This window comes from Alkalihalobacterium sp. APHAB7 (genome assembly GCF_048323755.1).
Lineage (GTDB): Bacteria > Bacillota > Bacilli > Bacillales > Bacillaceae_F > Alkalihalobacterium.
Genome location: NZ_JBLWFS010000003.1, coordinates 173,015 through 230,685, shown reverse-complemented (window position 1 = coordinate 230,685; position 57,671 = coordinate 173,015). Strand labels below are relative to the sequence as shown.

The following is a 57,671-nucleotide window of genomic DNA, read 5'->3' as shown; positions in this document are numbered from 1 at the left end:
TGACGAGCCGTTTTCTCATCTTCAAACACTTTAAATTGATCCCCAGCATGTGGAACATCATTTAATCCAGTAATTTCAACAGGAGCTGCCGGTCCAACTGATTTCACACGACGACCTAAATCATTTGTCATAGCACGTACTCGACCAAATGCATTACCTACTACGATAGGGTCACCGACCTTCAAAGTTCCTGATTGAACTAACAACGTTGCTACTGGTCCGCGCCCTTTATCTAATTGAGCTTCAATAACAGTACCTCTTGCTAAACTGTTTGGATTTGCTTTATATTCTTCTACCTCAGCAACAAGTAAAATCATTTCAAGTAATTCATCAATACCTTCTCCTTGTAGCGCAGATACTGGAACAAAAATTGTATCCCCACCCCAAGCTTCTGGTACTAATTCGAACTCAGTTAACTCTTGCATAACTCGATCAGGGTTTGCAGCTTCCTTATCCATTTTGTTTACAGCAACAATAATTGGGACACCTGCTGCCTTAGCATGACTAATTGCTTCTTTAGTCTGAGGCATAACACCGTCATCAGCCGCAACAACAAGAATAGTAATATCGGTAACTTGAGCACCACGAGCACGCATCGTTGTAAACGCAGCGTGTCCTGGTGTATCTAAGAACGTAATACGCTTTCCTTCGACTTCTACTTGATAAGCACCTATGTGCTGCGTAATCCCACCAGCTTCTCCAGCCGTTACTTTTGTATTACGAATTGAATCCAATAATGTTGTTTTTCCGTGGTCAACGTGTCCCATAATGGTTACAACTGGAGGACGCTCCTGTAATTCAGCTTCGTTCTCCTCTTCCACAAATTCTTCGAAGTTTGTTTCATCAATAATAATTTCTTCTTCTACCTCTACACCAAAATCACCAGCGATTAATTCAATCGATTCTTTATCTAATTCTTGGTTAATCGTTGCCATTACACCTAAGAATAGTAATTTTTTAATGATTTCTGATGGTTCTTTGTGAAGTTTCTTTGCAAGTTCACCTACTGTTAAAGTACCTGAGTATGTAACCTTTTCAGGAAGTGCTTGTTTAACAGGTTTTTGTTGTACTTGGTTATGCTGTTGATTGTTGTTTTTCCCTTTTGGCTTCTTGTTGTTGCCTTTTTTATTATTATTCTTTTGTTGATTATTCCCTTTATCATCGTTGTGTGTTTTTTTCATTTTCGACGGTTGGTCTTCTTTCTTTTTATTTGAAGAAACTTCTTCTTTATTATTTTCATTTCCCTTACTTTCCCCAATAAGCTTTTTCATTGCTTCCTCATCAATAACAGACATGTGATTTGCGACAGAAAAACCTAAAGTTTTTAGTTTTTCGATAACTTCCTTACTGGTAATGTTTTTTTCTTTTGCATATTCATATATTCGCATCTTCCTCATATGTTTACCTCCACCTTTATTGATCGATTAGTGAGATCAACTTCTTCGCAAAGCCTTGGTCGATAACACCTAATACGACTCTCTCTCTCTTCCCTATAGCTTGGCCAAGTAGTTCTCTCGTTCCAGTCATTCGGATAGGTGTATTATAAAATGAACATTTATCGTTTAACTTTTTCTCTGTTGCTTCAGATGCATCTGTAGAAACGATAACAAGATAAACTTGTTTTTTTCGAACTTCTTTTATAACCAACTCTTCGCCTGAAACGATTTTTCGTGCTCTAGCTGCAAGCCCTAAAAGAGACAACCATTTATTTTCGTTCATTTTTTCCCAACCTGTTCAATTAATTGATCATAAATCTCTTCACTTACTTTTATATTAAGTTGCTTAGAAAGGATATCTTTTTTCTTCGCTTGTTCAAAGTATTCTTTCCCGTTAGATATGTATGCACCTCGTCCATTCTTTTTTCCCGTTTGATCAATAGAAACTTCCCCTTCTGGAGAGCGAACGACCCGAATGAGTTCTTTCTTAGGCTTCATTTCGTTGGTGACGATACATTTACGAAGTGGAACTTTCCGTTGCTTCATTGGCTCCATCTCCCTTACTTATCTAATTCAATTTCTTCCTCTACTACAGTTTCATTTACTGCTGTTTCTGTTTCTTCTACATTAAGGTCTAATGTATCTGTATCTTCAACAGGATCTAATAACCCAAGTTCTTCTGCTTCAGACTCACTTTTTATATCAATTTTCCATCCTGTTAACTTAGCTGCTAAACGTGCATTTTGGCCACGCTTTCCAATGGCTAAAGAGAGTTGATAATCAGGAACAATAACTTGAGTCATCTTGTCTTCTTCATTGACCTTTACCTGAACAACTTTTGAAGGACTAAGTGCGTTTGCAACGTATTCTATTGGATCCTCAGACCATCGAACAATATCAATCTTTTCACCTTTTAATTCATTAACGATCGTCTGAACGCGCTGCCCCTTTGGACCAACACATGCCCCTACTGGATCAACTTCAGGATTCTCCGCGTGTACAGCAATTTTTGAACGGTCTCCAGCTTCACGTGCAACCGATTTAATTTCAACCGTACCATCATAAATTTCAGGTACTTCTAGTTCAAATAGGCGCTTTAACAGTCCAGGGTGCGTACGCGAAATCATAATTTGAGGACCTTTAGTTGTTTTTTCAACTTTGGTAATAAATGCTTTAATTCTGTCATTATGACGATAGCTTTCATTTGGCATTTGTTCATTTACAGGTAAAATGGCTTCTACTTTACCCAGGTCTACATAGATAAAACGATTATCTTGTCGCTGAACGATTCCAGTAATAATATCTTCTTCACGATCGATAAAATCAGAATAGATTATTCCACGCTCAGCTTCGCGGACACGTTGAGTTACAACTTGTTTTGCTGTTTGTGCAGCAATACGTCCAAAGTTTTTCGGTGTTACTTCAATTTCGACTACATCATCAACCTCAAAATTAGGATTTAACTCTTTGGCTGCATCTTCAGAAATCTCTAACCTTGCGTCAAAGACTTCTTCAACAACTGTTTTTCTTGCAAAGACTCGAATGTCTCCTGTTTCACGGTTAATATCGACACGAACATTCTGTGCTTGATTAAAGTTACGCTTGTAACCTGAAATTAAAGCTGCTTCAATAGCTTCTAAAATAACTTCTTTGCTAATACCTTTTTCTTTTTCTAAAGTAGATAGTGCTTCCATAAAATCACTATTCATGGAATTCTTTCCCCCTTTCAATATAAAAACCTTAAAAAATAATGGCTAATCTTGCGCTTGCTACTTTTGTATAAGGAATCGTAAGTTCTTTTTTACGAGTTTTTATTTTAATTTCGATTTTTAAGTCTGAGCCATCAAAGTCCATTAACTTACCTTCAAAAGCTTTCTCGCCTTCAATCGGTTCATATGTAGTCACATGCACGTTCTTTCCAACAGCTTTATAAATATCCTTTTCCTTTTTTAAAGGTCTTTCTGCCCCTGGAGAGGAAACCTCAAGAAAATAAGCTTCCGTGATCGGGTCTAATTCATCGAGCTTCTCACTTAAACGCTCACTTACCGTTCCACAGTCTTCTATATCAACACCGTTTTCTGTATCTATAAAAACTCGTAAAAACCAGTTTTTCCCTTCCTTTTTGAACTCTATGTCGACTAACTCCAAACCTAACTCGTCTACTATAGGTGAAACTAATTCTTCTGTAATATCCGTAACCTTCTTGCTCATAGGCTCCTCCTTTATTACATATCCAGTTTTTCCAAATTACTATCCCTTTACTTTTAAGGAGGAATAAGAAAGAGTGGGTTTCCCCACTCTTCTCTCTTCCTATTCTAAGTATTGCCATAAAAACAATATCATAATCTTTCCTTAATTGCAACAGAAGGGCAATGTGACAAAGTTAGAATAGAGACAATTGGTTCGACTCTGGTAACCCTTTTAAACAACCGTGATCTAATAAATGTTCGATCACCGTTTTCGTTGATTTACTTCGCTGTTGTAAGTCCTCAATCGATAGAAACTCTCTTTCTTCTCGAGCCCGTACGATGTTTATTGCTGCGTTAGTACCAACACCACTTAAAGCATTAAATGGTGGTAAGAGGGTATCTCCATCAATGATAAATTCTGATGCACTTGAACGATATAGGTCGACTTTTTGGAATGAAAACCCTCGTTCACACATTTCAAGTGTTAATTCTAGAACAGTTAATAAACTTTTTTCTTTAGGTGCTGCATCTAAACCCTTCGCATTAATTTCTTCAATCTTTGCACGGATGCTTGTCGAGCCCTTGACCATAATGTCGAGATCAAAATCGTCAGCTCGAACTGTAAAATATGCAGCATAGTAAAGAAGTGGAAAATGCACTTTGAAATAAGCAATTCGTACAGCCATTAGAACATAGGCTGCAGCATGGGCTTTCGGGAACATATATTTTATTTTCAAGCAAGAACCAATATACCAATCAGGTACATTATTCTTTTTCATTTCTTCTATCCACTCTTCTTGAAGACCTTTACCTTTACGTACACTCTCCATAATTTTAAATGCTAATGAAGGTTCTAAACCAGCATATATTAAATAAACCATAATATCATCGCGGCAACCAATTACGTCTTTTAATTCACACGTACCACTATAAATTAATTCATTGGCATTATTTAACCATACGTCAGTTCCGTGAGACAGCCCTGAAATCTGAACAAGTTCTGAGAAGGTACTTGGTTTTGTTTCTTCAAGCATCTGTCTTACAAACCGAGTCCCAAATTCAGGAATACCAAGTGTGCCCGTTTTACACAGAATTTGTTCTTCGGTGACACCTAAAACTTCTGGACTTGAAAATATCTTCATTACTTCAGTGTCATCTGTCGGGATCGTTTTAGGATCGATTCCACTTAAATCTTGAAGCATTCTTATAACTGTCGGATCATCGTGTCCTAAAATATCTAACTTCAGCAAGTTATCGTGAATTGAATGGAAGTCGAAATGCGTCGTTTTCCACTCAGATGTTTTATCATCAGCGGGAAACTGGATTGGACAGAAGTCATGGATATTCATGTAATCAGGGACTACAATTATCCCTCCAGGATGCTGTCCCGTCGTTCTTTTCACACCTGTACATCCAGAAACAAGACGATCAATTTCAGCGGAGCGAATTTGTAAGTTATTATCATTTTGATATCCTTTAACATAACCATACGCTGTTTTTTCGGCTACAGTACCGATCGTCCCTGCACGGTATACATTTTCTTCACCGAACAATACCTTCGTATAATTATGAGCTCGAGGCTGATATTCACCTGAAAAGTTTAAATCGATATCAGGAACTTTATCCCCTTTAAATCCTAGGAATGTTTCAAAAGGAATATCTTGTCCGTCTTTTACATACTTCGTACCACATTCAGGGCAATCTTTATCTGGTAAGTCATACCCTGAACCTACAGATCCATCATTAAAAAAGTGCGAATGGTGGCAGTTCGGACATACGTAATGTGGAGGTAAAGGGTTGACCTCTGTAATCTCAGTCATCGTCGCAACTAATGAAGAACCTACAGATCCCCGCGAACCTACCAGATAACCATCAATTAACGACTTTTTAACCAATTTATGTGAAATTAAATAAATAACTGCAAATCCATGTCCTATGATACTTTTCAGTTCTTTTTCTAATCGCGCTTCAACTATTTCAGGTAATTCTTCCCCGTATATACTCTTGGCACGGTCATAACTCATTTGCCGGACTTCTTCATCAGCACCTTCAATATTCGGTGTATATAAGTCATCTGGGATCGGTTGAATCGTTTCAATACTGTCAGCTAAGTTATTAGGGTTGGTTACAACGACCTCTTTCGCTTGATCATCTTCTAAAAAAGAGAAACAATCTAACATTTCATTAGTCGTTCGAAAGTGCACGACAGGTATGGAATTTCGGTTTAATGGGTTTGCTCCACCTTGAGAACCAATTAATATCTTACGATATATCGCATCATTTTCATCCAGGTAGTGAGCGTTACCTGTTGCAACCACTGGTTTTCCTAATTTTTCACCTAATTTTACAATATTACGAATGACCAATTCGAGATGCGCCTCACTTTTAACGATCTCTCGCTCCAGTAATTGCGGAAAATTAGATGGCGGTTGGATTTCTAGATAATCATAAAATTTAGCAATTTCTTCGACTTCATCAGGTGACTTTTGCATCATAGCCTCAAATACTTCACCCATGTCACAACCAGATGCACCAATTAACAAGCCTTTACGGCGTTTTTGTAATTCTGATCTCGGAATACGTGGTGTCCGGAAAAAGTAATTGACGTGAGCGATCGAAACGAGCTCGTATAAGTTCTTTAAACCTTCTTGGGTTTGAGCGATAATCATACAATGAAACGGTCGTTGTCTATAAAATTCACCTTTACCCATGTTTTGATTTAATTGATCATGAGATTCTAAGCCCTTCTCATTCGCATCTTTTATCATTTTCCACATTAAAAACCCTGTTGCTTCAGCATCATAGATCGCTCTGTGGTGACTAACGAGTTCAATGTCAAACTTTTTACAAAGTGTGTTTAAACGGTGGTTTTTCATTCCTGGATATAGAAAACGAGCTAATTCAAGGGTATCAATAACTGGGTTTGTTGCATCCCCTAATCCAATTTTTCTATACCCTACATTTAAGAAGCCCATATCAAAGCTCGCATTGTGAGCTACAAGAATGGAATCTCCACAAAACGTATGGAAATCTCGGAGGACATCATCTATTTCTGGTGCCCCTTTAACCATGTCATCTGTTATTCCAGTTAAATCAATTATTATTTTGGTTAATGGTTCATGTGGATCAGCAAATGATTCAAATCGATCAATAATTTCACCATTTTTTATTTTAACAGCTGCTAATTCAATGATGGTGTTATAAACAGCAGATAATCCCGTTGTCTCAACATCAAAGACGACATACGTGTCTTCAAGTAACGGACGAGGTGCTTCATTATAGGCAATAGGTACTCCGTCATCAACTACGTTGGCTTCTAATCCATATAGAACTTTAATTCCATGTTTTTTACTTGCTGAGTAAGCTTCTGGAAATGATTGAACTATAGCGTGGTCTGTTATTGCTATCGCCTTATGCCCCCACTTAGCTGCTTGTTCTACATACCTTCCTGCATTTACCATTCCATCCATTTGGCTCATCGTCGTATGAACGTGCAATTCAACCCGTTTTTCATCTTCTGGTGCGGTATCCATTCGTTCAATCGGCTTTACTTGATTTATATCTTTTGCAATCATTACAAGATCCCGTACGAATGTATCGTTTTGCACCATTCCTTGGACTTTTAACCACATTCCTTTTTTAATTCCTTGGAGTAACGGTACATCTTCTTTATCTCTTGAAAAGATCTTAACGATAATGGAATCCGAGTAGTCCGTAATTTTAAAAGTAAGAAGAGTTCGACCTGAACGTAACTCTCGAAGATCAGTATCAAAAACATATCCTTGAATAGCAATTTTGCGTTCCTCATCGACGATTTCACTAATTGGTCTAGGATCATCTTTAATTTGGTACCCAAGAACGAGTGAAGATTGTGCAGTTCTTGTATCTGTTTCTTTTTCCATCTTTTTCTTTTCTATCATGGCTTCGATGACCTTAGAATGATCTTCTTTTGCACGTTGTTCCATAAACTTATTCATTTCTTCTACAGACTCTTTCACTTCTGCATCTAGTTGAAATGTTGGTAAACCTATCATTTGACAAGTCTCTTTAATTGGATCTACTAACTTTCGTAATAACGCTTCCTTTTCAGCTTCATTTCTAGCTTGGATGATTAATTGTCGGTTATTTACTTTAGGTGTTTGTTTCTCTAGTAATGGAATAAACCCATTAGATACTGATTTCAGTTGCCCAACAATCACTTTCCAATAATCTTCCACCATCGCTTCACTAAACTGGATGTTGTTGTATTGTATAGAAAACGAAACTTTTGCGATGTGTTGAAAGGACTGAGTCAGCCTTTCGGAAAATGCAGTGTATACATTAGCCGGTAAGACCGTATCTAACTGAAATTGAAAATGCCACGCTTTTCTGTCTTTATGAATGGTCAATTTCAGAATTTGTCCATCTTGAAAATATTGTTGAACAAGCTCTTCTGGTACTAACATTTGCTGAAGGAGTAACTGAAATCTTTCTTTTCGTGTTTGCTGGTCTTGGTTATTCATAAGACTCCTCCTTCTCCTCTATTTGTAAAAGGTAATGAGGCTAACTCAAATGAAAAGTGCTCTTACAACTCACAATCAATCATTGTAAGGGTTGTAGTCACTTATGAGTCAGCCTCTTCTAATTTCCCTGAAAATATTAGAGCTTATTAAAAACCTCTGCTAACTTATTATTAAGCTCGTCAACAGAAACTTCAAACATTTCCCCAGTTTTACGTAGTTTTACTTCAACGATTCCTTCTGCCGCTTTTTTACCTACACCAATTCGTATTGGTAAACCAATTAAATCGGCATCTTTGAATTTAACACCCGCTCGTTCAGGACGCTCATCATAAAGTACATCATAACGACTATTTCTTAATTGATCATATAGCTTGTCCGCTAAGCTTAACTGTGCTTCGTCTTTTATATTAATAGCAATGAGATGAATATCAAATGGGGCTACCGTTGTTGGCCACACTAGACCATTTTCATCATTACTTTGTTCCACTATCGCAGCTACAGTTCGAGATACACCAATTCCATAGCACCCCATAATCATCGATTGTGATTTTCCTTGGTCATCTAAGAAGCTAGCACCTAAAGCTTCACTATACTTCGTCCCTAATTTGAAGACATGACCTACTTCAATGCCTTCCGCAAACTTAATCGTCCCTCTTCCATCCGGCGAAGGGTCACCTTCTTGAATGATACGTAGATCCGCATAAGTAGACACCGCAAAATCTCGCTCAGGGTTTACATATTGAAAATGGTAGCCTAACTCATTGGCACCACAAATTCCATTGACTACATATTGAACAGCAACGTCAGCGACAACTTTCACATTTGAAGGTAATCCGATAGGGCCGATGTATCCTGTTTCACAGTTTAAAAATTGTTTTGCTTGTTCAGGTGTAGCAAGTTCAACAACGCCTTTATCAAAAAGATTTTTCACCTTAATTTCATTTACTTCATGGTCTCCACGTACAAGAACCACTACTGGTTCATCATTAACTATAAATAGCATAGCTTTAATTATGAGATCAGCAGGATGATTAAAAAAGCTTACAAGTTCTTCTATCGTTCTCACGTTAGGTGTTTCTACTTTCTTGAGTGTTTCTGCTGCTTCCGAACTTTTCGTATACTCGACATGAACTGGTGCTATTTCAATATTAGCTGCGAATTCAGATTGATCAGAGTATGCAATCGTATCTTCACCGACTTCTGTTAACACCATAAATTCATGTGTGTCTGTCCCACCAATCGCGCCACTGTCCGCTTCAACAGCCCGAAACTCAAGACCACACCGCTGGAAAATTCGGGTGTAAGCATTGTACATCTTTTCATAACTTACATCTAGGCCCTCTTTTGACGTATCAAATGAATAAGCATCCTTCATTAAAAATTCACGCGAACGTAAAACCCCAAATCGCGGCCTACGCTCATCACGGTATTTGGTTTGAATTTGGTATAGGTTTAAAGGTAATTTTTTATAAGATTTAACATCGTCACGAACTAAACTAGTAATGACTTCTTCATGAGTAGCCCCAAGTACAAAGTCACGGTCATGTCGATCTTTTAGACGCATAAGTTCTGGCCCATAGTCACCTAATCGACCTGACTCTTCCCATAATTCTGCAGGTTGAATAGCTGGCATTAAGACTTCGATCGCTCCTGAAGCGTCCATTTCTTCACGAATGATTTCTTCTACTTTCTTTAATACACGTTTTCCTAATGGTAAATAACTATATATTCCAGATGCCGTTTGGCGGATCATACCTGCTCGAAGCATAAGCTGGTGACTAGCAATCTCAGCATCAGCAGGTACATCGCGCATCGTTGGGATAAAATATGAACTTTGTTTCATTTGTTTTTCCCTTCCTATAAAAAGAATTTGTTAATATCGTTCCAAGTTACTACTAACATTAATAGCATTAATAAGGCAAACCCGATAAAATGAACTAACCCTTCCTTTTGTGGATCAATTGGTTTGCCGCGAACCGCTTCAACCCCAATAAACATAAGTCGGCCACCATCTAGAGCAGGAAGTGGTAGTAGATTAATTATACCAAGGTTTACACTTAAAATAGCCGCCCATTTCATAAGAACTAAAATACCCATTTCAGCGGCTTGACCTGTATAATTATAAATTCCTACTGGCCCCGCAAGCTGATCTAATGAAAACTGACCAGTTACTAACATTCCTAATGCCTCAAAGATCAACTTAGCAAAAACATAAGTTTCAGTTACTCCATATTTAATCGAACCTAATACAGTAAAGGTTGTTGATTGACCAACCCCTATGAAACCTTCAGGTTCTCCAGTTGGACCTTGTCTTTCTTGAGGTGTTACAACCGCTTCGAAGACTTGCCCATTACGTTCCACTTCGAAAACTAGATCTTGATTAGGATGTTTTTGAATAACTGATGTTAAGTCTTCCCACGTTTCGAGTGGTTGGCCGTTAATTGAAAGTATCCGATCATTCTCTACAAGTTCAGCTTCTGCTGCAGCTCCTTCAGGCGAAACCATACCAATTCTTGACTCGTCTACTGGCATTCCTGCTAATAGAGCAAATGCTGTCAAAATTAAAAATGCTAATACAAAGTTCATCATTGGACCAGCAAAAATAGCTAGTGCACGTTGGGGAATCGTCTTCGAACCAAATTGACGATCAAGAGGTGCAATTTGTGTAGGTTCCTCGTCATATATAATATTCGCTTTTTCATGTACTGGATATGAAACGAGTTCACCATCTTCATAAGCCTCAATGAATAAGTCTTTTTCTAAATCGACACGCTCAACAGTAACAATTTTTGCTTCTGGATGCTTCGATTTATTGTTTACAATGATTTCTGACACTTTATTTCTTCTGTTAAATACTAAGCCAATTTCATATCCCGGTTTAATTTGAATTAACTCAGGGTCTTCTCCAGCCATACGAACAAAGCCACCTAAGGGTAATAAACGTATAGTATAAAGAGTTTCATCTCTTCTAAACGAAAACAACTTAGGCCCAAACCCAATAGCAAATTCACGGCATAATATTCCTGCACGTTTTGCAAAATACAAGTGTCCCCATTCGTGGATAAACACCAGTAAACCGAAGATGATAATAATGGCAATTAAAGTATTCATGAACGTATCCCCACCTTTATGACATGAGTGAGTGAACAAACCTTCTAGTCTGTTGATCCACTTCAATAATAGTTTCTAACGAAGGTTTATTAACTAGTTGATGATTTTCCAATGCTTGTTCAATATAATCTTCAATTTGTAAAAACATAATCTTTTTTTCTAAGAAAGCTGCAACTGCAACTTCGTTAGCTGCATTTAACACGGTAGGCATGGTCCCGCCAGTACGTCCAGCTTCATAAGCAAACTTCAAGCAACGATAACGTTCGAAGTCAGGCTTATTAAAGTGTAACTTACCTACTTCCCATAAGTTTAACCGGTCTTGTTTCTTGAAATCAAGCCTGTCAGGGAAGCCCAACGCATATTGGATAGGTACTCTCATATCTGGAGTCCCTAATTGAGCAATCACGCTTCCATCGATATACTCAACCATAGAGTGAATTATACTTTCCTTATGTAAGAGAACTTCAATTTGATCATATGGCATATCGAAGAGCCAATGAGCTTCTATCACTTCAAGTCCTTTATTCATCATAGTAGCAGAGTCAATTGTAATCTTTGCACCCATGGACCAATTAGGGTGATTTAACGCGTCTTCTACCGTAACATTTGCTAATTCATCTCTGCGCTTATCTCTAAAACTTCCACCAGAAGCTGTTACAAGTAGCCTGCTTATATTCTTAATGTTCTCCCCTTGTAAACATTGAAAAATAGCAGAATGTTCACTATCAACTGGCAGGAGAGACACGCCGTATTCTTTTGCCTTTTGGGTAACAATATGTCCAGCTGTTACTAACGTTTCCTTATTTGCAATCGCTATCGTTTTCCTAGCTTCAATCGCAGCAAGAGTTGGACCTAAACCAACACTTCCAATGACTGCATTCACAAGTACATCGGCTTCTGGAATAGTGGCTACTTCTACAAGGCCTGCATCACCATAGCTTAGCTTTACACCACTTGGTACTTCATGTTTAATTTGTTCAAACGTTTCTTTTGTTAAAACGGATAAGAGTTTAGGTTTGAATTGGTGAACTAACTCTAACCCTAATTTCATATTTTTACCTATGGACATTGCAACAAGTTCAAAGCGGTCAGGGTGTTGATTTATAATATCCAACGTCTGTGTGCCAATCGAACCAGTAGCACCTAATAAGCTAATTTTTTTCAATGACTTTCACCCTTTACTACAAAACACATTTTAAATTAATTGTAACAGATGTAAAATCGGCATGACATATATAAGGCTGTCAAAACGATCTAATATCCCCCCATGACCAGGAAGTACATTACCTGAGTCCTTAACAGCGTAATGACGCTTTAAAGCAGATTCTACTAAATCTCCCATTTGACCAAAAATAGAAGCCACTAATATGACAAGTCCTAAGATAATATACGAGTCGAAGATCGGGAATATGAGTTGAAAGACAAAACCGACTACAAAAGCACATATTATCCCACCTATAGACCCTTCAATCGTTTTCTTTGGGCTAATATCTGGCCAAAGTTTCCTTTTTCCTAATTTCCGGCCGACAAAATATGCACCGGAATCGGTAGACCAAATAATGAACAATACAAAAAATACGAGTGCTAGTCCATTAACAGCATCCAATCGAGTCATAATTAAATAGTGAAATCCGAACCCTACATAAACAGATGATAGAATGATAAATCCAACTTCATCGAATGTATATTTATTTTTCGTAATAACTGTAGTCATTAGTAGTATCAAGATCATAAATACAAAAATTTCAACTTTTGTCACGTGGGAAAGGATTGTTAAATCCAGCCAATTTGTAGGTACGAGCAATACCCACATTAGAATTAAACTAACGAGGCCAATAAACGAGAAAGGAGGAATTTTTTTCATCTTTAATAATTCAACCATTGCAATAGAGGCTACCAGAATAATCGTAAATGTAAACAGCCAACCGCCTACAATCGTTATTGGAATAAAAAATGATGCAGCAATGACGGCTGTAATAATTCTTTGTTTCATAATCCTTCCTCCTTTCTATACGCCACCGTATCTACGACCTCTTTTTTGATAAACACGGATAGCCTCCTCGAAGTGCTCTTCTGTGAAATCTGGCCACAAAACATCAGTGAACCAAAACTCACTATAGGCAAGTTGCCAAAGCATAAAATTACTTAAACGTAGCTCACCGCTCGTACGAATTAGTAAATCTGGATCATTCAAATCATCCGTCATTAAGTGCTGTTCAAATTGATCCTCTGTTATTTCATCAGGAGAAAGCTTCCCGTCTTGAACTTGAGAGGCTAATACACGAATGGCTCTTAAAATCTCTACTCGGCTGCCATAATTAAGAGCAAAATTTAGTATGAGACCTGTATTTTCTTTCGTTTCTTCGATTGCAGTTTCTACCGCTCGAAGCGTATGAGATGGCAACTCATCAGGACAACCCATTAATCTTACTTTTACATTTTCTTTCTTCAACTTAGGTAGTTCCTTACTAAGATATAACTCAGGTAACTTCATTAAAAACTCAACCTCTGGTTTAGGCCTCTTCCAGTTTTCTGTAGAAAATGCATAGAGTGTTAAGACTTTTACACCTAACTTGTTCGCTCGACTAACGATCTTATTTACGACTTTCATTCCTTCACGATGACCAGCTACTCTAGGTAACCCTTTATTATTAGCCCATCTGCCATTACCATCCATAATGATGGCTACGTGACCTGGGATATTTTCTAAATCCATCTCAAGTGAGGGTCTATCCATTTCATTAGATGATCTCAACTTTTTAAATTTCTCAAGCATTTCTAGCCCTCCAAAACAACACCATCCATTTTTACCATATGGATGAGCTATAATACAAATTATGCGAAAATATATCATTTTCAATAAAACAGTGTAAAAAAACCCCCTGTATCAAGAGGGTCTATTTACATTATTCTATTGTACCGTGAAATCACTTATACTTCCATGATTTCTTTTTCTTTATTTGTAGCAATTTGATCGATATCTGCAATATGTTTATCAGTCAGCTTCTGAACATCTTCTGTAGAGCGACGAAGATCGTCTTCTGTCAGTTCACCGTCTTTTTGTAACTTTTTCAAATCATCATTAATATCGCGACGAATGTTACGAACTGCTACCTTTCCTTCTTCAGCATACTTCTTAACAAGTTTTACAAGGTCTTTACGACGCTCTTCAGTTAAGGCAGGAATCGTTAGACGGATTATTGTTCCGTCATTTGAAGGAGTTAGACCTAGGTCTGATTTTAAAATTGCTTTTTCAATTTCCCCAATAACTGTCTTATCGAACGGTTGAATAACTAGCATTCTTGCTTCGGGTACGGAAATTGTCGCTAATTGATTTAGCGGTGTTGGAGCACCATAATATTCTACTGTTACTTTTTCAAGTAAGCTCGGATTTGCACGTCCTGCACGTAACGTGGCTAACTCACGATTTAAAGCATCTAGCGCTTTTTTCATTCGACCTTGCGCGTCTTGCATAAGTTCTTTTGACATTTTAAGTCCCCCTAACAACTGTTCCAATTTGTTCACCTAAAACGGCACGTTTAATATTTCCTTCTTCCATAATCGAGAAGACTATAAGTGGAATATCATTATCCATACATAATGATGAAGCTGTAGAATCCATTACAGCCAATCCTTCTTTTAATAAATCTAGGTACGTAATAGATTGATATTTCTTCGCTGATGGATCAACTGCTGGATCCGCACTATAAACACCATCTACTTTATTCTTTGCCATAAGAATAACTTCTGCTTCAATTTCAGCAGCTCTTAAGGCAGCAGTAGTATCCGTCGAAAAGTATGGATTACCAGTTCCTGCTGCAAAAATAACAACACGCTTTTTCTCTAAGTGACGGATCGCTTTACGGCGAATGTAAGGCTCTGCCACTTGTCTCATTTCAATTGATGTTTGAACACGGGATTCCACCCCAATTGTTTCTAAACTATCTTGAAGAGCAAGAGAGTTCATGACTGTTGCTAACATCCCCATGTAGTCAGCAGTTGCACGATCCATACCTTTTGCACTACCTGCCATACCACGCCAAATATTTCCACCACCTACAACTACAGCTACTTCGACATCTAGTTCAACAATACCTTTCACTTGAGTTGCGATTGATTGAATGACTGCGGGGTCAATTCCATATCCTAAGTCTCCAGCCAATGCTTCGCCACTTAGCTTTAGGACTACCCGATTATATTTGCTCATGTTTACCTCCATTAGCTACAAATACGTCCACATTCGGGCTACAATGCCCTTTTTTTTGAAAAATAGGGAACACAGTGTGCTCCCTATCCTAGTTAATTGCTTATTTCTTCACTTGAGACATTACTTCTTCTGCGAAGTTGTCTTCACGTTTTTCCATACCTTCGCCCACTTCATAGCGAATGAATGTTTGAACAGAAGCACCTTTGTTAGCTACATATTTACCAACTTTATGGTCACTATCTTTAACAAACGGCTGATCAAGTAAACATACATCTTCAAAATATTTACTTAAACGGCCTTCTACCATTTTCTCAACGATGTTCTCAGGTTTACCTTCGTTTAAAGCTTGTTGTTTTAATACTTCACGCTCACGATTTACTTCTTCAGCTGGAACTTCATCACGAGAAACGTAAACTGGTTTAATTGCAGCGATGTGCATAGCAACATCTTTCGCCAAATCTTCATCAGTTGTACCATCAAGAACCGTCAGAACTCCGATGCGTCCTCCCATATGTAAATAAGAACCAAACACTGCAGAATCTGCCTTTTCTACGATTTCAAAACGACGAAGAGAGATCTTCTCTCCAATTTTAGCGATTTGACTGTTAATGTATGTCTCAACAGTTTCACCGTGCATTGGTTTTGCTAACGCTTCTTCAACACTTGCAGGATTATCAGCTAAGATTTGTTTTGCCAGCTCAGCAACTAAGTTTTTAAAGTTATCATTTTTAGCAACAAAGTCAGTCTCGGAGTTAATTTCAACGATCACAGCTTTGTTTCCTTCTGTTGCTACGTATGCTAAACCTTCTGCAGCGATACGATCAGCTTTTTTAGCAGCTTTAGCGATACCTTTTTCACGAAGGTAGTCGATTGCTTTTTCCATATCCCCATCAGTTTCTACTAATGCTTTTTTGCAGTCCATCATACCTGCACCTGTTTTTTCACGTAATTCTTTTACCATGCTAGCAGTAATTGCCATCATCAATTCCTCCTTATGGTTGTATGTAATATTTTGCATATATAGTTATTGTCCAAAAAATAAAACAGTATTGTTGTCATCCTTTTTGAACGGTCAATACTTTATATGCATGTCCATTTTCATGAAAAGTAACCCTATAAAAGACTACTTTTCTTTTAAAAAAGGTGATAAAGGGCAAACCCCTTTACCACCCTTTGAAGAGCAAATGAAATTAAACAGTTTCTTCTACTTCTTCTTGCTCAGCACTTTCATTAGCAGCAGCTGAAGTAGCTTCGATAATCGCATCAGCCATCTTACCAGTAAGAAGTTTTACGGCACGAATTGCATCATCGTTACCTGGGATAACATAATCAATCTCATCTGGATCACAGTTTGTATCTACAATAGCAACAATTGGGATGTTTAATTTATGAGCTTCAGCAATTGCAATACGCTCTTTACGTGGGTCGATAATGAATAGTGCATCTGGAACACCTTTCATATCTTTAATTCCACCTAAGAACTTTTCTAAACGGTCCATTTCCTTCTTAAGAAGAATAACTTCTTTCTTTGGAAGAACATCAAACGTTCCATCTTCTTGCATTCTTTCTAACTCTTTTAAACGTCCAACACGTTTTTGGATTGTAGAAAAGTTTGTTAATGTTCCACCTAACCAACGTTGGTTGATGAAGTACATTCCACAACGCTCAGCTTCTTCTTTAACAGAATCTTGAGCTTGTTTCTTTGTACCAACAAATAAAACTTTTCCGCCGTCTGCTGCTAGGTCTCTTACGAAATTGTAAGCTTCCTCAACCTTTTTAACAGTCTTTTGTAAATCGATGATGTAAATTCCGTTACGTTCTGTGAAGATGTAGCGAGACATTTTTGGGTTCCAACGACGAGTTTGGTGACCGAAGTGTACCCCTGCCTCTAGTAATTGTTTCATTGAAATTACTGCCACATCAAACACCTCCTTCAATGGTTTTTGTTTTCCTCCGCAATCCTCATCTTTAAGTAAGACTGAAAAAGCTTTCAGCACCCTCACTTAAATTAGAATGCGTGTGTGATTAACACCGTGGATTAATATACCACAACGACCATGCAATAGCAAGTAGCAAAGAAAATTTATTGATAAAATTTTATCATTAATTCAACTTCACCTTTTCCAAGGTGAAGTTTTTTTGCTATTTCTTCTGCAGAGTAGCCTTGTTTAGACAAAGAAAGGACTTTAGCTATGTTAGATTGTTCATACATTTCCGAGTCTTCAGACTCTAACGCTGGAGGTTTATAGTCTTCATATTCTGTTTGTTCTTTTGGAGCAGAAGGTAGTTTAATTTCATCTTGTGTTCCCGTTGACACAATCACTTCAGGTTCTTTCACTAGATTTTCATCACGCTTTATGCTTGAAGGTCTTGAGCTTTCTTGCTTATATTTAACTAATTGTTCTAGTAGTTGTTCGTTTTCTTCTTTCATTTCAGATGTATAAGCAATGAGTAGGTCTTCTATTTCCCGCTTTAGCTTCTCTTCATCAACTGCAGGTGTTTGTTGATTATTAATTTTTTGTAGTAAAGTAACAATCCATAGAAAAGTAAGCAAATGTAATACGAGACTAGTAGTTACTAAAAATTGAATCATATTGTACTCCCTTAGCCTGAGTAGTCTATAAAATTCCCTTTGTATGGGTGCTGTATGTCATTATCCTGTTGTTTGCTGTGTTTCTTTTTATTATTTCGATCATGCTGTTGTTTTTCTTTTTTGTTTTCTTTGTCAGGTTCTAGCTTACTAGCATCTGTTGAATCAGATTTATTGACCTGCTTCCTTTTTTGCTCTTCTTCTTTTTTATGTGCTGTTGCAATGATATCTTGTCCAACTTGGCCACGTTGCTGCAATTGTTCTTGAATTTTCCCTGCCGTTTGTGAACGCGGAAACGAGCCTTGCATTTCAATTGGTCTTAAACTCATCTAATATCAACTCCACCAATTACCATTTTCCTTCATTATAAAGGAACGATCTGTATTTCACTATCCATAATAAATACTTTCACATTTTGGTGAGTTGCAGTAATTTTCCGACGATATTTACCGAAAGTTAATGTCACATTAGGCAGAAGAGATCGTTCAACCTTAACAACGCCAGTCTGACCCTGCTCCAATTCCTCGTTTAATTCAGCCAGCTCTTCTTCAGCTGTTACTTTTCTTTCTTCTGTTTGCAGAAGTGTATTTCTTACTCTTAACTTCATAATCCTCTCATTAGCTTGCAGGACCTGTCCTTGCTTTTCTTTTAATTCAAATACAAGTAATAACTTATTAAGCTTTTCTAACTCCTCTGTGGCTAGTTTGAGTATTTTTTTATTTTTCTCAATATCTTCTAAAACTTGCTGGTGAACTCCAATAAACAGCTCTGTCTGAGTGTGCATCGAATTACCAATCTCTTTTGCATATATTTCTTTTCCAGCAGATAACTGCCCCCCGACGAGGTTACCCTTTCCTTTATTACAGTAAATGCTGCCGTTAACCGTACATTTACTATGCAATATAGATTGATTGACATGCAAATCGCCATCAGCTTCAACATTACCTTGATTAATAAAGATCGTGTGTATGTCCTTTTGGGCTTTTATAAAACCTTTTCCTTGGCCGACAATCCCTGCTGCAACAAATATCGATCCTTCAGAAATGATAGTTGCCGCTTCAACAGTTCCTTGAATTCGAATATCTCCTTTAGCTTTTACCACAAATCCAGCTGGTACATTGCCACGAATGGTAACATTTCCAATAAAGTCAATATTTCCAGTTTTCATGTCAAGATCACCATGTACCTCATAGATAGGGTAAACATGAATGGTTTTCTTATCGATACACTGCTGGCCGTCTACTTGGGCAATTAACGATAATTTATCATCAGATACGGCAGTATTTTTTCCAGGACGTAATATAAAATCTCTACCAGGTTTTGCAGGTATTTCTTCTCCGAATACATTAATACCCGATTTCCCCGCTGTTGCTTCGACCTTTCTCCCTACTGTCTGCCCTTGACTAACCGAAGGTATCGTAATGACTTTCTTTAAATCCACTTGACCTTCTGCATTTTGATCTTGTTCAGAGTCGAATTGAACGGCCTGTAAGAAAGCGTTACGCCCATTAATTGGATATTCGCCTTCAGCAATAACAATGGGTGATGTAATAGGTTCTGCATTATCTATAACGATTTTAAGGTTATTTTCATTAATTCCTGAAACCACTCCATGTTCTTTTACCCAAGACCTCAATTGTTCCATTGTTAGTTGAACGTCATCCTCGAGTTTTTGATTTTGTATGAGGGTAGCATTCATTTTATCTTTACTGATTATGATTTCAAAGATCTCGTCTAAAGGTGTCATAGTATTTAAATCACCACTTTCGAATTGCATGAATTAGCTTATCGCCTTTTTTAAAACTTGCTGCAGTCGAAATAGAGCCTTTGAGTGGATTTGAGAAATACGTGATGTAGAAAGGTCTAAAACTTGTCCTATTTCGGTTAATGTTAGTTCTTCAAAGTAGAACAAACTAATAACAAGCTGTTCTTTTTCATTCAAATTTTTAATGACTCGAGCCAACTCTTTTTTTGTAGCATCTGCCAATACAGATTGCTCTGGTGTTAAGGCACGTTTATCTTCAATCGTTGATTTGTACGTTTCATCACGATCTGAATCATTTGTTTTTTCGTCAATCGAAAGCATGTTTGCATAAAAACTTTCAGACATAATATAAGTTACTTCTTCTTCAGAAGTCCCCATTTCATTTGCTACCTCATTAGCATTCACATAACGTCCTAACTTTTGTTCTAACTTTTGAATTGTTGACTCAACTTTTTTCGATTTTTCCCTTAAAGACCGGGGTAACCAATCTTCTTTTCGTAATCCGTCAATAATAGCCCCCCTTATTCTAAAAGAAGCATATGTATCAAACTTTAAGTCCCGCTGAGAATCAAACTTCTCAAGAGCATCATATAAGCCCATCATTCCATGACTGATTAAATCATCCTTATTTACATTGCGTGGGAGCCCTGATGCAACTCGACTTACATGATATCGAACGAGTGGCATATATAAACGAATTAACGAATCAGCTGCTTCATTATCTCTTGTCCCAATCCACTTATCCCATAATTGTTGTTCCTCACATAATGATGTTTCAGGCATGATTATACCTCCTTATCATCGAGAAGTTCACGTACATAGTTACTGTGGCTCTAAAGCTAGTAGTTATAATTAAATTATTCCCTAATGACCCTAAAAAAACGATAATAAAAACAGCAATGCTGAGGTATAGATTAATTAACCAACTACTAAAAAGCATTATATCTCTTTAACTCCTCGACTTACTGTTCGTATGTGCAGTTTTTTTGTAGTTGGATTAAACTCAATTGTGCGCCCGCTACTTCCACCTACATCTTCAGCAACAATAGGTATTCTAAGTTCTTGGAGTTTTCCTTTAACTGCATCTACATTTCTTGGACCTATCCTCATCATTTCATTTGTACTTGAGAAATTAAACATTTGAGCTCCACCCGCAATTTTTGCTTTTAATCCGTGGATTCTTGCCCCTGCACTTTTCATCTGCTGTATAAGTTCAATAATTGCAGTGTCCGCATATTTTGCCACATTTAATGTTCCTGATCTTCCAAGTTTCGAATCTGGAAGCATCACATGTGCCATACCCGATACATTTGAATAATCGTCATAGAGTACAACTCCTACACATGAGCCTAATCCTGAAGTTCTAATCGTGCGTGGTGCTTTAACGATATTCAAATCAGCCATTCCCACTTTCACTACATCATTCATCCATCTCTACTCCTAAAGACTTGAAGATTTTTTCGAAAGCATTAGGATCAGGGAGTAAAAAGAAATGACCACTCGATTGGGAAAATTCATTATCCATCTCTTGTACTTCAGTATCAATTACAATTGCATAGTCACTGACTTGAGACAATTCAATTAATCCAAAACTCAATATTGCTCCTGCTAAATCTATACTTATTGCAGGTACAGACGGCTGTAAATTTAATTTTGTAAAATCGGAAAGGGCAGACAAATAAGATCCTGCTAGTATGTTGCCTAATTCTTGCAATGCCGATAATCCCAACTCTTCAAATGGAGGTTCAGATAATTGAAAAGTAGAGTTACCTATCAAGCGTTGAATAAGTTGCTCGGCTTCTGCCACCGGAATTAGAAGAAACATACTTCCTGGAGCATCTCCTTCAAGTCTAAGAAAGATAGCAGCGACAACGTTGTCTTCGCCACCGACCAAATCTGCTATTTCTTGAAATGAAACCACTCGCACAGATGGTACCTTCATATCAATACTTTTATTTAACAAGGTAGAAAGAGCCGTTGCTGCATTTCCGGCCCCGATATTACCTATTTCTCTTAAAACATCTAAGTGATACGGCTTAATACGCTCAATATAATCCATACGATTACCTCTCCCTAGAAATCATTATATCTATCTAGCCCGTTAAACCAACTCCACGATGCGTTGGCCAATATTCTGAAGGTGCACAATTTCATCTACATGATTGGTTTTAATAGCTGAACGTGGCATTCCATAGACAATACAAGAATCTTCTGATTCAGCAATTGAGTAGGAGTCAGCATGTTTTTTTAGTTTCACTAACCCTTCTGAACCATCTGCCCCCATCCCAGTCATGATGACCGAAAGAATGCTATAGTTCGGTATGTCAGCTAATGACTCATACATCACATCAACAGATGGCCGATGGCCTTTTCGAGGAGGCAATTGATTTAACTGTACGACCAATGCGGTCCCTGCTTTTTTAACCGTTAAGTGGAAGCCCCCTGGCGCTACATAAGCGACTCCATTTTTGATGATTTCCCCATCTTCTGCTTCTTTGACTTCTATATGACATAATGTGTTTAGTCGGTTAGCTAATGACTTTGTAAATCCTGGTGGCATATGCTGCACAATTAAAATAGGTGCATCAATTGAAGCTGGAATTTTTGTCAGTACATGTTGTAATGCTTTTGGTCCTCCTGTAGATGTGCCAATTGCAATTAATTTTTTCTGGCTGTTTTTATCAAACCGACAATGATCATGCTTTCTTACATCTACTCGGTTACCGCTCAGTTTTTCGGTATTCTTAATAAAATTTGTAACATGAGATTGAGATGCTAAAATAACCTTATTAATAATTTCAGCTTTAATTTTGTGTAAGTCTAATGAAATTGACCCTGATGTCTTTGCAATAAAGTCTACAGCACCGTATTCCATTGCCAAAACTGTATTTTCCGCACCTTCTAATGTAGTACTACTTACCATAACAACGGGTATTGGACTCTCCTTCATAATCCTCTTTAGTGTTCCTAACCCGTCCAATATTGGCATTTCAACATCAAGAGTAATAACATCAGGCTTAATGGTTGTTAATTTATCTAATGCATCTTGACCGTTTCTTGCCGTTCCAATTACTTCAATTCTCTCATCTTGTTGAAGAAGATCACTGATGACTTTTCTCATAAAGGCAGAATCATCGACGACTAATACGGTAATCTTATCTTTCAAAATAACCCCCCTCACTTCAAACCTTCCCCTGTGCCCTTAACACTGAATTTCAACCGCTTTCTTATAACAGTCAGGCTATTTCTTTATAAAAAAGCCCGTAAACCTTTGTACGAACGATTGAAAGTGTGTATGTTGTTGGCCCGTGCCCGTTCCTTGCTTGCCTAAAAATACTTGAACCATTAATTCTACCGCTCGACTTGACTTTGCTTTGGGGTCAAATAGTAAAAAGGGCTTTTGAGATCTTACTGCTTTCGTTACTACTTTATCATTAGGAATACTTCCAAGGTACGCTATATCCTTATGTAAAAACTGTTTAACTACCCTTTGAAAGTTTTGTGCAGTCACTTGCCCTTCTTTTTCCGTTTCCGTTCGATTTACAATTAACGAGCAGTGGATCGTATCGTTTTTACTGTTAATATATTTAAGCATTGCATATGCGTCCGTAATAGAAGTTGGCTCTGGAGTTGTAACTACAATGGCTTCATTGGCTGAAAGAATAAATTGTATACTATCTTCTGACACTCCTGCCCCCATATCAAAGATAATATAATCAAAATGCGACATTAAAGATTCAAGTTGTGTGACAAACCGTCCAAACTTCTGTTCATTTAATTTGAAAAGTTGGGTGAAGCCAGACCCGCCCGATACAAAAGAAACATTTTCCGGACCTTTCTCGATAATATCCCAAATCGTCAATTCATTTTCTATCATATCAACTATATTATACTTACTAGAGACGCCCATTAAGATATCGACATTCGCCATCCCAATATCTAAATCAAATAAGAGAACACGCTTTCCAGCTTGTGACAACCCTAATGAAAAATTAATTGAAAAGTTTGATTTCCCAACCCCGCCTTTTCCACTAACAATCGAAATCACTTTCGTATCAGACTGACCTTCGTTGTTCTCCATCAATTTTCTTAAAGTCTCTGCTTGGTCATTCATTCTTCTTTACCCCTAATATAGAATTGACAAGTTCTTTTGGACTACCTTCCATAATGTCATCAGGAACATTTTGACCGTTCGTAATATAAGCCACCCCGACTCTATTTTTTTCTACGAAAGTAAGCATCGTCCCGTAAAAAGACGTTTCATCCATTTTTGTAAAAATCACTTTATCGATATGAATAAGTGAAAATTGCTTAAAGATGTCTTCCATATCCCTATATTTAGATGTCAGGGCAAGAACTAGGTACGTTTCAACTTCATCTGTGAAGTCAATAACTTTATGAAGTTCTTCAACATATAATGGGTTTCGAAAATTACGTCCTGCACTATCAACAAGTACGAGGTCATAGTTAGCAAATTGCTCCTTTGCTTTTTTAAAATCATCAATTGAATACGCGACTTCAAGTGGTATATTTAAAATTTTCGCATACGTTTTCAACTGTTCAACGGCTGCTATCCGATATGTATCTGTTGTTATTAGAGCGACTTTTTTATGTTTCTTTAACACACTATGCGCAGCAATTTTTGCAATCGTTGTTGTTTTCCCAACACCAGTCGGTCCAACAATATTTACAAATCGTTTTTGAAATGAAATTCCACCCATAGGGATGTCTTGTATAGCAGCTAACATGTAGTCTTTTAACCATTGATGAACTTCTTCTTTATCTGGTCTGTCAGTTTCCTGTTCATACCATTTTTTTAATAGATACTTCATCGCTTTTAAACGAAGTGATTTCCCTATTTCTTGGTCTTCTAATAGATCATATATTGATTGAAAAGGATCAGGGTACTCACGTTCAGTTTCAGTTTGTTTGTTCGTTATGGAAGACATTAATGTTTTAAGTTGTTCAATTTCTTTCATCAACTTCCCCTGGTCATGGCCAGAAGCAGTCAACTGTTTTTCTGAGTGAAGGCCCCCAGTTTTTTCTGGGCGACCTTCACTCATAACGTTTTGCTGTTTCGGGGTAGGTCGTTTAATGGTTGGTGTACGGTCAACTGCTGCAATCACTTCAATATTTTTTTTTGTAAAAAAACCTAAAAATCCACCGGTAACGATTTCTCTTGAATTTAAAATAACTGCATCTTGGCCAAGTTCCTCGCGTATTTTTTTCATCGCTTCTGGCATTGATTCAGCAATATATTTCTTTACTTTCAATCTACATTCACCACCCCAACACTTTGAACCTCTACATCTGGTTCTAACTCGTTATACGATAATATAGGCACATTTGGCATGTAACGTTCTAGCATTTGACGAACATACATCCTAACCGCAGGTGAGCATAATATAATTGGAACCTGCCCCATTTGTGAAAGATGCTCGACTTCTTGTGAAGCCATTTCGAGAATTTGTTGCGATTGATTAGGATCCATTGATAAGAAGTTCCCATGCTCTGTTTGTTGCACAGATTCGGCAATTCGCTTTTCTACAGCTCCACTAAGAGTAACAACATAAAGCGGTTCTCCAGGGGTAGAGTATTGCTTTGAAATTTGTCTTGATAACCCTTGGCGAACATATTCCGTGATTAAATCCATATCTTTTGACATTGGACCGTAATCTGCTAAAACTTCAAAAATAATAGGCAGGTTTCGGATCGATACATTTTCACGCAACAGATTTGCCAGTACTTTTTGTATTTCACCAATTGTTAATGGATTAGGTGTAACATCTTCTACAAGGGCAGGATAAGATTCTTTTAAGTGTTCGACTAATTGTTTCGTTTCTTGTCTGCCGATTAACTCATGTGCATGACGCTTAACTACTTCAGTTAAGTGGGTAGAAACAACCGACGGCGGATCGACAACTGTATACCCTGATAACTCAGCCTGTTCTTTCATATCTTCCCCAATCCATAAAGCTGGTAATCCAAAAGCAGGTTCAATCGTTTCAATTCCGATAATCGACTCATCCTCAATTCCCGGACTCATTGCCATATAGTGATCAAGTAATAGATCACCTTTTGCAATTTCATTTCCTTTAATTTTAATTACATATTCATTAGGTTGTAACTGGATATTATCTCTTATTCGAATGACAGGAACAATCATCCCGAGCTCTAAAGCAAGTTGACGTCTTATCATTACTACACGATCGAGTAAGTCACCACCTTGATTAGCATCTGCTAGAGGAATCAGACCATAGCCAAATTCGAATTCTATCGGGTCAATTTGTAAGAGATTAACAACACTTTCCGGTGATTTTAAATCCTCATTACCTTCTTCAGTTTCATCCGATGCAGCTGCTTCTTCTTCAAGTGTTTTCTTTTGAGCTTTTGATAAGTACCAACCGCCATAAACAAGCAACCCTGCAATTGGAAAAGTGACATAAGGTGTTATTGGTGTAATAACCCCTAATAGGAAGATGGTTGCACCGGCTACATAGAGCATCATCGGATAAGCTAATAGTTGTTTTGTTATATCGTGCCCTAAATTTCCTTCTGAAGTGGCACGAGTTACGACTATACCTGTTGCTGTTGAAATGAGTAGTGCGGGAATTTGGCTGACAAGCCCATCTCCAACTGTAAGTAAAGTAAACGTGTTGGCTGCTTCCCCGAGCCCCATTCCTAATTGAGACATACCGATCACTAGGCCAAAAATTAAATTAATAATAACGATAACAATACCTGCAATCGCATCACCTTTTACAAATTTACTAGCACCATCCATCGCACCGTAGAAATCAGCTTCTTGTTCTATTTTCTGACGTCGTTCTTTCGCTTCAATGTCTGAAATCATCCCAGCATTTAGATCAGCATCAATACTCATTTGCTTACCAGGCATCGCGTCTAATGTAAATCGTGCTCCTACCTCTGAAACACGCTCCGCTCCTTTTGTAATAACGAGAAACTGAATGATAATCAATATTAGGAACACAACAAAACCAACGAGTGCGTTTCCACCGACAACGAAGGATCCGAACGTCTCAATAACATTCCCAGCTTCAGCATTCCCAAGGATCGAACGAGTCGTTGAAACGTTTAATCCCAACCGAAATAATGTAACTAAGAGTAATAATGTCGGGAATATTGAAAATTGAAGTGGCTCCCTCGTATTCATTGCTACTAAAATAATAACAAGAGCAAGAGAGATATTACATATGATGAGGACATCTAGCATTGCAGGCGGTAACGGTATAATTAACATGATTATGATTAAGATAACGCCTAGTAATACAGATAAATCTTTAATGGACAATGGGAACTCTCTCCTCTTCTTCCAACATTAACTACTAAACTTCTTTATTTTTTAGTCGATATACATAAGCGAGGACTTCAGCAACAGCTTTAAACAAATCCTCAGGAACTATATCTCCAATTTTAGCCTGTGCATACAAAGCACGAGCCAAAGGTTTATTTTCAACGATAATAATATCGTGATTTTTCGCAATTGAGCGGATCTTAAAAGCAACATAATCGACACCTTTTGCTACTACAACAGGGGCATCCATTTTCTCCCCATCGTACTTTAATACTACAGCAAAGTGAGTCGGGTTCGTAATGACAACATCAGCTTTTGGAATTTCTTGCATCATCCTAGACATCGCCATTTCCATTTGTTTTTGCTTTCGTTTGGACTTAACTTTTGGGTCACCTTCCATGTTTTTATGCTCATCTTTAATGTCTTTTTTAGACATTCTAATTTGCTTTTCATGGTCATATTTTTGGTATAGATAATCAGGTATCGACAAAATCAGTAAAAGAAAAGCTACAATGATCCCCATAATTACTGTTAATTGGGCAATTTGATAAAAGCCATCTGCAACAGACTTTTGAGATAAGATCATGACCGAATCAAGGGTAATCCATAAGATTGCAAAAACGACCATTCCTACAAATGAAATCTTCAATAATGATTTTAAAAGTTCAACGATAGCTCTTACCGAAAAAATTCTCTTAAATCCTTTTATTGGATCTAATTTAGATAACTTAGGTTTAATCGCTTCAGGTGCAAATAATGGACCCACTTGTAAGTAACTGCTAAAAACACCTGCTATTAAAGCCACAAGCATGATTGGCAATAACACAGTGGCTGACGTTACAGTGACTTCATTTAAGACCATTTGTAGGTTTACTTCAGTTAAATCCAGCAACATGTAATTTTGGAAGGTGTGTATTAGCATCGCTAACAAATAATCGCCAACCATATGCCCAATGAACCACAGAAATAAAAAGACGAGTAACATTATAATTGCCGTGTTTACATCTGTACTTTTTGCTACTTGACCTTTTTTACGGCTGTCTTGACGTTTTTTCGGTGTTGCTTTTTCCGTTTTTTCTTCTGCAAAGAACTGTAGATTTAATTGGATGTAAGGCACCTGCTAGACACCTCCAAGTAATTGCATGAGCGTTCTCATCGTTAAGATAATCGTTTCAAATAACTGCTGAACAATTAAATAAAACACACTTAGGAAAAGCATTAATAATGGCAATCCCACTAAAATTTTTAGCGGCATCCCAACGACAAATACGTTCATTTGCGGGACTGACCGTGAAATCATCCCTAAAGCAACATCAACCAAAAACAAAGAACCGACAATCGGGAACGCCATCTGGAATGCAATAATAAACATTTTATTGAAGGTCACAAAAATAAACTCAATCACATTCTCATTGCCAAGCGGTAAAAACACTTGGTCTAATGGAATAAATTGATAACTATAAAAAACTCCATCTATTAACAAGTGATGCGCGTCTGTTACTAAAAGTAATAGGAGCGCAAATGTATATAAATATCCTCCAATTAAGGGTGATTGTGCTCCTGTTGCAGGATCGACAACATTAGCAATCATAAAGCCCATTTTTATATCGATAAATGCCCCAGCTACTTGAATCGAATATATTAAGATCATCGCAACTAGACCGATCAGTAAACCTACTAATACCTCTTTTATAATGAGAAGAAAGTAAGTTTCATCAACCGGGATCTCTTGCACATCAATCGTAAAAAACATAATCCATGCTAAATATACAGCAAGTCCAACTTTCACTGTATTAGGAATCGTTCGATGAGAAAAGATCGGTAATACTGTGAAAAAGGCTAGTACTCTAATAAATACTAATAAAAAAGCTGGTATAAAATTCACCCAATCTAACATTACCCAACAACCCGATGTAAATTATTAAAAATCTGATACGTAAACTCAAGTAATTGAGATAACATCCACGGGCCAAAAAAGACTAATGCGACGAACACTCCAACTATTTTAGGGATAAAAGCTAACGTTTGTTCTTGAATTTGCGTAGTCGCCTGAAAAATACTTACAAGCAACCCTAAAGATAATGCAATTAATAGCAGTGGGCCAGATACCATTAAAACCGTCCATACTCCACTTTCAGCTAAAGAAATGACTTGTTCAGCATTCAACTTATTCACCTACTTTTTAATTGGGCTAACTGAAGCTTAGTAATAATGATTTTACAATTAGATGCCAACCATCAACCATTACGAATAGTAAAATCTTAAATGGTAAGGCAATCATGACTGGAGGTAACATCATCATACCCATTGCCATCAACACACTTGCAACTATCATATCGATTACAAGGAACGGTACAAAAATAAAGAAACCAATTTGGAAAGCGGTTTTTATTTCACTTATGGCAAATGCGGGAACTAAAGCCGTCAACGGTATATCATCAAGAGTTTCAGGTCTGTCCATACCTGCATATCCCATAAAAAGGGCAAGGTCCTTTTCTCTTGTATGTTTTGCCATAAACTCCTTCATTGGTATGACAGCTCGATCAAATGCTTCTTCCTGGTCGATCTCTCCTGCTAAAAGCGGTGATAGTGCTTGATCGTTAACATCTGCAAAGATAGGTGCCATTATAAAGAATGTCATAAAAAGTGCTAAGCCAATGATTACTTGATTTGGCGGCATCTGCTGTGTAGCTAATCCCGTTCTAACAAACGATAGGACAATGACGATTCTAGTAAAACAGGTCATTAAAATGAGAATACTAGGTGCTAGTGACAAAACGGTTAATAATATTAAAATTTGTATAGTAGTAGATAAATCATCATTAAATGTCGGTAAAAAATCGGTCATTTTTTATGCTCCTTCATCGCCTCGCGGATTTGTTGTTGCGACTTAGAAACATCTTTTAACTGTTTATCTAATAACTCACTAAAATCGAGCATTTTTTTCGTATTATGTTCATTTTTCTTTGTTACTAGTTGGTTAATCCATGTTGAAGCTTTTGTTAATGGCTCTTCAAGTCGGTCAAACTCACTTTGGTGTTGCTCCATAATTTTAGCGACCTCAGTCTGGTCATCTATTTCTTTAATAAGTTGGATCGTCTCTCCCACACCAACGACGAGAATACGATCTCCTAGTTTAATCATTTGAAGTGAGCGATTGGTTCCTAATGGAACGCCACCAATACTCTGAAGGGTTTGATGGTCTCTAAAAGAGCGAGTTCGTTTACCAACAAATCGAAGCATGATATATATTAATGCGATAACGACCGCTAATGCTGCGATCATTTGAATGAATAACATAAAAAAGCTTGTTCCACTATCAAAAGGAGTTTCTGCTGTATCTACAACCGAATTCTCTCCAGTAATAACTGGTTCCGGTTCTGCTTGTATAGGTGTATCCCCTTGCTCTTCAATCGGAGAAGGGTTATTGGCTGGTAATGAGTCCAATACTGAGCCAGTTCCATCTTCCTCAGCTAGAACTGGCCCGGTAAAATTAATAGTTAAAATGAAAAGGAAACCTATAACAATTGAAAGATAGTTACGGTACAAGGGGCTGTCACCCTTTCTTAACCTAATGTCTTTTTAATTGCCTCTAACACACGGTCTGCCTGAAACGGTTTTACGATGAAGTCTTTTGCTCCTGCTTGAATGGCATCAATAACCATCGCTTGTTGCCCCATAGCCGAACCCATCATCTGATTCATTGCTTCTTGGACGGCACTAATTTGCATTTCACCTAAGTCACTAGATGGATTTAAACCGTCGCCACCTAGCATTAAATCAGCGATAATGGCAGCATCTGTTGTTTTAATCACTAACAAGTTCATACCTTCAAAGCCTTCAGTATATTGAACAGATACAGCTACGTGAGGTTGTGGAAAAGCTTCTTCCAATTGATTTCTATTAATTACCGACACTTGTGGTGTTGTAATATCAACTTTTTGATTAAGTAGTGTAGATAGCGCCGTTGCAGCACTTCCAAAAGATATATTCCCAATTTCACCTAATGCGTCTTGCTCAACAGGAGATAAATAATCCTCTACTCTTAGTGCATCAAGGTTATTATCCTCTTCTTCCACTGAGGTTTGGTCATCTTCATCATCGATTCCGACTCCCTTTAAGAGTTCATTAATTTCCTCTTGGGAAAGCATATCGTCATTCATTCTCTAGTGCCTCCTCCATAACCTCTGTTATTTGAATTGCCATTTGATTTTTGGACTTTCCTGGTTGAGCTTTATATTTTTGCTCGCCACCCACAGTCACTAACAGAGGGTCATTAATATTTTGATCTAGTTCAATTACATCGCCTATATTGAGTTGTAAGAATTCTTGAATGGTAATTTCCGATCGCCCAAGCTCTGATTGGACTAGTAACGGTGCTTTGCGTACAGTAGCCTCTAACGCTTCCATCTCACCTGGTTCTCGTTGGATTTTCTTCGTTTGCATCCAATAATGAACGGATAATTTTGGAAGAACTTCTTCTAAAGTCACGTGCGGTAAACAAAGGTTAATCATTCCAGACGTTTCTCCAATTGTTGTAGAAAGTGAAATGACAACAACTGTTTCGTTCGGTGAAACCATTTGTAAAAACTGCGGATTAACCTCTAAGTCTTCCATCACTGGATCTAGTTCAACAACAGATGTCCATGCTTCTGTAAAACTATCTAACGTTCGTTGAAACAATTGCGACATAATTCGTGTTTCAATCTCAGTTAAATTATCAATTTTATTAACTGCAACCCCTTTTCCGCCTAATAATCGGTCTAACATCGTATAAGCAATATTCGGGTTTACTTCCATTAAAAATCGACCATCTAATGGATAGGGTTCAAATACATTTAATATCGTCATTTTTGGTATGGATCGTATAAATTCTTCATATGGTAATTGGTCTACTGAAGCAACTGATATTTGAACAAATGTCCGTAACTGAGCAGAAAAAAAGGTCGTTAATAACCTAGCGAAATTCTCATGAATTCTCGATAAACTTCTTATTTGATCTTTCGAGAAGCGTAGAGCTCTTTTAAAATCATAGACTTTAACCTTTTTTTCTGTTTCCTCTTTCATCAGTTCATCAGCATCCATTTCCCCAGTAGATAATGCGGATAATAACGCATCAATCTCACCTTGTGACAAAATGTCAGCCAAGAGCCTCACCTCTCAAACTATTACATACGTTTATTGGATTATAAGTCGTCGTGTGTAAATATCAACAACTATTCCTTCTGTCATTAATTCATTAATTTTAAACTTGAGCTGGGTCTCTAGATCTGTAATCCCTTCAGAACCAGAAAGTTGAGATGATTTCATCCCAGCCAATTCTCGAATAATTATGTTTTCAATTTGAAAGTCACGCTTCGAAATTTCTGATAATGCCCTTCTATTATCCACATGAATTTTAAATTGCACTTTTGCAAATTCATTACTTAACAACATCGTTGTTAATTCCGGAGTATCATAAGAATGTGCAATAATTTCATCAATTGTTGGTTCTCCAGAGGCCGCTTCATCCTTTGATAAATAGTTGATAAGTACTAATGTGACAACTCCAATTAATGTAAGAGAAACGAGGAGAATAATCATGATATTTACTAATTTATTTTTAAACAATCAAGAGCCCTCCGCATCCTGTTTACTATAAATTGAAACTAGTCCAATCGTTCGATATAGTTCATTTGTCTTAAGCTTAACATCGTTAATTGACTCACGCACTACTATCTTTTTTCCATTGACAAGCGTAATGGTCGTATCTGGAAAAGCCTCAACCTGCTCAATTAAAAACGCATTTAATAAGAATGTACTATTATTCAGTCTTGTTAACTCAATCATCGGTACTTTTGAAGGCTGGTACTTAAGTTGCACTTCTTGCTTAATAATTCATCAGTCCAGCCTTCATCCTCCTAATTAGTGATTACTTTATGGTAATGAAGTTAACTACTTTCTGATAAGGAAAGATATGATTAACGTTTCAAGTTAACGAGTTCTTGTAGAATTTCATCTGAAGTTGTAATAATTCTCGTATTAGCCTGGAAACCACGTTGAGCAACAATCATTTCTGTGAATTCTTCAGAAATATCAACGTTAGACATTTCTAATGAACTTCCCATAAGTAGTCCGCGGCCTTCCCCAGGAATTCCAATATTAGGTTGCCCTGAGTTATTTGATGCTTGGTAGGTATTACTTCCTGATTTCGTTAAGCCCCCTGGATTATTAAATGTAGCCAGTGCAAGTTGTCCAAGAAGTTGTACACGACCGTTAGAATAAACCCCGATAATTTCACCGGATTGTCCAATGTTAAAACTGTCTAAAAAGCCATCAATATTTCCAGTTACTTGGTTAACATCAGCTGTATTGGAGCCTGAAAACTGGGTAAACTGAGAAAAATCAAATGTTAACTGTAAATCTTCTGCCCCATTAAACTCACCTGCTCCAAGAGGGCGTTCATTTAAATTTAATGTTAAGTTTACTTCTTTCATGGAATTGTTATTTACTGCATTTGGATCGTCTTGGATGACATAACCATTAGCACCAAATTTGATAAAATCATCAGTTTGTCCAGGGAATGGCGTGTTAGCACTCGTTAACCTCTCGTATGTGTAGAACAACTGACCAGTCATTTGGTCTTTGTTTTGCTCTCTTGTTGCGAGATCAATTGAAGGTCTAACAATTCCCACTGTCCAGTTCCCCGTTGAATCTTTTTGATACGCTAACTTTACATTGTGGGTAGCTCCAAGTGAGTCAACAACTTGATGAGTAATCATAAAGCCACTCTTCATCGCATCATTGATTTGTTGTTGAGTTAATTGGTTTGCCCCGTTAACTAATGCTGTTCCCCCATTCGCACTACCAACCGGTGGTACATCTGCATTAAAGTTCCCTTTATAGGAGATATTCGTGGTTGCTTCTGGAGCCATTTGACTTCCAGCTTGAATTTGTAGTGGTTGGACCTGAGTGTAATCAATTTGATCCGTTGTACCAGCTTGTAACCCATACCCCAATACTCTTAATCCATCACCATTTACGAGCGTACCATTTTGATCCAAATAGAAATTTCCTGCTCGTGTATATGTGTTCAGATTACCGTTATTAACTACGAAGAAACCATCTCCTGAGACAGCAACATCTAGTGAGCGACCTGTTGATTGCATACTACCTTGTGTATGAATCGTATCAATAGTCGCGATTGTTCCTCCAAGTCCCACTTGCATTGGGTTTGTTCCACCACGGTTATCTGTTGGTGTACTAGCGCCACGTATTTGTTGACTCATAATATCTTGAAATGTCGTACGGCCTTTTTTAAATCCAAATGTATTTACATTAGCAATATTATTTCCAATCACATCTAACTTTGTTTGAAAGTTTTTTAAACCACCAATACTGGAATACATTGATCGTAGCATGTATATTTCCCCTTCATTATCATAGTTCGTTGGTTGCTTCCGTCATTCCACAACCGAAGGCTTCCATTTCGGTCCAGCCTTTTAATCAATAAGTATCGTTCCATTTATATTCGTAAATATTTGTGTACTCGCTTCTGTTCGATCGAGTGCCGTAATAACAGTATTGTTTTTGGCATTCACAACTAGTGCGGCATGATTTAAAACAACTAACGAATCACTTATACCTTTAGACTTAGCTTCTTTTAACTTATTTTCAATAGCCGTCCATTGGTCTTGATTGATGGATATTCCTCGGTCTTGCATACGTTTTTCAGCATGTTTACTAAGTTTAATTCCCTTGGTGCTGTTAATCTCTGTTTGTAAAATGTCATGGAAATGTCCTTGCCTCATCGGCATTATCGCTTTTTTCTGATATGTTGTTTGAGGCAGTGGCCTTAGTTGTTGTGAATATATATGAGGGTCCATCACTTCACCTCCTGTTCACTACTCTTTTCCACCTGAGCTAATTTGTTTAATTTGATCTACTAAGATCCAATTCCCATTATCTAATTGAACAGAAACATTTCCATCCCGTAAACGCACTGCTTTGACTATATTCGTTTCTAAATTTCGATCAGATATTGAGTTTTCAGGTTGCCATTGAATTTCTTTTCCAATCAAATGACTATTTTGAACAAGTTTATTATCTGTTTGTGTAGCAATAAACTTTTCAAGCGTTTTATTCATGTTAGTCATTTGCTCTAACGATGAAAATTGCGCCATTTGAGAAATGAATTCACGGTCGTCCATTGGATTTGTCGGATCTTGATTTTGTAACTGAGTAATTAATATCTTTAAGAAATCATCTTTTCCTAATGCCCCTTCACCCGTTCTTTTCACATCACGAGCTCGGTTATCATAAAAAAGACTCGGGTCTACTGTATTATTCATACTCAACACCTAAACTTTCTCATTTATCGTTATATCTTCTAGTAACTGAGAGAATGATTCTTTTTCTTTTTCATTATCTTCTGATTGTTTTTCATCTTGATCCCGCTCAGCTTGTCTTCCTTGCCCATCTTTGTTCAAGTTACCTGCTGACTGTTGTTGCTGCTGAGTTACTTCAATGCGTTCTACATTAAGTTGTTGTTGTGAAAAGGCTTGTCTTAACTGCTGTATTTGAGATTCAATTAATTCTCTTGCGGTACTTGTACTTGCTAGAATACGTGCAGTAATTACACCATTAATTTGGGATAACTGAATATCAAGTCGTCCTAAATGTTGTGGAAATAGTTTAATAGATAATTGTGAGCCATTATTTAGATTTTTTAATACTCCACGTCCAAGCATTTCTTGGAATTGACGGACAAATTGACGCTGTTCAGCTTCCTTTGTCGGTTGTTCACCAATATGTATTACTAATTGTTGAACACGAGACATATTCTGTCCATCCGTATTTATATTAATGCCTTGCTGTCCATCCGTAGTTCGCTCTCCAACTCCTAGTCTTTGCAGTAATGACTGTAGGATTTGACTTTGATTCATTCGTTGGTCTTCTTTTTGAAGGGCTTGAATTAATTGGCGCATGACATCTTTTGGATCTTTTACATCATGTGTATTCGCATTGTCTCCTACTTTTAACAACTGCTCTAAGTGTTTCATAAATTGATTTATTTCTTTACTTTGAGCTGATGTATATGGATCAGAAGTGGATCGTTTTAGAGCAACTAAGAAAGCTAACATTTCAGCTGGATTATTTAAAGTATCTGCAGACTGTAAAAGAGCTTCAAGTGGAAGTTTACTTTGAAAAATTTTCTCGATTTCTAATTGTAATTCTTCTGGTAACAAGGCTAATAATTGTTGGACATCCTGATCATCAAGCTTTTCTTCTGTTAGAAAACCATCTTCAAATGGCAGTGCTTCTATGAACTTTTTTATTAATGATAAAAGTTGCTCATCGTTTGCCATTTCTTCATCAGTCGTACCTTCAGTTATCCGCATTCCAGTCCCAGTAGTAGTTTCTCCTGGAAAACTACTGCTAAGTAGCTTAGAAAAAGTGGAGTTACTACTTGATAAGCTTTTAAATGTTGCAGGGCCCTTTCCTGTATTAGATTGACTCGGACTCGGACCTATAACTCCTACGATGTTCATTTTTTCACCTCCTTTCAAGTCAATAATTAAAAAATACTTTATTGGTTTGCTAATAGCGACATTATTTCTGCAGCTTTTTCTGCTTCCATTTTCGCTAATATACCGGCTCTAGATTGTGTAGAGATTTGTGAGATATGAAGGAGAGCTTCTGATGTAGGAAGTTCAGACAAAATATTGGCTGCATTCTTCGTAGACATCGCTTCATATGTCTTAGCAATCTCCTTTAAATCATGCCTAACTTCTGCAACTGCTTCTTCTTGGGACACAACTTGTTCCTCTAAAGACGTTGCTTCGCTTTGAAGTTGAAGTATTTGTTCATCTCTTTGTGTAAGCTGCCGTTCTAATTGTTCAATTTGAATTTGTTGAGAAGCAATCGTTTCCTGTAATTCGTCGATGTTAATTTGGTTCTCTTCGTCTTCTTCAACCTCATCGGTGATGTATTCTCCTATAAAAGGTAGATTTCCACCGACTTCTTTCGCCTTATCCTTCACTTCAACTCCAAGAAAGATAAGAATGACTGCAAACAAAATAATGGCAAACAGGGTTGGGATAAAGATAACAAAGAAGAACCATTGAACTTTACTATACTCTTTCTCATTACTCATAAGCTTCACCTTATTTTTAGCGGTTTACATATAGTTGTAAAGATATTTCATCCATCCGCATATTATCGAGCCTTTTTTGTTCTTCGATATACTCTGCATGCTTTATTTCTTTCATCTTTTCGTACTTTTTCAACTCTATGGCGGCGTCAACAAGCTCTTCCTGTTTTTGATACATTTGGTTTCGAGCTAAATTGGTTGATTGTTGTTGTCTTTCAATATCTATATTTAATCGCATTAAAATCGTTTGATGTTGTTGCAGTTGGTGAATAGGAATTCCTTCATTCATTTGCTGTTCGCATCTAGCTTCTAAGTCTTCTTTGTTCTTCAAGAGATCATATAATCTAGTTGCCATCTCCTCAAATTGCTTTGTCGCCTTACTATATTCGTTCTCAGAATTTTGTTTTTCTCTTTCTTTTATCTCAAGAACTTTTTGAAGAGTATAACGGAATGACATAGCCTATTCACCTCCACCGAATTGTTGTTGTAACAAGATCACTGCTTCATCTAAATGACTTGGTTCGTTAATTCCCTGTTTCAAGTAAGAAATAATTTTCGGAAATGCTTGAATGGCTAAATCAACATCTCTTGAAGAGCCTCTCTTATAAGCGCCGATATTAATTAAATCTTCTGATTCGTAGTAGGTTGATAAAAGTGATCTTAAACGTTCTGCAGCAATGTGATGATGTTGTGGTACGATATCATGCATGACACGACTGACACTTTTCAAAACATTTATCGCTGGAAATTGACCTTTGTTTGCGAGTTTTCGATCTAACACGAAGTGTCCATCTAAAATACCTCGAACTGCATCTGAAATCGGTTCATTTAAATCATCGCCGTCCACTAGTACGGTATAAAATGCCGTAATAGAACCATTCTGACTTGTACCCGAACGCTCTAGGAGACGAGGAAGCATCGCAAAAACCGATGGTGTGTAACCTTTGGTCGTTGGCGGTTCTCCAACCGCTAGACCAATTTCACGCTGTGCCATGGCAAAACGAGTAACCGAGTCCATCATTAAATTAACATTCATCCCTTGGTTACGAAAATATTCAGCTATTGCTGTAGCTGTCATCGCTCCTTTCACTCTCATTAAAGCTGGTTGATCGGAGGTAGCAACAACTAAAATGCTTTTTTTCAGTCCGTCTTCACCTAAATCACGCTCAATAAAATCCTTAACTTCTCGTCCACGTTCACCAATTAAAGCAATGACATTTAAGTCTGCTTCGGAGTTTTTTATAATCATAGATAATAGTGTACTTTTCCCAACCCCACTACCTGCAAAAATACCAATTCTTTGGCCTTTTCCAACCGTTAATAAACTGTCTATCGAGCGAATACCTATACTCATCGGTTCAGTTATCCTTGGACGCTCTAATGGGTTAGGTGGTGCATTGTCTGTTGGAAAAGATGACAGTCCATCGGGTAATTTAGAACGATCGAGCGGTTGGCCGCATCCGTCAATAACCTTACCGATTAACCCTAATCCCACCTTAATTTCCAAAGGGTGCCTAGTGGCTTCCACAAGACTTCCTGGTGATATTTCACCCGTACCACTAATCGGCATCAGTAAAACATTCTCATCACGAAAACCTACTACTTCAGCCATAACCTTTGAAGTTGAACTTTTCCCAATATGAATAATACATAGATCGCCAATAGATGCTTGGGGACCTTTAGATTCAATCATTAAACCTACAACTCTTGATACTTTCCCATACCATTTATATGAATTGAGGTGGGGAACAACATTAATTAGATCACGAACTTCCATGCTTGCCCTCCTTCAATTTCTCAAGAAGTACATGTTTTAGTTCAGTTAGTTGACTATCTAAACTAGCATCGATCCGTCCAAATGGTGTTTCGACAATGCAACCATGTTCTCTCAATTGAGGGTCAGGGTAAATATAGAGTTGTTCGGAATGACTTAGTAATGTGATCAGCTCATTTTTATGTTGAATCGTTCGTTCATACCAATCAGGATGAACATAAACTTTTATTTCCTCCTGCTCTCTAACTTCAAGGATTGCCTTTTGAACAAGGTTGGTCCATGCTTCACTATTTTGATTAAAAGTAGTACCAATTAGCTTTTCTGAGATGGTAAATGCTAGTTCAACAATAGTTGGTTGGGCTTTTTCAATAACATCAGCGTAGTCCTTTTGTGAAGCTTGAATAATATTCTTAGCTTGGGCCATCGCTTCCTCGTATTGTAGCCTACCAGCATCCAGTCCTTGCTGATAGCCTTCTTCATAACCTTGTTGCTTTGCTTCTTGCTTTAATTGTTCAAGCTCGTTATAAACATATTGCTGTTCTTGTTCAAGCTGTTCACGAATAGCTTTTGCATTGTTTTCAGCTTCTTGAATCATCAGTTTAGCCTGATACTTGCTTTGTTCTAATATCAACTTTGCTTGTTCTTCGACTTGAATAGGCATATCTTCCTGAACTTCGGTAGTCGTACTTTCTTCATTTAGATCGATAGACTTTATTTTTTTTACCGATATTGTTCTAGCCCCCATGGGTTCTGGTCTAGCATAGGAAGACTTAATAATTTTAGACAATAATATCATCTCCTCCGCCACGTGCGATAACAATCTCTCCAGCTTCTTCTAGTCGACGAATAACTGCGACTATACGAGACTGAGCTTCTTCGACATCACGTAAACGAACAGGACCCATAAACTCCATTTCTTCCTTAAATGTATCTGCCATACGCTGTGACATATTTGTAAAGACGATTTCTTTCACTTCATCACTTGCGACTTTAAGCGACAGCTGTAAATCTTCATTTTCAACATCTCGGATAACCCTTTGAATCGAGCGATTATCAAGCGTAACGATATCTTCAAAGACGAACATTCTCTTTTTAATTTCTTCGGCCAATTCTGGATCTTGGATTTCAAGAGCATCAAGAATTGTTCGTTCGGTACTTCGATCTACACTATTTAGTACTTCAACAACGGCCTCAATACCACCAGCTGCTGTATAGTCTTGAGTAACGGTAGCTGATAGTTTTTGTTCTAAAATACTTTCTACTTCATTTACGATTTCTGGTGATGTGCTATCCATAAGCGCAATTCGCTTAGCTACATCGGCTTGAACTTCCTGAGGAAGTTCAGATAAGATCTGTGCAGCCTGTACAGATTCGAGATAAGAAAGGATTAGAGCAATCGTTTGCGGATGCTCATTTTGTATAAAGTTCAAGATTTGTGTTGGATCTGCTTTTCTAGCAAAATCAAATGGTCGCACTTGCAAGGTTGAAGTCAAGCGATTAATAATTTCCATCGCTTCCGCTTCTCCCAATGCTTTCTCAAGTACACTCTTTGCGTACCCAATACCACCTTGAGAAATGTAATCTTGTGCCATGGCTAGTTGATGAAACTGCTCAAGTATCTCTTCTTTTAATGAACTATCCACTTTTCGCACATTTGCAATTTCTAACGTTAATTTCTCTATTTCCTCTTCCGTTAAATGTTTGTATACCTGTGCTGATACATCGGGTCCAAGAGATATGAGGAGGGTAGCAGCTTTTTGACGTCCTGTTAAGCTTCCTTTTTTTGCACTCATTCAATCACCCTCCTAGTCATCTGTTAGCCATGTTCTAACGAGCTTAGCAAATTCATCTGGTTTTTCTCTTGCCATTCTCTCAAGCTGTTTTCGTTTAGTAGCCGAAGCACTGTCTTCCTCATTTGGTATATCCGGTATTTCTTCAATAACTGGCTCTATAAATGCTTCTTCTTCCTCTTCATTTCTCTTTTTCTTTTTCATTAACAAGAAGATTAATAGAATAATAATTCCAACTAATAATCCACTAACAACATATAACCACGTAGGTACAGTTTGTTCAGGTATTTGTGGAACATCCACTTTCCCTCTGAATTGCTGTGCAGACACAAAGATTTTATCGTTAATGTCTTCTGGTGTTAATTCACTTGCTACGTTTCCATCAATACTTGTACGGACAATCGTACTTAAGATTTGCTGAATATCATTTAATCGTTCAATTGGCAATTCTTCTTGACCTTCAGGTGGCTCAACCATAACCTGTATGCCTAAATCACGAATTTTATATGGGCTTTCTACAATTTCACGGCGAATACGGTTCACATCATTATTGACACGTTCTTCAATTTTTTCATATGATCCACCGCCTGCACCTACTACACCTGGGTATCCAGGAATAGCCTCCCCAGTACCTGCGACCCCGCCTTCTGGAATTTCATCGCCCTCATATGTTTCAGTAATACGCTCAATACTAATCGCTAAACCTTCCATATTTTCTTCATCAACTGGTGCTACAAGGTCTTCTTGACGATTTTCTTGTGTGAAATCAATATCTGTTGTTACAGAAACTAACACACTATCTCGTCCCATCATCGTACCTAACATTTGTGTAAGTTGACGTTGCAAATCTCTTTCGATGTCTTGTTTAATTTTTCTCTGATGTTCATATGCAGTCATTGTAGAGTAATCTTGAGAATTTTCATCCTTATACTCAAAATGCTCAAACATTTGGTTCATGATGACGATATTCTCTATAGGAAGGTTAGGAACACTCTTGGACACTAAATGAAACAATGCACGTACCTGCCTTGGTTCTAGATTGTATCCAGGAGCGGTATTAATAACAATTGATGCTGATGCTGTCATTAATTCATCAGAAATCCAAATTCTTTCTTCTGGTAAAGTAATCATGACATTAGCACCATTTACGCCATCAATATTTCTAATTAAATTTCCTAGCTCGGTTTGGACTGCAGCTCTTTCCATCAACGAGAATTCATTATCAGTAATACCAATGCCCATACGATCTCTAAAAAAGCCGTAATCAATACTTCCACTTCTAGGAATCCCTTCAGCAGCAAGTTCCACTTTTAATGTATCTACCATCGTCTCAGGAACACTAATCGTCGTCCCATTACCTGATATTTCAGATGCAATACCTCTAGCATCTAGCGTTTCTTTTATTTGTCCTGTTTCTTGTACAGATAAATTACTGTATAGAGGCACAAAACTTGATCTTGTTCCAAAAATAGTTAATAATATGACCATAGTGGTTAACAATAAAATAGAGCCGATAAAAATACCCTTTTGGGCACTTGTTCGCTCTTTCCAGAAGTTAACACCTTTTTCTTTATATTGTACTAGCTTACCGTTCATGAGCCCTCCTACCTATGTGCGACAATTACCATCATTGTAGTTTTAGCTTATCCTATAGTGTTTAGCATATGTTCAATAAAAAGAACAAAAAGAGCCGAGACATTCAACGCAATGTAATTACTAGCATCACGTTCACCTAAAGTGAGCTGAATTCTATGTTATCCAAATGCAGTGAGCTGCTTATGGTGACGACCCGTTGAGTTTATAGCCACAACAAAACAATGGAAAACTCCCCCACCACACCCTCGGACTTTTTGCAATTTTTAAACTTGCATGCGCATGATTTCTTGATAAGCTTCAATTACTTTGTTACGCACTTCTACAGTTGCTTGTAACGTAATACTCGCTTTTTGTCCTAAAATCATGACTTCATGTAGGTTTGCAGCTTCTCCGCGCGCAAGCCTTAACGTCGCCTCTGAAGATTGGTTTTGCATATTGTTTACGTTATTAATAGCGTCACTTAGGGCTACCTTAAACTGATTTTGAGCTTCAGCTGGTGTTCGTTTAATCATTTGTGCTTCCAATGGTTGCCGTTGAACAGCAAAAGGAGTAGCAATCTTATTTAGTTCCATTTATTTTACCCATCCTTATCTACCAATTTCTAATGCTTTCATTAGCATGTTTTTCGTTGCGTTTAGTGTAGTTACATTTGCTTCGTATGAACGTGTGGCACTCATTAAATCTACCATTTCTCTTAAAGGATCAACATTTGGTAGTTTTACATATCCATCCGCATCAGCATCAGGGTGCTCAGGTTGATACATCAATTTAAAAGGTGTACGGTCTTCGGTAATTCGCGAAACTTTAACACCTTCACCCGGATGACTGGATTGATTCATTGCTTTATTTAAGTATGAAGAGAAGTTTTGTTGATTAGGTTGCATGACAACCATCTTTCGCCTGTAGGGCTGCCATTCTCCATTCACAAGATTGGCTCGCGTCGTTTCAGCATTGGCCATATTCGCAGAAATAACATCCATCCTCAACCTTTGTGCTGTTAATGAAGACGCTGAAATATTGAATCCATTAAAAATCGTCACCTTTACTTCCCACCTTTAATAACAGTTTGAAGACTATTAAAACGTCCGTTCATTCGGTCAATCAATGCATTATAGTAGATTTGGTTTTGAGCTAAATCAGCCATTTCTTTATCAATGTCCACATTGTTTAAATTATGGTTATACATCGTATTATTTACCCTAGTAATAAAGGCTTCTCGCTGTTTACCTGTGCTAAAATTCACATGACGTTCGTCCGTTCTATTAGCATCGAGGTTGTTTGTCGAAATAGCTTGATCTAATGTATGTTGGAAATTCACTTTTTTCGTTTTATAATTTGGTGTATCAACATTTGCAATGTTTTGTGAGATTGCTCTTTGCCTTAAAGCTGAACCATCTAACGCCCTTTCAAGTGTGCTAAAAGCTGGGCTTGAAAACAAATTCATCTTAAGTCGCTCCTTGTCATTTTCCCTCGATTATTGGCTAATCCTGCTAATAAATTGTAATCGATCTTATACTAAATGTCTAATCATCATTTGAATTATAGGTGAATTTAACTAAAAAGACCTATATAAAACCTATTACTAAAGTCCTTACAATTCACTGGAATTCTCTAAATTTCTGTCGGATTGTGTAATACTATGTATATTATAATATAAATCCTATAAAAAAAAAGTAATTCTCGGTTTCCTTTTAATGTATTTTCACTATTGTCAATTAGGCTTATTTCACTATTCACTAATATATGGAACTCTAATATTTTTCGACAACTCCAGAAAGCATTGGTACCATAATCTTTTTAAGTACCCATCAACATCTTCGTTTGATATTTCAGATCAATACTGTGCTTTGTAACTTCCATTTTGTAAAGATATCCATGAGAAACAAACAAAATAAAAGGCTGTTTTCGTAAACTTTGTTGCTTTTGGACCGATTTTTGAAAAGAAAATTGCCTTTTCACGACAAATTCATTTGTCTGAACGGCAATTTTCTTTTCAAAAGCTTCACGCTATGCGTGAAGAGCCAAGCATTCGCTTGGCTTACGGTCCAAAAGCAAGGAGCAACAATCTTTGAGAAAAGAGCCAAATAAAAAAAGAGGTCAACTCATTTTGAGATGAACCCCTTTACAACATAAATACACTAACTAGATTAGATGCGTTATGGTCATACAGGAGAGCACTGCTTTGTGAGTAACCTCTTTACTTCATATTATCCTTGTTTAATCTTATCTAACTCGGCTAAAAACTTATCGTTTAGAACTTTAATGTATGTCCCTTTCATACCTAGTGAACGCGATTCAATCACACCAGCACTCTCTAGCTTACGAAGGGCATTTACAATAACCGAGCGCGTAATTCCAACACGGTCTGCAATTTTACTAGCTACGAGTAAACCTTCTTTTCCTTCTAACTCTTCAAAGATATGTTCAACAGCTTCTAACTCACTGTAAGACAATGAACTAATTGCCATTTGAACAACAGCTTTACTACGAGCTTCCTCTTCGATTTCTTGTGTTTTTTCATGAAGGATTTCCATACCTACTACAGTAGCACCGTATTCTGCTAAGATTAAGTCATCATTATCAAACGATTTATTTAATCTTGCTAAGACTAGCGTCCCTAACCTTTGTCCTCCACCTAGAATAGGAACAATTGTTGTTAAGCCAGATCCAAACAGATCTTTGTTTTCAACCGGAAACGCCGTATATTCACTCTCGATATCAAGATTTGCACTTGTTTCTTCAATTCTAAATAGGTTAGTTGTATACTCTTCCGGAAACTGTCGCTCTTCTAACATTTTTTTCATTCTTTCGTTTTCAATTTCCTGCTTAATAGAAAAGCCTAATAATTTACCTCGACGACTTAATACAAAAATATTCGCTTCAATTACATCGCGTAACGTTTCAGCCATATCTTTAAAGTTTACGTGTTGTCCTCCAGACTTTTGCAGCATCTCATTAATCTTTCTAGTTCTAGTTAGTAAATCCATTCCCTTTTCCTCCTAATAAGTCCATACTATAAAATGTATTGGCTTAAATCTCTATTTTTTGCGATTGTTGCTAACTTTTCTTCAACATAAGCTGGTGTTATCACAATCTCTTCTAATGTGATATCAGGTGCTTCAAACGATAAATCTTCAAGCAATTTTTCTAATAGCGTATGCAATCTTCTCGCACCGATATTTTCTGTATCTTGATTTACATCTGTTGCAATTGTCGCAATCTTATGAATAGCTTCGTCAGAAAATTTGACTTTTATACCTTCTGTTTCTAGTAATGCTGTATATTGTTTGATCAAAGCGTTATCTGGCTCCACTAAAATGCGAACAAAATCATCAATTGATAAATTAAAAAGCTCCACTCGTATCGGAAAACGCCCTTGTAGTTCAGGAATTAAATCAGATGGCTTTGCCATATGAAAAGCACCTGCACCAACAAACAATATGTGATCGGTCTTTACTGGGCCATATTTGGTTACAATCGTTGAACCCTCTACGATTGGTAAAATATCACGTTGTACACCTTCACGGGAAACATCTGCACTATTTTGGCTTTTACCTGCAATTTTATCAATCTCATCAATAAAGATAATACCCAATTGTTCCGCTTTTGAAACAGCTTCTTGGTTTACTTCATCCATATCAATAAGCTTTTGAGCTTCTTCTTCGGTTAAATATTTACGTGCTTCTCGAACGGTTAGACGACGCTTTTTCTTTTTCTTCGGCATCATGTTACCTAGCATGTCTTGCATATTAATGCCCATTTGCTCCATACCAGAACCTTGAAACATATCTAAAAATCCGGATGATTGTTCCTCAACATCAATCGATACCATATGGTCTTCTAGTTCACCGAGAGCCAATTTATGTGCTGTTTGACGTCTTTTTTGCTGAATATCCTGACTTTCGGTTGTGTCCGATGTTTCTTGAACAGGTTGTCCTTGATTTCCAAAAAGCATCTCAAGTGGATTTTTATATTGCGTTTGTTTTTTAGCTGACGGTACAAGTAAGTCAACAATTCTTTGATTTGCTTGATCCTCAGCCTTATCACGAACGCTGTTCATCTTCTCTTCCTTCACGATACGGATCGAAGTGTCGACCAAATCACGAACCATCGATTCTACATCTCGCCCTACATATCCGACCTCTGTAAATTTAGTCGCTTCCACCTTTACAAAAGGCGCTCCGACTAATTTTGCAAGCCTTCGAGCAATTTCTGTTTTACCTACACCAGTAGGTCCAATCATCAAGATGTTTTTTGGTGTTACTTCATCCCGAAGCTTTTCATCGAGTAAACTGCGACGATAGCGATTTCTAAGAGCTACAGCTACAGATTTTTTCGCAGACTCTTGACCTACAATGTATTGGTCTAGACGTTCAACAATTTGTCTTGGCGTTAAGTTATTTTGCATCTCAACATCCTCCGCTCTCAAAAGTTTTTATAACTCTTCGATGACAATCTGTTTATTCGTGTATACACAAATATCGCCAGCTGTTTCTAGTGCAGCCATCGCAATTTCTTTTGCCGAAAGTTGTGGTGCATGTGTTTTTAATGCACGACCTGCAGAAAGTGCATAATTACCTCCTGAACCGATAGAAAGTATTCCGTCATCAGGCTCAATTACTTCACCGGTTCCAGAAACGAGTAATAAATGTTCTTTATTCATGACGATCAGCATGGCCTCTAGTCTTCGTAGAACTTTATCACTTCGCCACTCCTTTGCCAATTCAACTGCAGCCCTTTGTAAGTTACCATTGTACTCTTCTAATCGGCCTTCAAATTTTTCAAAGAGAGTAAAAGCATCTGCTACTGAACCCGCAAAGCCAGCGATTACTTTGCCTTGATAGATCTTTCTCACTTTTTTTGCGGTATGTTTCATAACTACAGCATTACCAAATGTTACTTGCCCGTCACCTGTCATGGCACATTGCCCGTTATGCTGAATGGCGAAGATCGTTGTTGCATGAAAATTTGCTTCTGACATAAAGAACCCCCCTCTTAATGATAAGTAAAACAAAGTTGCAAACGTTGGTTGCGAGTTCGTACATCGGCATATATGAAAACTATAATATTGTTTTATGCTCTTGGGTGGTGTTTCATATATACATCTTTCAATCGATCCTTTGTTACGTGCGTATATATCTGAGTTGACGATAAATGTGAATGTCCTAATAATTCCTGCACCACTCGTAAGTCAGCCCCATTATTTAATAAATGAGTTGCAAATGTATGGCGTAGCTTATGTGGACTCATATGCATGGTTAATGATGCTTTTTCAATACGCTTATTAAGAATATCTCGAACACTTCTATCAGTTAATGGTCCACCGCGAAAATTTAGAAACAATGCAGGGTGCGGGCCCACCTTAGACTTCCTTATGAGTTGAGTTCGGGCATCATCAATATAGTTCTGGAGTGCATCTAATGCATAGCTCCCTACTGGTACATAGCGTTCTTTTCTACCTTTCCCAATAACAAAGACAGTACCTATTGAGAAATCAATATCCTCTATTTTCAATTGACAACATTCACTCACTCGTAATCCCGATGAATATAATAACTCTAGTATTGCTTTATCCCGTTGGTCGAGGACGTTTTTATCATCAAATGAAGAAAATAACTGTTCCACTTCTTGTTCATACATAAAGGTAGGCAAACGTTTTCCTAATTTAGGAATATGAGCTGCGGCGAATGGGTTCTCATTCACTTTCGCTTCTCTTAATAAAAAACGATAAAGACTACGCAAAGCAGAAATTCTCCGAGCAATCGAAGTTCGGGCATATTGTTTATCGTATAGCACTGTTAAATAGTGCCTTACAGTATGATAAGTAACAGAGAAAAAATCATCAATATTATTTTCTTTCATATGTTTTAAAAAGTCATCGATATCGAGTAAATAATTATCAATCGTGTGCTTTGAGCAATTTTTCTCAACTTGTAAATAAAAGACAAAATCATCAATTAACGTTCGGTTGGATGTATCTTCCATAGTAACACCTCACAAAAGCTACTAAATTGTACCACAACTTAGTAGCTCATTCAAGGAAATTTACATTTTTTTCATAAAATTCTGAATTGTTTCAATCGCTCGGTTAGCAAGTGTTTCATTTCTTTCTTTTTTATTCTTAATTCTTTGATCCAACGGCTTTAACAATCCAAAGTTAGCATTCATTGGCTGAAAGTTTTTCGGATTGGCTGTTGTGATGTACTGAGCCATACTACCGATAGCTGTTTCCTCAGGGAAGACGGCCAATTCTTTCTGCTCAACATACCTCGCTGCATTAATTCCCGCAACCAGTCCGGAAGCAGCTGACTCTACATAGCCTTCAACACCTGTAATTTGACCAGCAAAAAAGAGATCATCTCTTTCTTTGAATTGATACGTAGGTTTTAACACTTTTGGAGAATTGATAAACGTATTACGATGCATGACACCGTAACGAACAATTTCAGCGTTCTCAAGGCCAGGTATGAGTTTTAATACTTCCTTTTGTGGACCCCACTTTAAATGAGTTTGAAAGCCAACAATGTTATACAATGTTCCAGATTGATTATCTTGTCTTAGTTGAACAACCGCATATGGTCTTTTCCCTGTTTCAGGGTGTTCAAGCCCAACCGGTTTCATTGGCCCAAATAACATTGTCTTTTTCCCGCGTTGTGCCATTACTTCAATTGGCATACATCCTTCAAAGAAAATTTCTTTCTCAAACTCTTTTAAGGGTACAGTTTCTGCGTTAATTAAAGCCTCATAAAAGCGATCGAATTCCTCTTCGGTCATTGGGCAATTTAAGTAAGCAGCTTCTCCTTTATCATAGCGAGATTTTAGGTAAACTTTATTCATATCAATAGAATCTTTTTCAAGAATAGGAGCTGCAGCATCATAAAAGTATAAATATTCTTCGCCTGTTAACTCTTTTAATTTCTGAGATAGACTTTCCGACGTCAATGGACCAGTTGCAATAATTGTTGGCCCTGCTGGAATCTCACTTACTTCTTCATTCATTACTGTAACTAATGGATGTTTACGTACTCTACTCGTTACACTTTCTGCAAATTCATGGCGGTCCACCGCTAAGGCCCCACCTGCAGGAACCGAACAATCATCAGCTGAAGAAATAATAACAGAATTTAATATTCTCATCTCTTCTTTTAATACTCCCACTGCATTTGTAAGTGTATTTGCTCTTAAAGAGTTACTGCAAACGAGTTCAGCAAATTTATCAGTATGATGAGCGGGTGTTTGCTTGACTGGACGCATTTCATAAAGATGGACTGGAATTCCACGGTTGGCAATTTGCCAAGCAGCTTCACTTCCTGCTAACCCTGCGCCGATCACGTTAATATGTATTTTCTCCAAGATTTAAACCCTCCGTACCAAATTAAAAGCTTCATAGTAATGACTGTATTATTTCTTTAGGGTGACTCATATAATTTATCGGAATAGATGTGCGTGGTTCCTTTTATTTACGATATATTGCCTTAAGTATAGGCTCGAGTCACCCTGTTCATACCATCGGTTTTTATGTTTAAAGAAGTCAGACCTCTAATATAATATACTAACACTTCATTTCTTTCAATTCATTTCACTAATTTGTCTCTTCTTTATAATCACACGATGTACATTGCACTTGTATACCTTTTTTCATTTTCTTTTCAACAAGCATGTGCTCACATTTCGGGCACTTTCTTGCAATTGGTTTATCCCAAGAAACAAATTCACATTCTGGGAAACGGTCGCATCCGTAAAATATTCTTCGCTTTTTACTTTTACGTTCTACAATATTTCCTTCATGACAAGTTGGACACTTCACACCTATATCTTTTACGATCGCTTTTGTATTACGGCAATCTGGGAAGTTTGAACAGGCCATAAACTTTCCGAAGCGACCCATTTTATAAACCATTTCATGTCCACACTTATCACAGTCTTCTCCAGCTGGTTCGTCTTTAATCTCAACTTCTTTCATTTCTTCTTCCGCATGCTTAACTTGCTTTTCAAACCCATTATAAAAACCATCTATGACACGGATCCAATTTTCTTTCCCATCCTCAATTGCATCAAGATCATTTTCCATCTTGGCTGTAAAGTCTACATTCAAGATGTCAGGGAAAAATTCATGAATTAATTCAATTACGATTTCACCTAGCTCAGTTGGTACAAAGCGCTTTTCTTCAAGAGCCACATACCCTCTACGTTGAATGGTATCGAGGGTTGGGGCAAATGTGGATGGCCTGCCTATCCCTAGTTCTTCTAGTGTTTTAACTAGCCTAGCTTCTGAATACCTAGGTGGTGGTTGTGTAAAATGTTGGTTAGGTGTGATTTCTTCTTTTTTTACGGTTTTACCTTCCTCTAAGTTGGGCAAGAATTTGTCTTCTTCATTTTTTCCATCATCATTGCCCTCAATATAAACTTTCATAAAACCGGCAAATTTTACTTTTGACCCTGTTGCTCTGAAGATCACATCTTCATTTTTTAAATCCACAGTCATCGTATCCATAATAGCCGGCGCCATCTCGCTGGCTACTAGGCGATCCCAAATGAGCTTGTAAAGGCGAAACTGATCTCGTGACAAGTAGCTTTTGACTGTTTTAGGATCTTTATATACTGAAGTCGGTCTAATTGCTTCATGGGCATCCTGTGCTTTCTTATCTTGCTTAACCGTTCTCTCACCTTGACGTGTATATTCTTTTCCGTATGTTTCTTCGATATAAGACTTTACTTCCTGCTTTGCCGTTTCCGAAATTCGAGTAGAATCGGTACGCATATATGTAATTAAACCGACCGTTCCTTCTTTTTTTCCTAGATCAATTCCTTCATATAATTGTTGGGCAAGCATCATCGTTTTCTTCGCGCGGAAATTTAATTTTCGCGCAGCCTCTTGTTGTAAGGAAGATGTTGTAAAAGGTGCCACAGGATTTCGTTTTCTTTCTTTCTTTTTTACAGAGTCAACCATAAAGCTGTTACCCTTAAGTTTTCCAAGAACATCATTTACTTGTGCTTCCGTTTTTAATTCAACTTTCTTCGATCCAATTCCATAAAATTTGGCCTCGAATTGATCGTCATTCATAGAGAACGTTGCTTGAATGCTCCAATACTCCTCTGGAATAAATGCCTTAATTTCATTTTCTCGGTCAATAATCATTTTAACAGCAACCGATTGTACTCTTCCCGCACTTAAGCCTTTTTTTACTTTCTTCCATAATATAGGGCTAATATTATATCCGACTAGACGATCGAGAATTCGCCTTGCTTGCTGCGAATCAACTAGATCCATATTAATAGATCGCGGTTCTTTAAAAGCATCTTTAATGGCTTGTTTTGTAATCTCATTAAATACAACTCGGCACTCTGAAGTCTCATCAATATCTAGACTGTGTGCTAAGTGCCAGGCTATCGCTTCACCTTCGCGATCCGGGTCAGCTGCGAGATAAATTTTCTTTACCTTTTTAGCTGCTGCTTTTAATTCCTTTAATACAGGTCCTTTTCCACGTATAGTTATATATTTAGGATTGAAGCCCTCTTCTACGTCTACTCCCATTTGACTTTTTGGTAAATCTCTTACATGTCCCATGGACGCTTTAACTGTGTATTTCTTACCTAAATATTTTCCAATCGTCTTGGCTTTTGCGGGAGATTCAACTATTACTAAGTAATCAGCCATGTTCGTTTCCTCCCCCTTTGAGGATTAATATAAATCTTCCCTATTATTAAATACATTTTTAGCATTTGTCAAACATTACTTATAAAATAATTTGAAATATAGATCAATTTTACCCAAATTTAGCAAGATAATTCAGTTAAAATATCACTAGAGTTAAGCACAAGTTTAGCCCCGTTTTGAATTAGAAAATTCGTTCCAGTTGAGCGTTCTTCTAAAATCGAACCTGGTACCGCGAAAATTTCTCTTCCTTGTTCTAACCCTTGATCAGCGGTTATTAGTGCCCCACTTTTCTCTTTTGCTTCTACGACTAATATACCTTGACTTAGACCGCTAATAATGCGATTTCTTTCTGGGAACTGCCATCTTTGTGGTTTTTGATGAGGAGGGTATTCAGAGATTAATAATTGTTCTTTGGACATAAGTTGAGCTAGATGTATATTTTTTTTCGGGTATACGTGCAAAAGACCTGAGCCGAGAACACCGATCGTTTGTCCTTTTAACTTCATCGTCAATTCATGTGCTTTCGTATCAATTCCTTCTGCAAGCCCACTCACAATCGTCCAACCTTCGTTAATGATAGGAGGCAGGAGCTTATCTATACTTTTTAATCCTATTTGTGATGGGAACCTCGTACCGACGACGGCGAGTGTATGGAATGATGTTAAGAGTTTCAGATCTCCTTTACAATAAAGTACCCATGGTGGATCATAAGTGTTTTTTAAAAGGGAAGGATATAAAAAATCAAATGGAGTAATTGGAGTGATTTGCTGGAGTGAAAGGTCTTGAATGATCTCGTCGATATTTATGTGATGAACATCAAAGTAAAAAGCATTTGCGTAGTTTTCTTTCATACGAAAATAATGAATGAGGTCAGTAGGCTTGTACTTATAAATTATTGCCAATGTAGGATCGTGTTGAATGAAAGAATCAATTGTTTTCCAACCTACACCTCTACAGTGAGTCAAGTGGATTAACCTTTTTTTCCTTACGTCCATTGGATCACCTTTATTCGATTAAATTGTATACAGAAAGAGGCTGACCATACAACCTGTGTCAACCTCTTTTGCTTATTAGTTTTTATGAGTGATACACTTTTCAAGAAGTCCTTGTTCTTTAAGAACAGAGATTAGAGTTTCACCCATAACAGATGGAGTTTCCGCTACTTTAATACCGCAACTTTCCATTGTTTTAATTTTTTCAGCAGCAGTACCTTTACCACCAGAAATAATAGCACCAGCATGCCCCATACGTTTTCCTGGAGGTGCCGTTTGCCCACCAATGAAACCAACTACAGGCTTAGTCATATTAGCTTTAACCCACTCAGCAGCTTCTTCTTCTGCAGTACCACCGATTTCACCAATCATAATAACTGCATAAGTGTCTGGGTCTTCGTTAAATAAGTTTAGTACATCGATAAAGTCTGTTCCGTTAACAGGGTCTCCACCGATACCAACAGCTGTAGATTGACCAATTCCGTTAGTTGAAAGTTGGTGAACAGCTTCATATGTTAATGTACCAGAACGAGAAACTACACCTACATGACCTTTGTTATGAATGTAACCTGGCATAATACCAATCTTACATTCTTCTGGCGTAATAACACCAGGGCAGTTTGGTCCAATTAGACGAGTTTTCTTACCTTCCATGTAACGTTTAACTTTAATCATATCGTTTACAGGAATTCCTTCAGTGATACAAATTGCTAAGTCTAACTCTGCGTTTACAGCTTCCATGATCGCATCTGCAGCAAATGCAGGTGGTACATAAATAACTGTTGCATTAGCACCTGTTGCTTTAACTGCTTGTTCCACTGTATCAAATACTGGAACACCTTCGATTTCAGTTCCACCTTTACCTGGTGTAACTCCACCTACAATGTTTGTACCATATTCAATCGCTTGTTGTGTATGGAATAACCCAGTAGCACCAGTAATCCCTTGTACAATAACTTTTGTATCTTTATTAATAAGGATACTCATTCTCCACGTCCCGCCTTTCTATTTCACTAGAGATACGATTTTTTGTGCACCATCAGCCATAGAGTCAGCTGAAGTGATGTTTAAACCAGACTCTTCAAGAATTTTCTTACCTTTATCTACGTTTGTTCCTTCAAGACGTACAACAAGTGGTAATTCTAAGCCTACTTGTTTTGTAGCTTCTACTACACCTTGTGCAATGATGTCACACTTCATAATTCCACCGAAAATGTTAACGAAAATTCCTTTAACATTTTGGTCTGAAAGGATGATCTTAAATGCTTCTGTAACTTTTTCAGCAGTAGCACCGCCCCCAACGTCAAGGAAGTTAGCAGGGTCACCATTGTAGTGCTTAATGATATCCATCGTCGCCATAGCAAGTCCAGCACCATTAACCATACAACCGATATTACCATCTAACGCGATATAGCTAAGGTCATATTTAGAAGCTTCGATTTCTTTAACATCTTCTTCGTCTAAGTCACGATATTCTAAAATATCCTTCTGACGATATAATGCATTAGAGTCAAAGTTTAATTTCGCATCAAGTGCCATTACTTTACCGTCTCCAGTAGTAACAAGCGGGTTGATTTCGGCGATTGAGCAATCTTTATCAGCAAATACTTGATATAAGCCCATCATAAATTTAACAGCTTGATTCACTAACTCTTTAGGGATATTAATATTAAATGCTAATCTTCGAGCTTGGAATCCTTGTAAGCCTACAGCAGGATCAATATACTCTTTAAAGATTTTTTCTGGAGTTGCTTCAGCAACTTCTTCAATTTCAGTTCCGCCTTCTTCAGAAGCCATCATAGCGATGCGAGAAGTTGCACGGTCTAATACAAGACCAACATAATATTCTTTTTGAATATCGCAACCTTCTTCGATAAGTAAGCGCTTTACTTCTTTACCCTCAGGACCAGTTTGATGAGTAACTAGAACTTTCCCTAAGATATCTTGTGCGTATGTACGAACCTCATCAAGATTTTTAGCAACCTTGACACCGCCAGCTTTACCACGGCCACCAGCATGGATTTGTGCTTTAACAACACAAACGCTAGAACCTAATTCTTTTGCAGCTTCTACTGCTTCTTCTACAGAAAAAGCCACTTTTCCATTTGGTACTGCCACTCCGTACTTGCGAAGAAGCTCTTTACCTTGATACTCGTGGATATTCATTCTCTCTCCATCCTCCTATCAATTGTATCCATATTAAGAGAGACTAACTAGTCTGTCCAATACAGATATTTCGTGATGAATTGTCAAATTCCTTTTTTATTTTAACATTTTTTAAAATTTTATGGAGGGGTTCCCCCTCCAAAATTTAATAAAATAGACACATTTCCTTTATTTTTCACTCTTATTCGCGTTTTTTCTTGTTTTTTTCTCTTTTTTTGGTCTCGTCCCTGTTAAGCCATCATTACCATAACTTACATTTATAGATGGATGCATGAACATAGCTCCAGGCGGAGTCATTTTTTCTTCCACTACTTCACATTCCGTAGGATCGGCAAACCCTTTATTCTCGATTGGAGCATTCTCTTCTTCGACCCAATGATCCCCTGACATTTGCGCGGGATCAATATTTTCATCCCAATAATCCAACGGCGTTTTCGGGTTAGGGTTAAATTCTCTGTCCTTCCCCATTATTCACAATCCTCTATACTATTTGTTTTCTTTGTTTGATCCAACACTTTTCTTGTCATACTTCGGCTTACTGCATCCATTTCTTGAACACTTTGATGAACTCCAAATTCCATGGCAATTTCTTCACGATAGCTCTCAAGCATTTGCTCACATTCAGGAACGACTAATAAATTCTTTTTGGGCATCGTATCACTCCTTTCATTATCTTCACATAGTATGTCCAACGTGTATTAAACCATGAGAATTTACTTAACTTTATGGCTTTTCATCATTAATCCCGCTATCGTTATTGTGGTTTTTATCGATTCGGTATATAAAAGCAAACAACTCAGCAACGACTTCAAATAATTCAGTTGGGATTGTTTCATTAATTTCTAATTGACTTAATAGTTCAACTAATGAGGGGTCCTCTTGAATGGGTATATGATGTGCCTTCGCACGTTCTATAATCTCTTCAGCAACAAAGCCTTTTCCTTTTGCTTTAACTCGAGGAGCTTCGTCTATTTTTTCATTATACGAAAGAGCGATTGCAGTTTGAGGTTTCTTTTCGTTTCTCATACTCTTACATCAACTCCTTCATAACCGTTTCTGTGCGTATACGCCTTATGAGCAGACGTATCCTTTTTAAACTGCTGTTCTGTGAATTGAATCCAATTTACAGAAGATAACGTATATTCCATTTTGGAAAGTTGCTTTTTTAATAAAGGTTGAAGTACATTTAACAACATGACTGGGCGTTCATGTTCATTGAACACTTGAACGGAGATAATCTTTTTTTGTATTTGAACATCAACTACCGTTTCTCTTAATTGCGCTAAATTTAAATAAAAAAGAATACGACAATGGTCAGGGTCAATTTTTCCATCAGCTTTTCTTTTCCCTTCCCATTGAACCGTAAGCTCGGTTAGCCATTCTCCCAATTGAAGTGGCACTTGCAATGCTGTTTGTTGAATAGGTCCCTGTTGTTCTTGTGCAATTAACTGTTGCCCTGTAATTCGATAAATAACTGATTCTACTTTATCCTTCATCGTCTTTGGGAGATGAATTTGATTGAGCTGTAATAATAAACCTTTAAGGCGTTCTCCTTGACTATTTTCATTAGCGCTATTTTGTCCTTGAAAGAATTGTAAAAGTTCTCTTTCTTGTGAGTACCCTAATCCATTAACAATTCGAATAAGCTGGTTAGCAATAGATGAACGTTCACCCTGCTGTTCGTTTTGTACAGATTGATTCCAGAGATGTGATAAAGCCTCTCTTTCTTGAGCAGATAACTGAACGAATGTACTCTGTAAATTAAAGAGGTTATTCGTTACAGTTTGCGCATTCGTGTTATTCGAAAATAATTGCAGCAGCAATTGGAATTGTTGTTGTTGTTCCGGTTTTGTTAGAGGTTGGTCTAGACGTGAATATAGTAGTTGGAACAGAGTTTTACCATCTAAAGATTCAAGTGGGATGCCTCCTGTGCCATTTTGCAATAAAAACGGCCATAACTTACTGACCGTCTGGCGGTTAGAGGGATCCATCAACTGTGCCTTAAAGTTTTCAAATAACTGATCTGTTGAAACATTTCCACCCAATATACCTGTCCTTTGTAAAAGCTGCACGGCTCCTTCTCTCAAGTCTTTTGAAACCGATTGTGACGAAGCTGAGTGTAGTAGTTGAAGTACTGGATGTTTCCCCTCATCAATTTGTGTTTCTTTCATAACAGCCTCGATTCCATTCATAAAAGATCTTAATGAAGGGTGTTCTTTTTGCATCGTTTGAAGCTGTCCCTGAAGTTCTGTAATCTGGTGTAATAATGGCCCAGGCGTACGCTCCATGGCTCGCATTGCATAAAAACTTTCTAGTGTGAGTGGCAAGTTTCTATGAAGCAATGTCGATAAAATGTGTAACCCCTCTTTATTCGTAAGCCCTGTTCGTTGTAATAATTGAGCCCCTTTTTCAAAAACTTCTTTAGTAAAAGGAATTTGTTCAGTGGCC

The 57,671-nt window shown here is 37.5% G+C and carries 60 protein-coding genes (2 of these 60 running past the window's edge); all 60 read right to left on the bottom strand.

Annotated elements, in window-relative coordinates; genetic code table 11:
* On the bottom strand, positions 1–1,397 hold the 5' portion of the coding sequence (gene infB, locus ACNSTQ_RS05195) for a translation initiation factor IF-2 (RefSeq protein WP_418198777.1). 712 nt of this gene lie to the left of the window's left edge; the window shows 1,397 of its 2,109 coding nt (coding positions 1–1,397); it begins with the start codon at positions 1,395–1,397; the stop codon falls past the left edge of the window.
* A gap of 16 nt (positions 1,398–1,413) precedes the next feature.
* Complete coding sequence (locus tag ACNSTQ_RS05190; RefSeq protein WP_418198776.1) at positions 1,414–1,719, bottom strand: YlxQ family RNA-binding protein; 306 nt, start codon at positions 1,717–1,719, stop codon at positions 1,414–1,416.
* Positions 1,716–1,982 carry an RNase P modulator RnpM gene (rnpM, locus tag ACNSTQ_RS05185; protein WP_418198775.1) on the bottom strand — a complete coding sequence of 89 codons (267 nt, stop codon included), beginning with the start codon at positions 1,980–1,982 and terminating at the stop codon, positions 1,716–1,718. Before rnpM ends, ACNSTQ_RS05190 begins: the two co-directional genes overlap by 4 nt.
* A gap of 14 nt (positions 1,983–1,996) precedes the next feature.
* Complete coding sequence (gene nusA, locus ACNSTQ_RS05180) at positions 1,997–3,145, bottom strand: transcription termination factor NusA (RefSeq protein ID WP_418198774.1); 1,149 nt, start codon at positions 3,143–3,145, stop codon at positions 1,997–1,999.
* Positions 3,146–3,176: 31 nt separating this feature from the next.
* Complete coding sequence (rimP, locus tag ACNSTQ_RS05175) at positions 3,177–3,647, bottom strand: ribosome maturation factor RimP (protein ID WP_418198773.1); 471 nt, start codon at positions 3,645–3,647, stop codon at positions 3,177–3,179.
* A gap of 172 nt (positions 3,648–3,819) precedes the next feature.
* Positions 3,820–8,127: a PolC-type DNA polymerase III gene (locus ACNSTQ_RS05170; RefSeq protein WP_418198772.1), complete on the bottom strand. Its 4,308-nt coding sequence runs from the start codon at positions 8,125–8,127 to the stop codon at positions 3,820–3,822.
* Between the two features lie 136 nt (positions 8,128–8,263).
* The gene (locus ACNSTQ_RS05165; RefSeq protein WP_418198771.1) at positions 8,264–9,970 is read right to left on the bottom strand and encodes a proline--tRNA ligase; all 1,707 of its coding nucleotides are present in this window, start codon (positions 9,968–9,970) and stop codon (positions 8,264–8,266) included.
* Between the two features lie 14 nt (positions 9,971–9,984).
* The gene (gene rseP, locus ACNSTQ_RS05160; RefSeq protein WP_418198770.1) at positions 9,985–11,238 is read right to left on the bottom strand and encodes an RIP metalloprotease RseP; all 1,254 of its coding nucleotides are present in this window, start codon (positions 11,236–11,238) and stop codon (positions 9,985–9,987) included.
* A gap of 16 nt (positions 11,239–11,254) precedes the next feature.
* Positions 11,255–12,403: a 1-deoxy-D-xylulose-5-phosphate reductoisomerase gene (locus ACNSTQ_RS05155; RefSeq protein WP_418198769.1), complete on the bottom strand. Its 1,149-nt coding sequence runs from the start codon at positions 12,401–12,403 to the stop codon at positions 11,255–11,257.
* Positions 12,404–12,433: 30 nt separating this feature from the next.
* On the bottom strand, positions 12,434–13,231 hold the full coding sequence (locus ACNSTQ_RS05150) for a phosphatidate cytidylyltransferase (protein ID WP_418198768.1): 798 nt from the start codon (positions 13,229–13,231) through the stop codon (positions 12,434–12,436).
* Between the two features lie 15 nt (positions 13,232–13,246).
* Positions 13,247–14,014: an isoprenyl transferase gene (locus tag ACNSTQ_RS05145; protein WP_418198767.1), complete on the bottom strand. Its 768-nt coding sequence runs from the start codon at positions 14,012–14,014 to the stop codon at positions 13,247–13,249.
* 155 nt (positions 14,015–14,169) lie between these two features.
* Positions 14,170–14,727: a ribosome recycling factor gene (frr, locus tag ACNSTQ_RS05140; RefSeq protein ID WP_418198766.1), complete on the bottom strand. Its 558-nt coding sequence runs from the start codon at positions 14,725–14,727 to the stop codon at positions 14,170–14,172.
* A 1-nt stretch (position 14,728) separates the two neighbouring features.
* Positions 14,729–15,445, bottom strand: a complete 717-nt coding sequence (gene pyrH, locus ACNSTQ_RS05135; RefSeq protein WP_418198765.1) for a UMP kinase — start codon at positions 15,443–15,445, stop codon at positions 14,729–14,731.
* A gap of 100 nt (positions 15,446–15,545) precedes the next feature.
* Positions 15,546–16,424, bottom strand: coding sequence for a translation elongation factor Ts (gene tsf / locus ACNSTQ_RS05130; RefSeq protein WP_418198851.1), 879 nt, complete (start codon positions 16,422–16,424; stop codon positions 15,546–15,548).
* Positions 16,425–16,635: 211 nt separating this feature from the next.
* Positions 16,636–17,364: a 30S ribosomal protein S2 gene (rpsB, locus tag ACNSTQ_RS05125; RefSeq protein WP_418198764.1), complete on the bottom strand. Its 729-nt coding sequence runs from the start codon at positions 17,362–17,364 to the stop codon at positions 16,636–16,638.
* Positions 17,365–17,528: 164 nt separating this feature from the next.
* Positions 17,529–18,038, bottom strand: coding sequence for a DUF29 family protein (locus ACNSTQ_RS05120; protein WP_418198763.1), 510 nt, complete (start codon positions 18,036–18,038; stop codon positions 17,529–17,531).
* An 11-nt stretch (positions 18,039–18,049) separates the two neighbouring features.
* Positions 18,050–18,364 (bottom strand): hypothetical protein, encoded by a 315-nt coding sequence (locus ACNSTQ_RS05115; RefSeq protein WP_418198762.1) that lies wholly within the window; start codon positions 18,362–18,364, stop codon positions 18,050–18,052.
* Positions 18,365–18,399: 35 nt separating this feature from the next.
* Positions 18,400–19,812, bottom strand: coding sequence for a DUF342 domain-containing protein (locus ACNSTQ_RS05110; protein WP_418198761.1), 1,413 nt, complete (start codon positions 19,810–19,812; stop codon positions 18,400–18,402).
* Between the two features lie 3 nt (positions 19,813–19,815).
* Positions 19,816–20,583 carry a FliA/WhiG family RNA polymerase sigma factor gene (locus ACNSTQ_RS05105; RefSeq protein WP_418198760.1) on the bottom strand — a complete coding sequence of 256 codons (768 nt, stop codon included), beginning with the start codon at positions 20,581–20,583 and terminating at the stop codon, positions 19,816–19,818.
* Positions 20,584–20,739: 156 nt separating this feature from the next.
* Entirely contained in the window at positions 20,740–21,228 is a 489-nt protein-coding gene (locus tag ACNSTQ_RS05100) for a chemotaxis protein CheD (RefSeq protein ID WP_418198759.1), read from the bottom strand.
* Positions 21,221–21,859 (bottom strand): chemotaxis protein CheC, encoded by a 639-nt coding sequence (locus tag ACNSTQ_RS05095; RefSeq protein ID WP_418198758.1) that lies wholly within the window; start codon positions 21,857–21,859, stop codon positions 21,221–21,223. The genes ACNSTQ_RS05100 and ACNSTQ_RS05095 overlap by 8 nt, the downstream gene beginning before the upstream one ends.
* Positions 21,860–21,901: 42 nt before the next feature.
* The gene (locus tag ACNSTQ_RS05090; RefSeq protein ID WP_418198757.1) at positions 21,902–22,966 is read right to left on the bottom strand and encodes a protein-glutamate methylesterase/protein-glutamine glutaminase; all 1,065 of its coding nucleotides are present in this window, start codon (positions 22,964–22,966) and stop codon (positions 21,902–21,904) included.
* 75 nt (positions 22,967–23,041) lie between these two features.
* Positions 23,042–23,914: a MinD/ParA family protein gene (locus tag ACNSTQ_RS05085; protein ID WP_418198756.1), complete on the bottom strand. Its 873-nt coding sequence runs from the start codon at positions 23,912–23,914 to the stop codon at positions 23,042–23,044.
* Complete coding sequence (gene flhF, locus ACNSTQ_RS05080; protein WP_418198755.1) at positions 23,907–25,073, bottom strand: flagellar biosynthesis protein FlhF; 1,167 nt, start codon at positions 25,071–25,073, stop codon at positions 23,907–23,909. Before flhF ends, ACNSTQ_RS05085 begins: the two co-directional genes overlap by 8 nt.
* Positions 25,070–27,112 carry a flagellar biosynthesis protein FlhA gene (gene flhA / locus ACNSTQ_RS05075; protein ID WP_418198754.1) on the bottom strand — a complete coding sequence of 681 codons (2,043 nt, stop codon included), beginning with the start codon at positions 27,110–27,112 and terminating at the stop codon, positions 25,070–25,072. Before flhA ends, flhF begins: the two co-directional genes overlap by 4 nt.
* A gap of 34 nt (positions 27,113–27,146) precedes the next feature.
* A complete protein-coding gene (gene flhB / locus ACNSTQ_RS05070; RefSeq protein WP_418198753.1) occupies positions 27,147–28,232 on the bottom strand; it encodes a flagellar biosynthesis protein FlhB in 1,086 nt (361 codons plus the stop codon).
* A gap of 3 nt (positions 28,233–28,235) precedes the next feature.
* Entirely contained in the window at positions 28,236–29,012 is a 777-nt protein-coding gene (gene fliR / locus ACNSTQ_RS05065; protein WP_275117580.1) for a flagellar biosynthetic protein FliR, read from the bottom strand.
* Complete coding sequence (gene fliQ, locus ACNSTQ_RS05060; RefSeq protein WP_275117581.1) at positions 29,012–29,281, bottom strand: flagellar biosynthesis protein FliQ; 270 nt, start codon at positions 29,279–29,281, stop codon at positions 29,012–29,014. Before fliQ ends, fliR begins: the two co-directional genes overlap by 1 nt.
* A gap of 25 nt (positions 29,282–29,306) precedes the next feature.
* Entirely contained in the window at positions 29,307–29,963 is a 657-nt protein-coding gene (fliP, locus tag ACNSTQ_RS05055; protein ID WP_418198752.1) for a flagellar type III secretion system pore protein FliP, read from the bottom strand.
* Positions 29,960–30,664: a flagellar biosynthetic protein FliO gene (locus ACNSTQ_RS05050; RefSeq protein ID WP_418198751.1), complete on the bottom strand. Its 705-nt coding sequence runs from the start codon at positions 30,662–30,664 to the stop codon at positions 29,960–29,962. The genes fliP and ACNSTQ_RS05050 overlap by 4 nt, the downstream gene beginning before the upstream one ends.
* Positions 30,665–30,681: 17 nt before the next feature.
* Entirely contained in the window at positions 30,682–31,266 is a 585-nt protein-coding gene (gene fliY, locus ACNSTQ_RS05045) for a flagellar motor switch phosphatase FliY (protein WP_418198850.1), read from the bottom strand.
* A 4-nt stretch (positions 31,267–31,270) separates the two neighbouring features.
* Positions 31,271–32,263, bottom strand: coding sequence for a flagellar motor switch protein FliM (gene fliM / locus ACNSTQ_RS05040; protein WP_418198750.1), 993 nt, complete (start codon positions 32,261–32,263; stop codon positions 31,271–31,273).
* Between the two features lie 30 nt (positions 32,264–32,293).
* Positions 32,294–32,725 (bottom strand): flagellar basal body-associated protein FliL, encoded by a 432-nt coding sequence (gene fliL, locus ACNSTQ_RS05035; RefSeq protein ID WP_418198749.1) that lies wholly within the window; start codon positions 32,723–32,725, stop codon positions 32,294–32,296.
* Complete coding sequence (locus ACNSTQ_RS05030; RefSeq protein WP_418198849.1) at positions 32,726–32,944, bottom strand: flagellar FlbD family protein; 219 nt, start codon at positions 32,942–32,944, stop codon at positions 32,726–32,728.
* A gap of 131 nt (positions 32,945–33,075) precedes the next feature.
* On the bottom strand, positions 33,076–34,515 hold the full coding sequence (locus tag ACNSTQ_RS05025; RefSeq protein ID WP_418198748.1) for a flagellar hook protein FlgE: 1,440 nt from the start codon (positions 34,513–34,515) through the stop codon (positions 33,076–33,078).
* 81 nt (positions 34,516–34,596) lie between these two features.
* Positions 34,597–34,980 carry a TIGR02530 family flagellar biosynthesis protein gene (locus ACNSTQ_RS05020; RefSeq protein WP_418198747.1) on the bottom strand — a complete coding sequence of 128 codons (384 nt, stop codon included), beginning with the start codon at positions 34,978–34,980 and terminating at the stop codon, positions 34,597–34,599.
* Positions 34,981–34,998: 18 nt separating this feature from the next.
* On the bottom strand, positions 34,999–35,445 hold the full coding sequence (gene flgD, locus ACNSTQ_RS05015) for a flagellar hook assembly protein FlgD (protein WP_418198746.1): 447 nt from the start codon (positions 35,443–35,445) through the stop codon (positions 34,999–35,001).
* A 9-nt stretch (positions 35,446–35,454) separates the two neighbouring features.
* A complete protein-coding gene (locus ACNSTQ_RS05010) occupies positions 35,455–36,645 on the bottom strand; it encodes a flagellar hook-length control protein FliK (RefSeq protein ID WP_418198745.1) in 1,191 nt (396 codons plus the stop codon).
* A gap of 38 nt (positions 36,646–36,683) precedes the next feature.
* Positions 36,684–37,250, bottom strand: coding sequence for a MotE family protein (locus ACNSTQ_RS05005; protein ID WP_418198744.1), 567 nt, complete (start codon positions 37,248–37,250; stop codon positions 36,684–36,686).
* 16 nt (positions 37,251–37,266) lie between these two features.
* A complete protein-coding gene (gene fliJ / locus ACNSTQ_RS05000) occupies positions 37,267–37,704 on the bottom strand; it encodes a flagellar export protein FliJ (RefSeq protein WP_418198743.1) in 438 nt (145 codons plus the stop codon).
* Positions 37,705–37,707: 3 nt separating this feature from the next.
* Complete coding sequence (gene fliI, locus ACNSTQ_RS04995; RefSeq protein WP_418198742.1) at positions 37,708–39,024, bottom strand: flagellar protein export ATPase FliI; 1,317 nt, start codon at positions 39,022–39,024, stop codon at positions 37,708–37,710.
* Entirely contained in the window at positions 39,011–39,808 is a 798-nt protein-coding gene (gene fliH, locus ACNSTQ_RS04990; protein WP_418198741.1) for a flagellar assembly protein FliH, read from the bottom strand. Before fliH ends, fliI begins: the two co-directional genes overlap by 14 nt.
* Entirely contained in the window at positions 39,801–40,814 is a 1,014-nt protein-coding gene (fliG, locus tag ACNSTQ_RS04985; RefSeq protein ID WP_418198740.1) for a flagellar motor switch protein FliG, read from the bottom strand. The genes fliH and fliG overlap by 8 nt, the downstream gene beginning before the upstream one ends.
* Before the next feature lie 12 nt (positions 40,815–40,826).
* Positions 40,827–42,407 (bottom strand): flagellar basal-body MS-ring/collar protein FliF, encoded by a 1,581-nt coding sequence (gene fliF / locus ACNSTQ_RS04980; RefSeq protein ID WP_418198739.1) that lies wholly within the window; start codon positions 42,405–42,407, stop codon positions 40,827–40,829.
* Positions 42,408–42,670: 263 nt separating this feature from the next.
* Complete coding sequence (fliE, locus tag ACNSTQ_RS04975; protein ID WP_418198738.1) at positions 42,671–42,979, bottom strand: flagellar hook-basal body complex protein FliE; 309 nt, start codon at positions 42,977–42,979, stop codon at positions 42,671–42,673.
* Between the two features lie 15 nt (positions 42,980–42,994).
* The gene (flgC, locus tag ACNSTQ_RS04970; protein ID WP_418198848.1) at positions 42,995–43,441 is read right to left on the bottom strand and encodes a flagellar basal body rod protein FlgC; all 447 of its coding nucleotides are present in this window, start codon (positions 43,439–43,441) and stop codon (positions 42,995–42,997) included.
* 8 nt (positions 43,442–43,449) lie between these two features.
* On the bottom strand, positions 43,450–43,851 hold the full coding sequence (gene flgB, locus ACNSTQ_RS04965; protein WP_418198737.1) for a flagellar basal body rod protein FlgB: 402 nt from the start codon (positions 43,849–43,851) through the stop codon (positions 43,450–43,452).
* Between the two features lie 763 nt (positions 43,852–44,614).
* The gene (gene codY, locus ACNSTQ_RS04960) at positions 44,615–45,394 is read right to left on the bottom strand and encodes a GTP-sensing pleiotropic transcriptional regulator CodY (RefSeq protein WP_216827993.1); all 780 of its coding nucleotides are present in this window, start codon (positions 45,392–45,394) and stop codon (positions 44,615–44,617) included.
* A gap of 26 nt (positions 45,395–45,420) precedes the next feature.
* Positions 45,421–46,815 carry an HslU--HslV peptidase ATPase subunit gene (gene hslU / locus ACNSTQ_RS04955; RefSeq protein WP_418198736.1) on the bottom strand — a complete coding sequence of 465 codons (1,395 nt, stop codon included), beginning with the start codon at positions 46,813–46,815 and terminating at the stop codon, positions 45,421–45,423.
* A gap of 27 nt (positions 46,816–46,842) precedes the next feature.
* Positions 46,843–47,388, bottom strand: coding sequence for an ATP-dependent protease subunit HslV (gene hslV, locus ACNSTQ_RS04950; protein ID WP_418198735.1), 546 nt, complete (start codon positions 47,386–47,388; stop codon positions 46,843–46,845).
* A 92-nt stretch (positions 47,389–47,480) separates the two neighbouring features.
* Positions 47,481–48,392, bottom strand: a complete 912-nt coding sequence (gene xerC / locus ACNSTQ_RS04945) for a tyrosine recombinase XerC (RefSeq protein ID WP_418198734.1) — start codon at positions 48,390–48,392, stop codon at positions 47,481–47,483.
* 60 nt (positions 48,393–48,452) lie between these two features.
* The gene (gene trmFO, locus ACNSTQ_RS04940) at positions 48,453–49,760 is read right to left on the bottom strand and encodes an FADH(2)-oxidizing methylenetetrahydrofolate--tRNA-(uracil(54)-C(5))-methyltransferase TrmFO (protein ID WP_418198733.1); all 1,308 of its coding nucleotides are present in this window, start codon (positions 49,758–49,760) and stop codon (positions 48,453–48,455) included.
* A 229-nt stretch (positions 49,761–49,989) separates the two neighbouring features.
* Positions 49,990–52,065 (bottom strand): type I DNA topoisomerase, encoded by a 2,076-nt coding sequence (gene topA / locus ACNSTQ_RS04935; RefSeq protein WP_418198732.1) that lies wholly within the window; start codon positions 52,063–52,065, stop codon positions 49,990–49,992.
* Between the two features lie 119 nt (positions 52,066–52,184).
* Positions 52,185–53,060: a DNA-processing protein DprA gene (dprA, locus tag ACNSTQ_RS04930; protein WP_418198731.1), complete on the bottom strand. Its 876-nt coding sequence runs from the start codon at positions 53,058–53,060 to the stop codon at positions 52,185–52,187.
* 75 nt (positions 53,061–53,135) lie between these two features.
* Entirely contained in the window at positions 53,136–54,044 is a 909-nt protein-coding gene (gene sucD, locus ACNSTQ_RS04925) for a succinate--CoA ligase subunit alpha (RefSeq protein WP_418198730.1), read from the bottom strand.
* 18 nt (positions 54,045–54,062) lie between these two features.
* Entirely contained in the window at positions 54,063–55,223 is a 1,161-nt protein-coding gene (sucC, locus tag ACNSTQ_RS04920; RefSeq protein ID WP_275117607.1) for an ADP-forming succinate--CoA ligase subunit beta, read from the bottom strand.
* Between the two features lie 168 nt (positions 55,224–55,391).
* Entirely contained in the window at positions 55,392–55,691 is a 300-nt protein-coding gene (locus ACNSTQ_RS04915; RefSeq protein WP_418198729.1) for a hypothetical protein, read from the bottom strand.
* Positions 55,691–55,876 carry a small, acid-soluble spore protein, alpha/beta type gene (locus ACNSTQ_RS04910; protein WP_418198728.1) on the bottom strand — a complete coding sequence of 62 codons (186 nt, stop codon included), beginning with the start codon at positions 55,874–55,876 and terminating at the stop codon, positions 55,691–55,693. Before ACNSTQ_RS04910 ends, ACNSTQ_RS04915 begins: the two co-directional genes overlap by 1 nt.
* A gap of 70 nt (positions 55,877–55,946) precedes the next feature.
* Complete coding sequence (locus tag ACNSTQ_RS04905) at positions 55,947–56,249, bottom strand: EscU/YscU/HrcU family type III secretion system export apparatus switch protein (RefSeq protein ID WP_418198727.1); 303 nt, start codon at positions 56,247–56,249, stop codon at positions 55,947–55,949.
* Positions 56,246–57,671, bottom strand: partial view of a hypothetical protein gene (locus ACNSTQ_RS04900; RefSeq protein ID WP_418198726.1) — the 3' portion only. The gene runs 344 nt beyond the window's last position; 1,426 of the gene's 1,770 nt are visible here — the last part of the coding sequence; its start codon lies off the right edge, out of view — the gene reads right to left on this strand; it ends in the stop codon at positions 56,246–56,248. Before ACNSTQ_RS04900 ends, ACNSTQ_RS04905 begins: the two co-directional genes overlap by 4 nt.

Excerpts from the sequence above, each read along its gene's own strand:
- dprA (WP_418198731.1), bottom strand. The coding sequence starts at position 53,060 with ATGGACGTAAGGAAAAAAAGGTTAATCCACTTGACTCACTGTAGAGGT.
- ACNSTQ_RS05030 (WP_418198849.1), bottom strand. The coding sequence starts at position 32,944 with ATGATTGAGTTAACAAGACTGAATAATAGTACATTCTTATTAAATGCG.
- nusA (WP_418198774.1), bottom strand. The coding sequence starts at position 3,145 with ATGAATAGTGATTTTATGGAAGCACTATCTACTTTAGAAAAAGAAAAA.
- ACNSTQ_RS05005 (WP_418198744.1), bottom strand. The coding sequence starts at position 37,250 with ATGAGTAATGAGAAAGAGTATAGTAAAGTTCAATGGTTCTTCTTTGTT.
- ACNSTQ_RS05100 (WP_418198759.1), bottom strand. The coding sequence starts at position 21,228 with ATGAATGATGTAGTGAAAGTGGGAATGGCTGATTTGAATATCGTTAAA.
- ACNSTQ_RS05165 (WP_418198771.1), bottom strand. The coding sequence starts at position 9,970 with ATGAAACAAAGTTCATATTTTATCCCAACGATGCGCGATGTACCTGCT.
- ACNSTQ_RS05020 (WP_418198747.1), bottom strand. The coding sequence starts at position 34,980 with ATGGACCCTCATATATATTCACAACAACTAAGGCCACTGCCTCAAACA.
- frr (WP_418198766.1), bottom strand. The coding sequence starts at position 14,727 with ATGTCAAAAGAACTTATGCAAGACGCGCAAGGTCGAATGAAAAAAGCG.
- ACNSTQ_RS05105 (WP_418198760.1), bottom strand. The coding sequence starts at position 20,583 with ATGCCTGAAACATCATTATGTGAGGAACAACAATTATGGGATAAGTGG.
- ACNSTQ_RS05145 (WP_418198767.1), bottom strand. The coding sequence starts at position 14,014 with ATGCTTGAGAAATTTAAAAAGTTGAGATCATCTAATGAAATGGATAGA.
- ACNSTQ_RS04905 (WP_418198727.1), bottom strand. The coding sequence starts at position 56,249 with ATGAGAAACGAAAAGAAACCTCAAACTGCAATCGCTCTTTCGTATAAT.
- xerC (WP_418198734.1), bottom strand. The coding sequence starts at position 48,392 with ATGGAAGATACATCCAACCGAACGTTAATTGATGATTTTGTCTTTTAT.
- flgD (WP_418198746.1), bottom strand. The coding sequence starts at position 35,445 with ATGAATAATACAGTAGACCCGAGTCTTTTTTATGATAACCGAGCTCGT.
- ACNSTQ_RS05010 (WP_418198745.1), bottom strand. The coding sequence starts at position 36,645 with ATGAACATCGTAGGAGTTATAGGTCCGAGTCCGAGTCAATCTAATACA.
- ACNSTQ_RS05190 (WP_418198776.1), bottom strand. The coding sequence starts at position 1,719 with ATGAACGAAAATAAATGGTTGTCTCTTTTAGGGCTTGCAGCTAGAGCA.
- fliR (WP_275117580.1), bottom strand. The coding sequence starts at position 29,012 with ATGTTAGATTGGGTGAATTTTATACCAGCTTTTTTATTAGTATTTATT.
- sucC (WP_275117607.1), bottom strand. The coding sequence starts at position 55,223 with ATGAATATCCACGAGTATCAAGGTAAAGAGCTTCTTCGCAAGTACGGA.
- fliI (WP_418198742.1), bottom strand. The coding sequence starts at position 39,024 with ATGGAAGTTCGTGATCTAATTAATGTTGTTCCCCACCTCAATTCATAT.
- sucD (WP_418198730.1), bottom strand. The coding sequence starts at position 54,044 with ATGAGTATCCTTATTAATAAAGATACAAAAGTTATTGTACAAGGGATT.
- rseP (WP_418198770.1), bottom strand. The coding sequence starts at position 11,238 with ATGAATACTTTAATTGCCATTATTATCATCTTCGGTTTACTGGTGTTT.
- codY (WP_216827993.1), bottom strand. The coding sequence starts at position 45,394 with ATGGATTTACTAACTAGAACTAGAAAGATTAATGAGATGCTGCAAAAG.
- fliG (WP_418198740.1), bottom strand. The coding sequence starts at position 40,814 with ATGAGTGCAAAAAAAGGAAGCTTAACAGGACGTCAAAAAGCTGCTACC.
- fliY (WP_418198850.1), bottom strand. The coding sequence starts at position 31,266 with ATGCTTTCCCAAGAGGAAATTAATGAACTCTTAAAGGGAGTCGGAATC.
- fliE (WP_418198738.1), bottom strand. The coding sequence starts at position 42,979 with ATGGAACTAAATAAGATTGCTACTCCTTTTGCTGTTCAACGGCAACCA.
- ACNSTQ_RS05110 (WP_418198761.1), bottom strand. The coding sequence starts at position 19,812 with ATGCAATTCGAAAGTGGTGATTTAAATACTATGACACCTTTAGACGAG.
- rnpM (WP_418198775.1), bottom strand. The coding sequence starts at position 1,982 with ATGAAGCAACGGAAAGTTCCACTTCGTAAATGTATCGTCACCAACGAA.
- topA (WP_418198732.1), bottom strand. The coding sequence starts at position 52,065 with ATGGCTGATTACTTAGTAATAGTTGAATCTCCCGCAAAAGCCAAGACG.
- tsf (WP_418198851.1), bottom strand. The coding sequence starts at position 16,424 with ATGGCAATTACTGCTAGCATGGTAAAAGAATTACGTGAAAAAACAGGT.
- ACNSTQ_RS05095 (WP_418198758.1), bottom strand. The coding sequence starts at position 21,859 with ATGGATTATATTGAGCGTATTAAGCCGTATCACTTAGATGTTTTAAGA.
- ACNSTQ_RS05085 (WP_418198756.1), bottom strand. The coding sequence starts at position 23,914 with ATGAATGACCAAGCAGAGACTTTAAGAAAATTGATGGAGAACAACGAA.
- ACNSTQ_RS05150 (WP_418198768.1), bottom strand. The coding sequence starts at position 13,231 with ATGAAACAAAGAATTATTACAGCCGTCATTGCTGCATCATTTTTTATT.
- rimP (WP_418198773.1), bottom strand. The coding sequence starts at position 3,647 with ATGAGCAAGAAGGTTACGGATATTACAGAAGAATTAGTTTCACCTATA.
- fliF (WP_418198739.1), bottom strand. The coding sequence starts at position 42,407 with ATGAACGGTAAGCTAGTACAATATAAAGAAAAAGGTGTTAACTTCTGG.
- flgB (WP_418198737.1), bottom strand. The coding sequence starts at position 43,851 with ATGAATTTGTTTTCAAGCCCAGCTTTTAGCACACTTGAAAGGGCGTTA.
- fliP (WP_418198752.1), bottom strand. The coding sequence starts at position 29,963 with ATGACCGATTTTTTACCGACATTTAATGATGATTTATCTACTACTATA.
- ACNSTQ_RS04910 (WP_418198728.1), bottom strand. The coding sequence starts at position 55,876 with ATGCCCAAAAAGAATTTATTAGTCGTTCCTGAATGTGAGCAAATGCTT.
- ACNSTQ_RS05025 (WP_418198748.1), bottom strand. The coding sequence starts at position 34,515 with ATGCTACGATCAATGTATTCCAGTATTGGTGGTTTAAAAAACTTTCAA.
- ACNSTQ_RS05115 (WP_418198762.1), bottom strand. The coding sequence starts at position 18,364 with ATGAGTTTAAGACCAATTGAAATGCAAGGCTCGTTTCCGCGTTCACAA.
- fliJ (WP_418198743.1), bottom strand. The coding sequence starts at position 37,704 with ATGTCATTCCGTTATACTCTTCAAAAAGTTCTTGAGATAAAAGAAAGA.
- hslU (WP_418198736.1), bottom strand. The coding sequence starts at position 46,815 with ATGCAAAATAACTTAACGCCAAGACAAATTGTTGAACGTCTAGACCAA.
- hslV (WP_418198735.1), bottom strand. The coding sequence starts at position 47,388 with ATGTCAGAAGCAAATTTTCATGCAACAACGATCTTCGCCATTCAGCAT.
- ACNSTQ_RS05170 (WP_418198772.1), bottom strand. The coding sequence starts at position 8,127 with ATGAATAACCAAGACCAGCAAACACGAAAAGAAAGATTTCAGTTACTC.
- pyrH (WP_418198765.1), bottom strand. The coding sequence starts at position 15,445 with ATGAGCAAATATAATCGGGTAGTCCTAAAGCTAAGTGGCGAAGCATTG.
- ACNSTQ_RS05120 (WP_418198763.1), bottom strand. The coding sequence starts at position 18,038 with ATGATTCAATTTTTAGTAACTACTAGTCTCGTATTACATTTGCTTACT.
- ACNSTQ_RS04915 (WP_418198729.1), bottom strand. The coding sequence starts at position 55,691 with ATGGGGAAGGACAGAGAATTTAACCCTAACCCGAAAACGCCGTTGGAT.